Origin of the sequence: Corynebacterium sp. LK26, assembly GCF_014335085.1 — a bacterium.
Lineage (GTDB): Bacteria > Actinomycetota > Actinomycetes > Mycobacteriales > Mycobacteriaceae > Corynebacterium > Corynebacterium jeikeium_D.
In genome coordinates, this window is sequence record NZ_PDHB01000018.1 from 1 (window position 1) to 57671 (window position 57671).

The following is a 57671-nucleotide window of genomic DNA, read 5'->3' on the forward strand; positions in this document are numbered from 1 at the left end:
TGATTTGTGGTGTGTGGTCTGGGGTTATGGTGGCATGCGGACACACTTTTCTTTACTTAACCCGAAAAATGCCCTGAAAGTGTCATAAACTCACACAGTTTCACATTTGCAGCCCATAATTTTTCGGGGTTGTCAGTTTTGCTACTTAACCCACTCTATGGTCGGGGGATTTTTGCTCTTGCGGGCGTGACTCGATTCTCCACTGGGGAGGGGGATTTGGTCTTTCTGGAGGTCATCTCACGTAACCTGGGACGCATGAGGCTCGACAATATAACCTGCCCCTTGCTGGCGTCCTTTTTCGCCGCGGTCGCGTGGAGCGTTTTAGGTGGGCTCATCTTGCCGGAGCCCAACCTCGCCTACGACGAAGGAATTGCGTCGTGGATTGTGTCCATGCTGGTCTCAGTAATGCTGGTCGGAGCAATAGCCGTTTTCGCCGGTGATGGGTCGTTGGCTCGGGGGATGGCCAGCGCGCGGAGCATTGTCGCAGCAGCTACCGGCGCAGGAATTGCCGCGCTTGGCGATCTGGCATTCCTATTTCTCACCACGCCGCCCGATGGCCAGGACGGCCTAGCCGTCGCCTATGTCGTGTTCTTCTACATCCCGCTACTATTTCTTGGCGGATGGGCCGCCAGTGCCGCGATTAATCGGATGCGTAGGTGGCGCCGGAAAGCGAAGAAAGAAAGAGAGACCTAGCTGGCGGCCGTGAGCTAGGCCTCTAAATTTGGAGTCGCCAGCGCCTGGTGCGTCCGGTTAAGGCCGACCATTGCAACCTGCCGGGTGCGGAGGGCGTTTTTTCGGGGGGGCAGAGGCAGTTGTCGACACCTTCATCGGACGTGAATCGGAATCGACAAACCGCCTAGCCCCAAGTGGGCGGATTCTTAGAACAGGCCAGTCGGGTTCTCGTCGTAAGAGACGAGCATGCACTTGGTCTCCTGGTAGTGCTCGAGCATCATCAAGTGATTCTCGCGGCCGATACCGGACTGCTTGTAACCGCCGAAGGCTGCGTGAGCAGGGTAGCTGTGGTAGTTATTCACCCACACACGGCCAGCCTGGATGCCGCGGGCAGCGCGGTAGGCGTTATTCTGGTTGCGGCTCCACACGCCGGCGCCAAGACCGTAGATAGTGTCGTTGGCAATCTCGAGAGCCTCATCCAGAGTCTTGAAGGTTGTCACGGCCAGGACCGGGCCGAAAATCTCCTCGCGGAAGAAACGCATCGAGTTGTTGCCCCTAAAGATTGTCGGCTCGACGTAGTAGCCTCCCTCCAGCCCTTCGAGCTTGGCGACGTTGCCGCCGGTGAGAACCTCCGCGCCCTCCTTCGGCCCGGACTCCAAGTAGCCGGAGATTTTGTCCAGCTGCTCCTGGGAGGCCTGGGCGCCCATCTGTACCGACGTATCCAGCGGGTTGCCGGTCTTAATCTGCTTAACGCGCTCGACCGCGAGCTTCAGGAACTCATCAGCGATGTCTTCGTGGACCAGGGCTCGCGACGGGCAGGTGCAGACCTCGCCCTGGTTCAACGCGAACATGGCCAGGCCCTCAATGCACTTCTCGCGGAACGCATCGTCGGCGTCCATGACGTCGGGGAAGAAGATGGACGGGGACTTGCCGCCGAGCTCCAGCGTGATCGGAATAATCTTGTCGGACACTGCCTTGTTGATTAGCTGGCCCACGGCAGTCGATCCGGTGAACGCAATTTTGGAGATCCGGTCGCTTGCGGTCAGCGCAGCACCGGCCTCGGTGCCGAGGCCATTGACGATGTTGAGAACGCCGTCCGGAAGCAAATCGGCGATAATCTCGGTGAGCATGAGAATCGACGCGGGGGTCTGCTCTGCTGGCTTGAGCACGATGCAGTTGCCGGCGGCGAGGGCCGGGGCGATCTTCCATGCGGCCATCAGGAGGGGGAAGTTCCACGGGATAATCTGGCCGACGACGCCGAGTGGCTCGTGGAAGTGGTAGGCGACCGTGTTGTCGTCAATCTGTGAGATGCGCCCCTCCTGCGTGCGGGTGGCCCCGGCGAAGTAGCGGAAGTGGTCGATTGCGAGCGGGATGTCAGCGGCGAGGGTCTCGCGAATGGCCTTGCCGTTCTCCCAGGTCTCGGCGACGGCAATCTTCTCAAGGTTTTCCTCCAGACGGTCCGCGATGCGGTGGAGGATCAGCGCCCGCTCGGCCGCAGGAACCGAGGCCCAGGAGTCCTTCGCCTTGTGCGCGGCGTCGAGAGCGAGCTCAATGTCTTTCTCGTTAGACCGCGGAACCCGGCAGAAAACCTCGCCCGTAACCGGGGTGGAGTTGTCCATGTATTGCCCGTCTACTGGAGGTGTCCACTTACCATCGATGAAATTTTCGTACTGCTCCTTGTACGTGAAGATTGCATCGGGGGTGCCGGGGTTGGCGTAAACAGTCATGTAGACACGTCCTTTCTATAGGGAAACAACAAACGTATGAGCCAACTTTAAATTGTGACTCGTGTCATAATCAACACTTATTTTTTCATCGCTTTTGCGAGAGATGCGATTGCTGCCGACCCTAAATCTGCCCCGACGTCGCCGTGAGAAATTCCAAAATTGCCCGCACACGGCGGTTTTCCTCGCCGGGCTCCAGATGCAGCTTCATAAAGATGTTGGACACGTGTTTCGCCACCGCCGCCCCGGAAAGCACGAGGTCATCGGCAATCTGCTTATTGGACTTGCCGCGTGCCATCAGCTCGAGCACTTCGCGTTCGCGCGCCGTTAAACTGGCTAGCCCCGATTTGCCGGACTGCATCAATGCCGTCGCCACATCAGGGTCAATCACCACGCCACCACCGGCGACGACTTCGAGCGAGCCCAAGAAGTCCAACACCTGGCCAACGCGGTCTTTGAGCAGATACCCGGTCCCGCCACTCGAGCTGCTGCCACTCGAGCCAACCCCAGTACCAACCCCAGCACTACCTCCAGCACCGCTCGACGAGAACAACTCGCGCGCATACGCCGGCGCCACATACTGCGACAGCACCATCACATTCAGCTGCGGATAACGCTCGCGCAACTCGACCGCCGCCCGCAGGCCGTCATCGCTCATCTTTGGAGGCATGCGCACATCGGTTATCACTAAATCTGGCAGCTCGCCCGTGTCATCAAAACGGTCATCGATGTCCGCCACCAGGCCGTGGGCAGTGTCGACCATCGCAATCACTTCATGTCCACGCTTTTCGACGAGCCCCGCGACCCCCTCCCGCAGGAGTGCCGAGTCATCCGCAATGACAATTTTCATTTCTTCTCCGCACCTTTCATTTCCACGTTTTCCATTTCTCCAATACCTGATTCCCAGCGGTTCAACATCAAAGGAATTCTGGCTATTACCTGCGTTGGCCCACCTTCGGGAGAGTGCATGGTCATCGCACCGTCGAAAGTGGCTAGACGCTCTTTCATACCCCGCAAACCGCGCCCCAATTTTGCGCCGCCAGGGCCTTGGTCCGTAATTGAAATATTCAGTGTTTGATCCGAGGTGAGCAGCACAGAAACAGGAGCGTTCGGTGCATATTTCGCCGCATTAGTCAGCACTTCTGCACAGAAAAAATACGCCGCGGCGAGCACACTTTCTTCCAATTCAGGCAGGGGATAGGGAGTGTGCACAACAACGTGAGGGCCGTATCCTTCAGCAATCTCTTCAACAGCCGCTTGCAGACCGCGATCGCGCAACACTTGCGGGTGAATTCCGTGGACTGTTCGCCGCAAAGCACGTAATCCATCATCCAAATGGCCGCGAGTTTCCGCGAGAAGCTGCATTAGTTCCTCATTGTCAGTATTGGATGCTTCCAATTCTGCAAGTCCCAATTTCATTGAAGCCGCAACAATGTATTGCTGAGCTCCGTCGTGGAGGTCATTTTCAATGCGGCGACGTTCAATCTCGAAGGCTTCGGCAATTGTTCGTCGTGAAGCGGTAAGTTCGGCGATGCGAGCGGCGGCGGATTCCTCGTAGCTGCGTTTATGCGCTTTTTCGCGGCGGTTCGCGCCGATATATTTGCGGAAATAATCCTTCAGCTCCATAGTTTCCTATGGTACGAAAGCTCTGTCTGCGGAGGAATTAATTTCCGGCATAGTAGACCTAGCACTACCGCAAAAGGAAAGTGGGCACGGTGTTGAAATCGCCTCCGTGCGAGTGAAATGAGTGCCATGACAGACAACAACAGCCCAAGAAACGCACGACTTTGTATTCGTGACATCACTAAGTCCTACAATTCCGCTCCCGTTCTCACCGGCATTTCGCTGACCATTGAGCCCGGCGAAACCGTTGCAGTCATGGGACCGTCAGGTTCTGGTAAGTCCACGCTGCTGCACTGCATGTCCGGCGTGTTGCTGCCGGACGACGGCGACGTCATCTTCGGTGACACAAAGATCAATTCGCTTTCTGACGCCGACCGCTCCGCCCTCCGCCTGCACGACTTCGGCTTCGTTTTCCAAGATGGCCAGCTCCTTCCCGAGCTGACTGCCAGGGAAAACGTTGCTCTGCCAATGATTCTGCAGGGCAAGAAGCGCTCGAAGTCACTCGCGCTTGCCGACGATGTCCTCAACCGCCTGGGGCTCAAGGACCTCACGCGCCGTCGCCCAGGACAGATGTCCGGCGGTCAAGCACAACGTGTGGCAATTGCCCGCGCGATGGCCGGCGAGCCAGGTGTCATCTTCGCCGATGAGCCGACTGGCGCGCTGGACCAGTCCACAGGCCATGAGGTCATGCAGCAGCTCACCGCGTTGGTGGAGCAGACTGGCACGACATTGGTGATGGTCACGCACGATGTGAAGGTGGCCGACTGGTGTCGTCGACGTGTGGAGATCCGCGATGGCCTGATTCACGACGACCGCATGCTGGCAGGAGCGGAGGTTACAAAGTGAGCACCGTAACTGAAGCAACAAAACCCCAGAGAATTCCTACCGGCGCACTAGCGGACTTGAGCACGCGGCTGCAGCGCGCCGGGCGTGAATCCCATTCGGGAAACGGCTGGCTGTCCGCATTGTCCGTGGTGGCCATGACCGTGAGTACCTGGTTGGCGTTGGTCGTCGTCGGTGGCACGGCGATGTTTTACCGCCGTTGGCAGGCTGAGCCAAAGCTGCCGCCGAACCCAACACCCGAGGATTACATGAATCAAGGTCAGGGCGAGATGTACCTGCAGCTGGCACTCGTGGCCTGTGTTTTTGTGATTCCGGCAATGGTTTCGCTCGTGGCACAGTCGGCGGTGCTTGGCGCTGCAGGACGTGAGCAGCGATTGGCAACTCTGCGCTTGATTGGTCTGTCTAACGGGGCAGTTACGCGCATGGTGATTATCGAAACCCTCGTATTGGCAGCTGTAGGGCTTGTCGTGGGCACGTTGTTGTCGGTGGCCACTGCGCCATTCTGGGCGATAATCAAGTTCGACAATGACTACCTGGATACCTGGGACATGTTGCTGCCCTGGTGGGGCTACCCGCTGGTCTGGGTTGCCGTGGTGCTCCTCGCACTCTTTGCCGCTGTGGTCGGTTTGCGAAGGGTGATGATTTCACCACTCGGCGTTAGCCGCAAGGAAGTGCCCAAGTCGATGAAGGCTTGGCGCATGATTGTGGCCGTTGTTATCGGTGCGATCGTCCTATACGTGATTGCCAACTCCAATATCGCGGGTGGAACCGTCACTGCCACGCTTGGTGTCGCAGCGATGATGTACCTGATGGTCTGGGCAATTGGCCTGGTGGCGCCTTTCTTTATCCAGCTTGTTGCCCGCATCTCCAGCTTCTTCGGTACTTCAAGTGATTTTGTGGCGACGCGACGAGTCGCGACTAACGCTAAGGAATCGTGGCGTCGAGTAAGTTCCATGGCCTTCCTGTCTCTGCTGCTTGGCTACACAATGATGGTGCCTGGCGAAGACAAGATTGAAGAGGTTGCAGATGTCACATTCGCGCACGATATTGCAACCGGTGTGACTATCACTTTCGTAATCGGTTTCATTCTGTTGCTGGTGTCAACGCTTTTGACTCAGGCCTCAGCCGTCTATGAAGAGGCATCGCTGACAAAGGCGCTGGACTTCATCGGGACGCCAATCAGCTTCCACCGCACGGTCACTTTCAAGCAGACATTCTTTCCCATGCTTGCGACCAGCATCTTCGGCTTTGTTATGGGTGCGCTGTTGGGAGCCACCATGTTCGGCCCGATTGCGAACGAAATCACGTTTGGTCAACGCTCACTTGTTGTTGCGCTGGCGTACCTCGTGGGAGTTGTATCAGTTGGCGCTGTGACCTTGGCGGTTGATCCGCTTCGCCACAAGTTGCTGGGTCGACAGATTCGCCATAACGACTAGTTGCCATTAAAAGGGCAGTGGAGTGGCCGGGCAGTGGTGCTCGGTGCTCGGCCAGTTCCTTAGGGTTCAACTTGAGGATTAGAGCCTGTAACCAACTGTGGTTCATCTGATAACCAAGCATTCATCTCACAACCACGTAATTTCTACCTCTGACTTTTAGCCTGAGGGCATGCGTACCTACGTGCTTGATACCTCGGTCCTGCTGTCCGATCCCCACGCCACCAAGAAGTTCGATGAGCACCAAGTTGTGCTTCCGCTGGTCGTGGTGAGTGAGTTGGAGGCCAAGCGCCACCACCCAGAGCTGGGGTGGTTCGCCCGAGAAGCGCTCCGTTTCCTCGAAGAGCTGCGTTACCGCTACGGCCACCTGGACCGGCCTGTGCCCGCCAATGATCTTGGCGGGTTTATGCATATTGAGCTCAACCACTCCGATCCCTCCATCCTTCCCGCAGGCTTCCGCACCGCCGAAAACGATCACCGCATTCTCGCTTGCGCCCTCAATCTTCAGCACGATGGCCATGATGTCGTGCTGGTCACCAAAGACATTCCGCTTCGCGTCAAGGCTGGTGCGGTCGGCTTGCCTGCCGACGATTACCGCGCCCAGGACGTCGTTCTGACTGGGTACTCGGGAATGGTGGAAGTGGACGTCGACCCGGAGGAAATTGATCGTCTCTTCGCCAATGGGTTCCTTGAGCTCGAGCAGATCCAGGATCAGCCGCTGCACTGCGGCGTGCAGCTCAGCGCTGGTAGCCAGTCTGCGCTGGCACGGGTGAGCGCCCCGGGCGTCGTCAAGCTTGTGCGGGGCGATACGGAGGCGTTTGGCCTGAAGGGGCGGTCGGCGGAGCAGCGTGTGGCGCTTGACCTGCTGTTGGATGACTCGGTGGGGATTGTGTCCCTCGGCGGCCGAGCCGGTACGGGTAAGTCGGCGCTTGCGCTGTGCGCGGGACTGGAGTCGGTGCTGGAGCGCGGACTGCATCGCCGGATTGTGGTGTTCCGTCCGCTCTACGCGGTAGGTGGTCAGAACCTTGGCTACCTGCCAGGTAGTGAGGACGAAAAGATGAACCCGTGGGCGCAGGCTGTTTACGACACCCTGGAGGGATTGGTTTCAGACAACGTGATGGATGAGATTGCCTCGCGCGACATGCTGGAGGTACTGCCACTGACACACATTCGCGGTCGTAGCCTGCATGACAGCTTCGTGATTGTCGATGAGGCACAGTCGCTGGAGCGCAACGTACTGCTGACGGTGCTGTCGCGTCTTGGTAGCAATTCCCGAGTCATCCTTACGCACGATGTGGCGCAGCGTGACAACCTGCGCGTCGGCCGCCATGACGGCGTGCAGGCGGTGATTGAAAAACTCAAGGGCAACGAGCTTTTTGCACACATCACGCTGAAGCGCTCGGAGCGCTCGAAGATTGCGGAGCTCGTTACGGGACTACTCGATTAAGAGTAAGCTTGTGAGGCAGATACGTAGGAGCTGTTCCTGCGGTTACTTTCACTCGGATCGTTCGGCACGTACCTGCCGATGAAAGGTTTGTATTCACATGGCTACTGTGACTTTTGCTGATGCCACTCGCATTTACCCTGGTGCGACGAAGCCTTCTGTGGACAAGTTCAACTTGGAAATTGCCGATGGCGAGTTCCTGGTTCTGGTGGGCCCCTCCGGTTGTGGTAAGTCCACAACACTGCGCATGCTTGCCGGTCTGGAAGAGGTCAATGAGGGCAAGATTTTCATTGGAGATCGTGATGTGACCAATGTCTCGCCCAAGGATCGCGATATTGCGATGGTCTTCCAGAACTACGCCCTGTACCCGCATATGACGGTGCGCGAGAACATGGGCTTCGCGCTCAAGATTGCTGGTGTGGACAAGGACGAGATTGACCGTCGTGTCGAAGAAGCTGCGAAGACCCTGGATCTAACTCAGTTCCTGGATCGTAAGCCTAAGGCTCTATCCGGTGGTCAGCGTCAGCGTGTGGCAATGGGGCGTGCGATTGTGCGCAAGCCGCAGGTGTTCCTGATGGACGAGCCGTTGTCGAACCTGGACGCGAAGCTGCGTGTTCAAACCCGTACTCAGATTGCGGCCATGCAGCGTCGGATGGGTGTGACCACCATGTATGTCACCCACGACCAGACTGAGGCGCTGACCATGGGCGACCGCATCGCGGTCATTAACTTCGGTGTTCTGCAGCAGGTCGGTACCCCGCGGGAACTCTACGAAACCCCGGCAAACGAATTCGTCGCGGGCTTCATTGGCTCGCCTGCGATGAACCTGGGCACGTTCAACGTCTCTAATGGTTACGCCACGTTGGGTGAGGCCAAGATTAAGCTGCCGGAAGCCACACTTGCTGCAATCGTGCCGGAGGATCAGAACCAGATTATCGTGGGCTTCCGTCCGGAGGCATTCGACCTGGTCGAGGGGCCGGGCGATGACGTCATTCCGGTGCAGGTTAACTTGGTCGAGGAATTGGGCTCCGATGCATTCATGTATGGAGACCTCGTCGGTGGCGGAGCACTGAGCTCCGGATCTTCCTCTAACCCGGACGAAGAGGAACACGGTCAGGTGGTTATTCGTACCGCCCCGCGCACCGCGCCGAAGTTGGGCTCGGTAGTTTACGGCAAGATTCGTCCGGGCATGCTGCACCTGTTCTCGAAGTCGACTGGTATGCGCCTTCCGGCCTAAACTCTTTCGTTTAGATGAAATGAGTAGCTGGTAGGGCAGTGGGACAGTAAGACAGTTTTAGGAGCCACCGTGTCGGAAACTATGAAAATAGCCGCGACAACGGTGGCTTCAAAGCTTTTGCGCCTTCCTTGGCATATACCTCTGGAACAGTGGCCAGACGATTTGTTGGCCGCCCTACCTCAGGGAATTTCGCGGCACATTGTTCGATTCGTCAACTTGGATGACCGCGTCATTGCAGTGAAAGAAATTGGTGAGTTCACTGCTCATCATGAGTATCGAATGCTGCGTGACCTGGTCAGGCTCGGTGCTCCATCGGTTCGCCCGCTCGCGGTCATTACTGGCCGCAAGGATCCAGATGGCGAACCGTTAACTGCGGCACTCGTCACAGAACATCTCGAGTATTCGCTGCCGTATCGTGCAGTTTTTTCTCAACAGGTCACCCGCGAAACTGTGGTCCGCCTGATTGACTCGCTGGTAGTCCTGCTAGTTCGGTTACATCTCCTTGGTTTTTACTGGGGCGACGTGTCGCTGTCGAACACGTTGTTTCGTCGTGACGCAGACGCTTTCTCCGCCTACCTTGTCGACGCGGAAACGGGAGATTTGCAAGGCACACTCTCAGATTCCCGCAGGCTTTACGACGTTGACGTTGCCCATACCAACATCATCGGAGAGCTCATGGATCTGCAGGCCGGCGGATTCCTCGATCCTGAGTTGGACGTAATTGCGGTGGGTAGGCGCATTATTGAGCGTTATGAGGACCTGTGGCAAGAGCTGACGGGGGAAGAATCTATTGGTGTTGAGGAGCCTTGGCTTGTCGATGAGCGGATTCGCAGGCTCAACGACCTCGGTTTCGATGTTGGCGAGCTGAAAGTCACCAGTGATGGTGGCCGCGTTGTGTTCCGACCACGAGTGGTTGACGCAGGGCATCACCATAGGCAGTTAATGCGACTGACGGGGTTGGATGTTCAAGAACGGCAAGCGAGGCGGATGCTCAATAGTATGCAGACCTTTCGGTTGGCGGAAGGTCTTGAAGGGGTTCCGCTAGAGCAGGTTGCGCACCGATGGCTGCGTGAAGTTTTCGAGGCCACAATCCTGGCTGTGCCCGAGGGGCTGCGTGGAAGGCTGCAGGATGCGCAGGTTTTCCACGAGGTCTTGGAGCATCGCTGGTACATGGCAGAAAAACGCCGTGCGGATGTGCCGCTTCAAGAAGCGGTGCAGAGCTACGTAGACCGAGTGTTGCCCGGGCATCGCGACGAGTCCGTATATCTTCCGGCGAGCGATGAGGTCGAGTAGCTCTCTAGAAGCAGACTGTCGAGCGTACGATTATTTCAAAAGTGACAAGTAAACGACTCGCCAGGATATTATAAAAATATACATTCACGCCAAACAGGGGTGCTTTTGGTGGTCGGGTGGTTGTCGGGTCTGCGTGTGATTGTCGCGGCCAGGTGCTTACTTTGGTGCCGGTAGGCGGCTCTGTTCAGCGAAAACAGCTCGAAAACAGCTCAAATTCTAGGTGTGCTTTCGAGAGCTTTTGCTATTTTTCTCCTTTGCATTTGTTCACAGCTGGCTGAAGGCCAACCTAAATTGGTTTTGGTCAAGTAAGATTTTGGTGAGACCGAATACCCGCGTGGGTGGCGTCGAAGTTCGCATGAAAGGCTACTTCTAGCCGCAGGGCGGGATAATCCAATTAGGCCACGGCTGCTGGCAAATATTCGTCCGAATTGCTCGGAGGATGCCATTGAAGTGGCCTTTCTTCTCAAGGGAGAAAATATAGTGAAGAACTTCAAGCGCCTTTCAGCTCTGTGTGCAGCAGGCCTGATGGCAACCGCTGGTTTGGTTGCGTGCTCGAGTGATGATGCGGTTGCAGATGGTGGTGTCTACTTCCTTAACTTCAAGCCGGAGCAGGATGCCGCATATCAGAAGATTGCGAAGGCATACACTGACAAGACTGGTGTCCAGGTCAAGGTCGTTACTGCTGCTTCGAATTCCTATGAGCAAACTCTGAAGGCCGAGATTGGTAAAAAGGACGCGCCAACACTGTTCCAAGTCAATGGTCCGGCGGGCCTGCGTACTTGGCAGGAATACATGGCAGACATGTCTGACACTGAGATCGCACAAAACCTCAACGAGGGCATCGAGCCGCTGAAGGGCGAGGACGGCAAGGTATACGGCGTCCCGTTTGCAGTCGAGGGGTTTGGCCTGATCTATAACGAAGAGATCATGGACAAGTACTTCGCGCTGCCCGATGCCAAGGCCAAGAGCATCGACGAGATTAAGGCCTTCGGAAAGCTGAAGGAAGTTGCTGAGGACATGCAGGCCAAGAAGGACAAGCTGGGGATTTCCGGCACCTTCGCTTCCACCTCGCTTGCATCCGGTGAGGATTGGCGCTGGCAGACACACTTGGCCAACGGACCGGTTCATTATGAATTCGAGGACCTTGGCACCAAGGAAACCGCTGATGTGAAGTTCAAGTACAACAAGGAGTTCAAGAACCTCTTTGATCTGTACCTGAATAACTCCACTGTCGAAAAGACTCTGGCCCCGTCGAAGGCTGTGTCCGACTCGATGGCGGAATTCGCCCAGGGCAAGGCCGCTATGGTTCAGAATGGCAACTGGGCATGGTCCCAGATCAACGATGTCTCCGGCAACGCGGTCAAGCAGGACAAGATTAAGTTCATGCCTATGTACATGGGCCTGAAGGACGAGGATAAGACCGGCATCTCGGTTGGTACTGAGAACTACCTGACGGTCAACTCCAAGGCTTCGGAGGCTTCCCAAAAGGCAACGAAGGACTTCGTCAATTGGCTGTTCAACACCGATGAGGGCAAGAAGTACGTCGTCGAGGATCTCGGATTCATCGCTCCGTTCCAGAACTTCACTGAAGCCGACACTCCGAATGACCCGCTGGCCAAGGAAGTGGCCGCAGCAATTGAGAACGAGGACCTGACCACCATCCCGTGGGACTTCCAGTACTTCCCGTCGCAGCAGTTCAAGGATGATTTTGGCGCAGCGCTGGCGCAGTACGCTTCCGGAAAGATGCCGTGGGACAAGGTTGTCGAGACTTTCGCCGACAGCTGGAATGCGGAATCTCCGAACAATTAAATACCAGCAAATCAATGGTGATCCATTCCATCGGTGAGTGTGAAGCGAAAGCTTCTCGCGCATGAACAACCGACGGAATGAGTTCATCCAATGGCAAGGCGGAGCTCGGGGCTCGGTGACCTGTTAAACCGGTCTCGAGGCACCGGGCTCCGCCTTTAGCTTTAGGAGCGGTGTTGTAGATGCAAGCAACATTGAAAAAGTATTTCCCAATTTTCGTGCTACCCACGCTGATTGCCTTTGCAATCGCGTTCCTGGTGCCGTTCGTTATCGGTTTCTTCCTATCATTTACTGACTTCACAACCATCACTAATGCGCAGTGGGTTGGTATCGAGAACTACCAGAAGGCCTTTAGTGAGCGCGAGGGCTTCGTCGCCTCCTTCGGATTCACTCTCATGGTGGTTGTTGTTTCCATCATTACTGTGAACTTGTTCGCGTTCTGGATCGCATGGATTCTGACGCGCAAGCTGAAGGGCACGAACTTCTTCCGCACAGTCTTCTTCATGCCGAACCTTATCGGTGGCATCGTGCTCGGTTATACCTGGCAGTCGATGATTAACGCCGTGCTGGCATCGTACGGTACGACGATTGTGTCCGACTGGAAGTTCGGTTACGCCGGTCTGATCATCCTCATCAACTGGCAGCTGGTCGGTTACATGATGATTATCTATATTGCCGGTCTGCAGAATGTCCCACCGGAGCTCATCGAAGCTGCGGAGATTGATGGCGCCGGACGCTGGGAGATTCTGCGGCACGTTACTATCCCGATGGTCATGCCATCGATTACCATTTGCCTCTTCTTGACTCTGTCGAACACTTTCAAACTCTTCGATCAAAACTTGGCCCTGACCAATGGTGCGCCGGGTTCAGAGACAGAAATGGTTGCTCTGAACATCGTCAACACCATGTTCAACCGAATTGGTGTGGAGGGCGTTGGTCAAGCCAAGGCAGTAATATTCGTCGTCGTGGTCGTAGCGATCGCGATGCTGCAGCTGCGTGCTACTCGCAGCAAGGAAGTGGAGGCATAAATGTCTGTCGACGCTGCAATGACCACTGAAACGGCCACCAAGCTCCCCAAGGCCAAGCCCGCTAAGCAGGACGAGGCCAAGGTGGGAGGCGTATCTAAGGTCATCATCTACGCGATTCTGGTGTTTTTGACCGTCGTGTTCTTGGGGCCAATCGCGTTCATTATCTTCAACTCGTTCAAGTCCAAGTTCGCAATTTCAGATAACCCCTTCCAGCTGCCACTAGGTGACATGTGGGTCGGGTTCGAAAACTACGCCGTCGGCCTGATGAAGGAGGGCTTCGGCTGGGCGATCGTGTGGTCCTTTGTCATCACGATCCTCTCGGTTATTGCGATTGTGTTCTTCTCTGCGATGACGGCTTACTACATCACGCGAGTGAAGACGTGGTGGACCTCGCTGCTGTATTACCTGTTTGTGTTCTCGATGGTCATCCCGTTCCAGATGGTGATGTTCCCGACCGTCAAGATCGCCGACATGCTGCATTTGAACAACCCAATCGGCATCGTGGTTCTCTACTTGGGCTTTGGCTCCGGCTTGTCGGTCTTCATGTTTGCCGGCTTCATCAAGTCCATCCCGATTGACATCGAGGAAGCCGCGATGATTGATGGCGCATCTCCGATGCAGAACTACTTCCGCATCGTTTTGCCCATGCTCAAGCCGACTGCAGTGACTGTCGCCATTCTGAACGCTATGTGGGTATGGAACGACTACCTGCTGCCGTACCTGGTCATTGGCCTGTCTACTAAGTACAAGACCATCCCGGTTGTCGTGCAGAGCTTCGTTGGCTCCAACGGTAACCGTGACCTTGGCGCGATGATGGCAATGCTGGTGCTCGCAATCATTCCGATTGTGATTTTCTACGTCGCCACCCAGAAGCACATTATCGAGGGTGTTGCTGCGGGTGCCGTTAAGGGATAGCTGCCTAAGCGTTAGCGCATAGGACGCCAAGCACCGCGTTTTACGAAAGCGAAAGCCTCAACCGCGTAGGTTGAGGCTTTCGTCTGTTAATCAGCCTTTATTAGGATATGAACCCGTGGATAGATTTTTCAGCACCGATACAAAGTTCTACGCAGCCTGGTCGCTGTTAGCAGACCTTGTAATCATCAACCTGCTGATGATCGTCGCATCCATCCCGATAGTCACTGCAGGCGCCGCAACTCGCGCTGGAGTAGTAGTCGCTCGCGACATGGTCCGTGACGAAGGCTCAAGGCCCGTACGGCGCTTCTTGCGCGCACTGTTGGACAATTGGCGCACACCAACCGTGTGGTGGCTATTCACCTTGGTTCTCGCCAGTGGCATTGGCTATGAGTTTTACGTTATCTCCCGCGCGGACCTCGGCACTGTCGGCCTGATCTTCGCCGCAGGAGTTACCTCCGGGGCGCTAATACTGCTGGGAATTACCGCGTGGGTCTACTCGCTGTGCTCGCTTTCCGACGGTCACTCGTCGCTCCGCCGAACCCTGGCAACGGCCACCAGCATGACCGTCAAAAACCTGCCGCGGACTGCGCTCGCAGTATTGGCGCTTCTCATCGTGCCCGCGGCCATATTCTTTTTCCCGGCGAAAATCTACGCGATTGCTACCTATGTCTTCCTCATCGGGTACGCGTTGAGTTGGTACTTGGTGATGCTGGCGCTTGAGCCCGTTCTGCCAGACAATGCTGGGTAGGTTCTCCCGCTGGCCCCACTGGCACTGACTTAATCGGTGCCAGCTCGCACACCAGGCCGCTGACGACCCTTAGCCCGCGTACTCTTTCACAGGGGGAAAATCCTCCGCCTCGACCATCTCCAGCAGTTTTTCGCGACGTGCAAAAGCGGAGCATGCGCCGACCGCCTGTACAGCTGCTGCGCCTGCTGCGGTGGCCAGGGGGACGGCGTCGTAAAGCGAGGTGCCCTTAGCCAGTTCCGCGGTGAGCGTGCCGACGAACGCATCACCGGAGCCAGTGCCGTCGACAATCTTCTCCTCTGGCAGCTTGAGCGCGGGGTGCTCGTAGATTGTCGGCTCGTCGTCGAGACCGTCGGAGTGCTGTGCGAAGAGACAGCCGTGGTCGCCCCGGAGCATGACGACACTGGGGCAGTACTGCAGAAGTGCCTCGAGCTGTGCGCGGTAGTCGGTAGCGCGGATGCCCTCGGCGATGTCCAGGCGACGGATTGTTTCCCAGGCGCCCTTCATGTTGACGATCAGCGGATCTGCATGGTCAATCAGCGCAGGTGTAACGGTTACGACCGGATTGAGGTTCAGTACCAGACGCGCGCTGTACATGGATGCGACGGACGCGATGGCCTCAGTTGCTTCCGGAAGTAGCTCGCCTTGCGCGAGCACGACATCCGCTGATGCGAACTCGTCGACGAAATCGGTGGGGTCGGTTAGCGCATCGGCACCGCGCTGGACAAAAATCACCGGGCGACCCTTGCGGTTCGTTGCGACGAAAGCGCTGCCGGTCGGCAAATCCCAGGAAGTCTGAATGGAGTGGACATCTACGCCGTGTGCGTTGAGTTCCTCGACCACGAAATCCGCTGCGCGGTCCTCACCAACCGTACCGGCCATGATCGCACGGACGCCGTCATAAGCGATAGCAACGGCCTGGTTAGCGCCCTTGCCGCCCAGCATATTCGTGCCGTCATCAACGATGAGCGTGCCACCTTCTGCGGGGACACTATCGACCTGTACCAAGGTATCTAGGTGGATAGATCCACATACAACAACTGTTGGATTCTCATTCAGGTCAGGAATCGGCTGCATAAAAATAAAGGATAGTCGGGAATTCAAATCCGTGTTGGCGGCCCGAGTTTACAGCCGTCAGAGCCCGCGAATCGATGCCCTACAATCGATGGCTATGGCAAAACTGTACTTCCGCTACGGAACCATGAACAGCGGAAAATCCATCGAGGTCCTCCGCGTCGCCCACAACTACCGCGAGCGCGATATGCGGCCGTTGATCGCCAAGCCGGCCGTGGATACTTTGGCTGACGGCGACGTGCACTCCCGCATCGGAATCGCGGAACGCGCGCACCTCATCCACGATGGCGATGACCTCTCCTCGCTTGCCGACGGCTACGATTGTCTAATCATCGATGAGGCACAGTTTCTTACCCCTGACCAGGTCGATCAGTTGCTGGGAATTACCCTTCGCGGTACTCCGGTGCTCTGCTACGGTCTGCGTACCGACTTTCGCACGCATGCCTTCCCAGGCTCCCAGCGCTTGCTCGAAGTTGCCCACACCATTGAGGAAATCAAGACAATTTGCACCTGTGGGCAGAAGGCCATCTTTACTGCACGGTTGAATCCGGACGGCAGCATTATCCTCGACGGCGAAACCGTGGAAATTGAGGCACTCGAAGCGCCGAAGTACATCTCCCTATGCGCCAGCTGCTACAACCGGATGTCGGGTAAATGGGCGTGAGTAGAGCCCAGAGTTTTTAGTGCCCCCACCAGGGCTCGAACCTGGGACAAAAGGATTATGAGTCCTCTGCTCTAACCGACTGAGCTATAGGGGCAAGGATTGGGCATTGTGAAGTGACAATTAAGCACTATGAACCAGTGCCCAAAACCTCATAGCATCATAGCAATCTGCCACCGTGCGGTGATAAAAGCCCTATACCCAGCGGGTTCGGCTGCCATTGCGTGGGTTCAATGAAGCTAAGTGTTTCCGTGTCGACGAAGGTAATCCCCGTTCTCAACGAAGCTGATCTTTCCGCAAAGTTACGACTTTCGGTTGATGAATCAGCCCTAGGACACTTCTAGCATTAATCCTATGAGTACAAAACCTTCCTTGAGCAGCGCCGACGTCTCAGTCGACGCACAAACCGGTGCCACAGCGAAAGCGAAGGGCACCCCCGTCATGGCAATCGCCAACGAGGATCAGATTGCTGAGTTCGGGGCCTCGCCACAGCGGTGGTGGGGGTTGCTCGTGCTCGCGGTTGGCCTCGGCATGATTGTCCTGGACGGCACCATCGTTGGTGTTTCATTGCCGACCATCATTTCGGAGCTGGGCCTTGACATCGTGGGCGCGCAGTGGATTACCACGATCTACTCGGTCGTTTTCGCCGCACTACTCCTGACCTCTGGCCGCGCTGGCGACCGCTTCGGCCGTCGAACGCTTTTTCTCGTCGGTCTGGTCATCTTCACGGTCGGCTCCGTCGTGGCCGCACTTTCCACAGCCTTGGCGCCACTGGTCATTGCCCGCGTCATCCAAGGCATTGGTGGCGCGTGCATTCTGCCATCAACACTGTCCAGCGTGAACGCACTATTCCGTGATAAAGATCGTGCCACCGCATTCGGCATCTGGGGTGCGGTCATGTCTGGTGCTGCAGCAGTCGGCCCACTCCTGGGTGGCGTGCTTACGCAGTTTGCTGGTTGGGAAGCTATCTTCTGGGTCAACGTGCCCATCGCCGTCGTGCTTTTCGTCCTTGCGCTGCGCTGGGTGCCGAACACCGCAGGCGATACCAATGGCGCGGGTCGCTTCGATGTCCTTGGCCTGGTGTTGTCTGGAATTGGCTTTGGTGCCGTGGTCTTCGGCATCATTCAAGGCGCCAAGATAGGGTTTGCTTTTCCCTCCGCACCCGTCGTCACGCTCTTAGTTGGTGCGGTGGTGCTTGTCGCTTTCGTGCTGTGGGAAAACAGTCGTCGGAAGAACGCGGATCCTGCGCTGTTGGACGTGTCGATGTTCTCCTACGCCACGTTCAGCTGGGGGAATACCACGGCGATGCTTGTCGCGGTGGGTGAGTTCGCGCTGGTCTTCGTGCTGCCGCTCTACCTGGTGTCGGCGATTGGCTTATCGACGATCGCAACCGGCCTGGTCCTGGCAGCAATGGCTCTCGGTGCGTTCTTCGCAGGTGCCATGGCGCGTCATCTGGCAGCTCGGATTACCCCGGCCGGTGTGGTGATTGTGGGCCTTGGTCTCGAGGTCTTTGGTTCGCTGCAGTTGGCGGCCGAAGAGCGCGTTGACCTGCCGCTGTGGCTGGTTGTGTTTGCATTGATTGTCTACGGTCTGGGTCTTGGTCTGGCATCGGCGCAGCTGACCTCGTTGGTGCTTGGTGATATTCCGGTGCGGCTGTCGGGGCAGGCATCGGCAACGCAGTCGACGATTCGGCAGATTGGTTCGGCGCTCGGTGCTGCGCTCGGTGGTATGGCGCTGACGATTGGGCTGGATCGTGAGATCGCGAAGCTGTCGCCGGGCCTGGAGCAGATGGGGCAGGGGCTGAAGGATTCCGCCGGCTCGATGCTGATTGGTCTGCGTGCGCAGGGTGCTCCCGACGGTGTGTTGGTGCCGCTGACAAATGCGTTTGCACATGCCACGCAGTTTGCGCTGTATTCCGCTGTCGGCGCGTTGACTATTGGCTTCCTCTGCTCGCTGAAGGTACTGCAGTTGCGCAGGCAGGCTGAGAATGCGCAAGCAAGCTGAGAAATCGAATTAGCGATGTGGAATATTCGGGTGAGGGGCCGTGTTGGAAATTGGTGTCACAACATCAATCGTGGCAGTCTTATCGTTTGTCTCTTAACCGGACTTGCTAGATAGAAATGACCAACATGAAAATGCTCACAAAGCGGCGTTGGCTCGATTACGGCCGAATCTCCACTTCCTCCTGTCGCTAAACACTTCGGGGCTTCCGCCTCGCTGCGCCTGTCTCTTCGAGGCTGAGCTCAGCGGCCCCGGACCCCGTCGCGCGCATTTGTCAGACGGCATAAGGCGCGGCACAAGTGTTTTCAGAGAAATAAAACTCCAGGAGGAAAAGTGAATAAATTTAAATGGGCGACCGGCTTCGGTGCCCAAGTTGTCTATGGCCTGATTATTGGTCTCATTTTGGGCTTCATGGCCCGCAGTACTGGCGATGACTCCTCGCTGCGCACAGCGCTCGACGAGGTCGGCAGTACCTACGTCACGCTGTTGAAGCTGCTCATCCCGCCGCTGGTGGTCACCGCGGTCGTGGTGTCGATTGCCAACCTGCGCCAGGTCGCAGGCGCAGCCAAGCTGGCTGTTTCGACACTGATTTGGTTTGCCATTACGTCCTTTGTATCGGTGGTCATCGCCATCGTGCTGGGCTTGCTTATCAAGCCGGGCGTTAACTCCGGCGTCGATGCCTCGGCTGCACAGGAACCGGATTCTGTGGGCTCGTGGTGGGGATTCCTGCAGAGCATTGTCCCGCAGAACTTCCTCGGCCTTGGTGTGAAGATCAGCGAATCTGACGGTGCTGTATCCGGCTCGCTGAACTTCAACGTCCTGCAGCTGCTGGTCATCGCGATTGTCTTCGGTGTCGCCGCAGTGAAGGTTGGCCCGAAGGCTGAGCCATTCATCGAGTTTTCCGGCTCTCTTTTGACCATCGTGCAGAAGGTGCTGTGGTGGGTCATCCGCCTGGCACCGATTGGTACCGCAGCCCTCATCGGCCACGCCGTCGCTGAGTATGGCTGGGAAGCGCTCGGCAGCCTGGGCAAGTTCGCCATTGCTATTTACGTTGGCCTGTTCCTGGTCATTGCAGTCGTGTACCCAGTCGTGCTGAAGATTCATGGCATTAGCCCAATCGACTTCTTCCGTCGCGTCTGGCCAGTGACCTCGCTCGGCTTCTTCACCCGTTCGTCTATGGGCGTCATGCCGGTCACTGAGCGCGTTGTCTCCCGTCGTCTGGCCGTACCGGATGAGTACGCCTCCTTCGCAGTACCGCTGGGCGCCACCACGAAGATGGATGGTTGCGCCGCCATTTACCCGGCTATCGCGGCTATCTTCGTCTCGCAGTTCTACGGTGTGCCGTTGGACTTCACGGACTACCTGCTCATCATCTTCGTCTCCGTTATCGGTTCGGCTGCAACTGCTGGTACCACCGGCGCTACCGTCATGCTGACCCTGACCCTGTCGACCCTTGGCCTGCCACTTGCCGGCGTCGGCCTCCTGCTGGCTGTCGAGCCGATTGTGGATATGGGCCGCACTGCGGTGAACGTTACCGGTCAGGCCGTGGTCCCGTTGGTCGTCGCAAAGCGTGCGGGAATCTGGGATAAGGACGAGTGGGACGCCAGCGCCAACGCCGACCTGTCGCCAGCCGACGAGTCGGACGACGAGTCTGCAGACGCGCCTGCTGAGAAGTCCGATTCCGCCGAAAAGTCCGAGTCCGCCACGCTTGCGTAGTCTTGAGGACATGACTTCTTGGAAGCCCTCTGTTCTTGCGCAAGTTGATCAGTGGCCAGTTGACACGGTCGCGGCTGCCGTGCGTGCCGACGATGGCAGTTGGCACACCCACGGAGATAGCGGTCGCGTTTTTGAGCTCGCCAGTGTGACCAAGTTGCTAGCCGCTATGGGAATGCTTGTAGCCGTCGAAGAGGGCGCGGTGGAGCTCGACCAAGAGCTCACGCCACCCGGTCACGGCGCGACTGTGCGTCACCTTCTGGCGCACGCCGGCGGAGTGGGGTTTGCCAGCCGTGAGCTGGAAAAAGAACCAGGGGAGCGGCGCATTTACTCCTCCGCGGGCTTTGACATCATCGCCGATGCCATCGCTGCGGAGGCAGAGATGCCGTTTAGTGAATACCTGCGCCAGGCCGTGTTTGAGCCGCTGGGGATGTCAGATTCCGTGCTGGATGGCTCGGCAGGGCATGGCGCGCGCAGCAGTGTCGCTAATCTCATGGCCTTCGTCGATGAGGTTCTCGCCCCGACTCTGCTGCATCCCGATACCGTGACCGAAGCGTTGACGGTGCAGTTCCCGGGCCTGAATGGTGTGGTGCCGGGCTATGGTATGCAACGTCCGGCCGATTGGGGCCTGGGCTTTGAGATTTTCGGACACCCCGATTCCAAGCAGGGGCTGTGGTTTGGTGTTTCGATGCCCAAGGACGTCGCTGGCCACTTCGGGCAGGCGGGTACGTTCCTGTGGCTGCATCGTCCAACCGGACGGGCGGCGATCGCCTTGACCGACCGAGCTTTCGGGGAGTGGGCAAAGCCGCTGTGGACTGACTTCAACGATGAACTATGGCGTGAACTGGAAGAACACGCTAAAGATTAAGGGGATATGAGCTAAGTCGGCGTCGCTTGCGGCGTCGATTTTTCGTCTCAGCGCTAAATCACATCTGGGGGATTAAGGACAACTTGAGGGTTGCCAGCAGCCGTCTCGGAAATAACAATCATAAACACGTGCAACGCAAACCTCAGAAGTGTTGTTTTACCGCAGTGCTTTTTTCTGCAGTGTGGCAAGTGTCGTTGGATGAGTTCGTAGGGGAAGACGAATCTCGTCTTACACCAATTGACCGCAACTTTTCCGAGGACCTTCGTCTATGCGCACCCAACTTTCAGGCGTCCTGTGGATTCACAGCATGCCAGGGCCGCTGCAACCACACATCACGTGGGCGCTGGCCCGACTCAGCATGCCCGATGGCACTAAGCCAGGCCGGGATATTTGGCGTGCGACCGACCAGGATGCCACTTTGTGCGCAGAGGTGACTTTCACTGCAAGTGCAGACACCATCGCCACACTGGTGGACAACCTGGCTAGGTGGCCCCGCCTCTATTTCGAGCTGGCGCAAGACCCAGCCGTGGATGATGACGGCTCCGCCATCGATGGCATGCGCTACTGTCATACCCCGCAGCTGGGGACTTTCGCCGGACAGACCGATGCCGCCGGAAACATCGTGGTCAACGAGGATGCGCTGCGTTCCATCATGGCACGCGGCGGCGACATCGCAGGCGCCCTCGACGCGGCCATCGGCGGGCCGTGGGATCGCGTGTTAGAGCCGATGCGCATGATGACGGCAGGCTACGCCCCCGAAGAGTGCTTTACGACGTCCACCCCTGCCGGACCCGACAGTGCCAGCGGCAACTCGACCGCTGGCAACGCAGACCTCGGCGGGGTAGAGGCAGCTAACGTGCTGCAGCTCTACCCGCGCCGGGCGGCGATGTAGTCAACTACATCGCCAAGGGTCTTAAACGAGGGAATGTCCTCGTCCTCAATGCGGACTCCCAGCCCTTCCTCACAGCGGACGGCCAACTCTACGACGCTCAAGCGGTCAAAGCCGTAGTCGGTCAGCGGAGTGGGGAGCTCTAGGGACTCCACCTCGTCGTTAGCCATCTTTTTGACGATTGCCGCGACCTCTCCGTGAAGACCTGCGGGCAGGTCAGCGTCGGCGGAACCCTTCTTCGAGCCCGCGTTCGCTGCATTGAGAGAGGCATCGTCAGCGTCACCGGCTCCGGTGACCTGTGTGCCCAATAGGGCGCTGAGCTGATCTCCAAGGCTAGAGGTCATTATTCAGCGTCCTGAGTGGTTGCGGTTGGATCGGTAATCTGCAGCTCTTCGGCTGCTTCCTGGGCGACACTCTTGTCGAGCTTGCCAGCGCGTGCCAGTGCGGCCAGGGCCGCAACAGCGACTGACTCGCCGTCGGAGTTGAAGTAGCGGCGAGCGGCCGGACGGGTATCCGAGAAGCCGTAGCCGTCGGTGCCGAGGACAGTGTAGTCACCCGGAACCCACTTGCGAATCTGCTCCGGGACCGCACGCTGGAAATCAGTCACCGCGATGAACGGCCCATCGGTGTCGGACAGCTGGCGGGTAACGAAGGCGTCCTCGACCTCTTCAGCCGGGTTGTGCAGACGCTCAGTGTCACGCTCGTGTCCATCGCGAGCCAGCTCATTCCACGAAGTCACCGAGTAAATCGAGGAAGCCACACCGTAGTCTTCCAGGATGTCCGCGGCGCGCAGCGCCTCCTGCATGCCAATGCCGGAAGCCAGCAGGTTGACATGCTTGTCGCCCTCAGCCTTGCGGAAGCGGTAGATACCGCCAAGCAGCCCTTCGACATCGAGGTCTTCCGGGACAGCCGGCTGCGAAGTCGGCTCATTGTAGATAGTCAGGTAGTAAATGACATCTTCGCCGCGCTCCGGACCATACATGCGGTCGATACCGTCGCAGACGATGTAAGCAATCTCGTAGCCGAATGCTGGGTCGTAGGAGACCACGGACGGGTTCGTAGCTGCCAGCAGCTGGGAGTGACCGTCCATGTGCTGCAGGCCTTCACCTGTCAGCGTCGTGCGACCGGCGGTGGCGCCGAGTAGGAAGCCGCGGGACATTTGGTCACCGGCAGCCCAGATGGAGTCAGCCGTGCGCTGGAAACCGAACATCGAGTAGAAGATGTAGAGCGGAATCATGGCCACGCCATGGGTGGCGTACGCCGAGCCGACAGCGGTAAACGACCCCACAGAGCCCGCCTCGGAAATGCCCTCGTGCAGAATCTGGCCGTCCTTCGCTTCCTTGTAGGACAGCATCAGTTCATGGTCGACCGGAGTGTAGTTCTGGCCGTGCGGGTTGTAGATCTTCAGCGTCGGGAACCAGGAGTCCATGCCGAAGGTGCGGGCCTCATCAGGGATGATAGGCACGAAGCGGTCCTTGAGATCCTTATCGCGCATCAGGTCCCTGAAAACACGCACCGTCGCCATAGTGGTGGCAACCTTTTGCTTACCTGATCCCTTGAGGAGGTTTTTCAGGGTTTCCGGCTTTGGCGTTGTCAGTGGTTCGTAGCTAGTGCGACGCTCCGGCACGAAACCGCCGAGTTCTTTGCGACGCTCCAGCATGTACTGCACTTCCTCGGACTCCGGGCCCGGGTTGTAGTACGGCGGCAGGTAGGGATCCTTCTCCAGCTCCTCGTCGGAGATCGGAATGCGCTGGTTATCACGGAAAAGCTTCAGATCATCGAGCGTCAGCTTCTTCATCTGGTGGGTCGCGTTGCGGCCCTCGAAGTTATGGCCGAGGCCATAGCCCTTAACCGTGTGCGCCAGAATGACGGTCGGCTGATCCTTGGTCTCCAAGGCCTTCTTGTAGGCAGCGTAAATCTTGCGGTAGTCGTGGCCACCGCGACGGAGGTTCCAAATCTCCTCGTCGGTCATGTCCTCGACCAGCTTGGCAGTGCGCGGGTCACGGCCGAAGAAGTGCTCGCGCACCCAAGCGCCGTTGTTAGCCTTCAGCGTCTGGTAGTCGCCATCGCAGAACTTATTCATCAGGTCGACTAGTGCGCCGTCCTTGTCCTTAGCGAAGAGCTCGTCCCACTCGCGGCCCCAAACGACCTTGATGACATTCCAACCAGCGCCGCGGAAGAACGACTCCAGCTCCTGGATGATGCTGGTGTTGCCGCGCACCGGACCGTCGAGGCGTTGCAGGTTACAGTTAATGACGAATGTCAGGTTATCCAGGTTGTGCAGCGCCGCATGCTGAATGGCGCCACGAGATTCCGGCTCGTCCATTTCGCCGTCACCGAGGAAGGCCCAAACGTGCTGCTGGGAGGTGTCCTTGATGCCGCGGTCATGCAGGTAGCGGTTGAAGCGTGCCTGGTAGATGGCGTTGAGCGGACCAAGGCCCATGGACACCGTCGGGAACTCCCAGAACTCCGGCATGCCATGCGGGTGCGGGTAGGAGGGAAGGCCATTGCCCTCGCCGAGGGAGACTTCCTGACGGAAACCGTCGAGGTCCTCTTCGGTCAGACGCCCCTCTAGGAATGCGCGGGCGTACATACCCGGCGAAGCGTGGCCCTGGAAGAAGACGTGGTCACCGCCGCCTGGGTGGTCTTTGCCGCGGAAGAAGTGGTTAAAGCCGACCTCGTAAAGCGGTGCGGCGCCCGCATAGGTGGAGATATGTCCGCCCACGCCGATACCCGGACGCTGTGCGCGATGGACCATAATTGCCGCATTCCAGCGAATCCACTTGCGGTAGCGGCGCTCAATGTCCTCATCGCCTGGGAATTCTGGCTCCATCTCAGTTGGGATGGTGTTGACGAGGTCTGTCGAGGTCAGCGGCGGTAGAGCCACGCGCTTTGCCGTGGCACGTTCCAGCAGGCGCAGCATGAGGAAACGTGCGCGCTCCGGACCTGCCTCTTCTAACAGTCCGTCGAGAGACTCAAGCCACTCCTTGGTCTCTTCAGGATCTGCATCCGTGAGATAGGAGGCGACCCCATCACGGATAAGGGCAAAGTTTGACTCATCAGAGTGGGCTTGTGGCGTACCCGACGAGGTATCGGACATTGTGAGCTCCTTTCAGTCCCTGAAGGAAAGGCAAAGGTTATTTTTCTCCACTCTACGTCTGAATCGTTTGTTGTGCCCCTAGCCGTTTCTTGCACACGCTTTCACCGAACAATCCGGTCGGCTTTACGACGAACATTGCGAAGAACACTGCGAAAACTGCACCTTTTTGGGGAAATTCTTATTTTGCAGCTGTGAAAAATGTATTTGAGCGGTAAAATTTCTCCACATAGTTCGAAAAATCGAGCTGAATATTTTTTCTAGAGGAGGAAAAGGGAAGTGGTCAACGCCACAGGCGCTGCTCATGAATATGCGAGCAGGCTCGGCATCAAGGAAGGTCAGCTAGTCCAGGAGGTTGGCTGGGATACAGACTGTGACTCAGCAATCAGTGAGTCGGTCGAGAATTTCCTGGATGCAGACCTGCTCGACGAAGACACGGATGAGGTTGTCGACGTCGTATTGCTGTGGTGGCGTGAAGAAGACGGCGACTTGGTCGATGGCCTTGTGGATGCTTCCCGCCCTTTGGAGGATGAAGGCCGCGTTTGGCTGCTCACGCCAGGCGCTGGTCAGCCGGGCGCCATTGATCCTGGCGTGATTGATGAGTCCGCACAGCTGGCAGGTTTCTCCAACACCTCGGCGCTTCGTCTGGGGGATTGGCAGGGCAATTGCCTGGTGCAGCGCTCTAGCTAGCCGGTTCTAGCTGATTGGCTTTAGCTAATCAGCTAAATTTGGCCACTAGCTGAGCTGTTGCTGGGTAGGGCTGCCGTGAGGCGGGCTGTCGTCGTTGAGAAAGCCTGCTTAAATAAACTGGATAAACGCTGTGTGTAGTGCGAAATTGGCAATCCATGTTTGCCGTGTGTTAAAGTTTCGCAGCAGCGCGGCGATAGCTCAGCGGTAGAGCTCTGGTTTTACACACCAGCGGTCGGGGGTTCGAAACCCTCTCGCCGCACAGTCATAATCCGTCCGGATTCTCGTAATGGAGAAACCGGGCGGATTTTTGTTTGTGCTAAACTCCCGGTCTGTGCGTTTTACCAAATCGCTAGTAACCATCATTGTTGCCGGATCTCTACTTGCGGGCCCACAGGCCTACGCAATTGGAGGAGACGGTAAACCAGTAATCGACGCTGCCACCTGTAAGGCAATGGTCAAAGCCGCAAATGCAGGCGAGCCGGTGGAGGATCCATCGATTCTCCATCTCTCCGACAAGATGCCTTCCTACCTTGCCGACGGCACCCTGGACTACGTTGTTGCTCCAGACTTTCCGTACCGCGCGCAGCTGGACGCTGCTGCCCAAGAGTGGAATGAAAAGCTCGGTGGCAAGGTCGTGCTCCGGGAAGTGACCAAAGACAAAGCTGATTCGGATACCGTGAGCGTTCGCTACGTGCCTAAGCCGAACTCGCACGTTTTGGCTTCTGCATCGGAAATTAGTAAAGAAATGACGGTTTTCGTTACTTCCACACTCTATCCTGATGCAATTCGCAGCACGCTTGCACACGAGTTTGGGCACCTACTCGGTATCCGGCACACCTGTGATTACACCTTGATGGCTGCATCTTCGCACCGTCATCCGGCAGCACATGTCACTCCGCTCGATGTCGTAGCCGTTCTGCAGGGACAGTTCGATTAAATTGCGTATAAAAGCCAGAAGTCGACGCCTCTGGCGACGCGGTGCGGCTATCGCTGTGGGGTATGCACTTGACCGCATTTTCGCAGATCCCACCAATCACCATCCGGTGGCCCTCTACGGGCAGGCTGTCAGCAAGCTTGAGCGCCGAATCTACGCCGACTCCAAAGGGTGCGGTGTAGCTTTCACCACCATCGCCGTGGCCACACCGGTAGCGCTTACCGCCGCAGTCAGCACAGTCGCTCCGAGTCTCACGCTGGCTGCTGTCACGTGGGCGTCTCTTGGCGGCACCACTCTTCGCCGCACTGGTGAACGCATGGCCGACCGACTCACCTCCGGCGACATCAATGCCGCTCGTGCGCTAGTGCCGTGGCTGTGCTCGCGTGATCCGAAAGCTCTCGACGCTGATGGCATCGCCCGAGCCACCGTCGAATCGCTCGCCGAGAATACCTCCGACGCCGTCACCGGCACTCTTATATGGGGTGCCATTGCAGGAGCTCCTGGTGTGGTCGCTCATCGAGCGGCCAATACCCTCGACGCGATGGTCGGGTACCGCAACGCTCGCTATCGCCAGTTCGGGTGGGCTAGTGCACGGCTTGACGACGTCGCCGGGTTCCTCCCCGCGAGACTTACAGCTGTCGCAACTGTGGTTGCAGGCCCGGATCGTCGTCAAGCATTGGCAGCGTGGCGACGAGACGCCAGCAACCACCCAAGCCCGAACGCAGGCGTCGTGGAGGCGAGCGCTGCAGGCGCGCTGGGGCTGCAGCTGGGCGGCGCGACGGTGTATCCCAGTGGAGTGGAGATGCGCCCGGTGCTTGGCAGTGGTCGGAGACCTGCGGTGGCAGATGTTCGGCGTGCGGCTGAGCTGAGCAAGCGAGTACAAAATATTGTTGCGCTCAGCTGCGCCGGAGCAGCAGCAATCGCCGGATGTATCCGGCGCGTTAAAGCGCGAGCTGAGAGTTAGAAACGCTCGTCGTATCGGTTGTCGCGGTAACCTGCGGCGCGGTGGCCAGTGTTGCCGTAGCGTTGCGCCATGCGCTGGCGGTGCAGCTCGGCGGCGCGATCCTCTTCGGACTTAGCCTGCGGAGGAGTGGGAGTGGTGGCATCGTCCGATTCGGGTGTTGCGTCCTCGGAGTCATCAGCGTCATCTACTGGTTCCGCGGCTTCGGCATCGCGGAGGTTCTTAGCCATCTCCTCTTGCTCCGCGCGGTCTCGTCTGCGCTCGACGATTTCAGCGCGAATGAACCAGACGACGGCCAGCGGCACGAGAGCGCCGAAGAAAATCCACTGAATGCCGTAGGAGAGGTAGGGGCCGGACTCCAGAGTGGGTAGCGGAATGGCCTCGATGACGGCATCGGATTTGTCCGAGAGCTGAAGCCAATCGGGGTTGAGTTCGGTGTCGACTAGCTCGGACACTTCCTTGGTATTGATTCCGTAGACCTGCGGCGGGGTGCCGGGGATTGGGGCGGTCTCGGCGGGAATCTCGTTTCGGCGGGTAAAGGCCGAGATAGTCAAGGTGCCCTTCGGGGCTGGCTCAACATTGGGGGTGCTGGAGTCTGTCGGGCGTACAAAGCCGCGGTTGACCAGGTAGTTTTCGCCATTGTTAGCGACGAAGACATCGAGTACCTGGACGGCGGGGGCTCCATTGACCGGGCGGTTACGCAATAGCACGCGGGTATCCGGCAGGAAGGACCCGGTGGCGGTAACGCGACGCCATTCGTTGCCCTCGACGAACCCTTTGCCCTTGGGCATTAGCTCATTGACATCTACGGGGTCGAGCTCGAATGAGTGCTCAAGCTGCTGATTGCGATGCTGCGTCGCGGTGTTCTTACCCAACTGCCACGGAGCCAGAACAGTAAATGCGAGATAGGAAAACGCAATGGCGACAATGGCAGTGAGAACCCATCCAGGGGTCAGAAACTGGCGCACATTCTTAAACACATTCATTGAGCTTACCCGGTGGTGTGGATGGCACTAGAGCGGCTGGTGGTTGGCGGTGCGGAGATTGAGTGAACTTCGGGTAAAGTTGTTTGAGCGTATTTGACGGGGAATCTACCCGGGATAGATGGAAAGAGAGGTGTCGTGGTGGGCACGCAAACAGCGAAATCTTCGCCTTCACGCCGCTTCAGCACAGTCTCGCGCCAGTTCATCAAGTTCGGTCTGGTCGGCGGCACAGGTGTGGTTGTCAACCTGATTGTCGTGATTATTGCCCGCAAGTTGGGTCTCAGTCTGGGCACCAATGAGCACGACGTGTTTATGAACTTGTTCGGAACGCGGTGGAATATCCGTTACTCCCACGTCTATGCAACTCTGGCGTTTGTCGTGGCTAACATCTGGAACTTCCAGCTCAACCGGTCCTGGACTTTCCGAACTGACAATCGCCCGAACTGGTTTAGGCAGTTCTTCCCATTTTTATTTGCAGGTATCTCAGCGCTGATTGTGAACCTGGTAGTCATCACGCTGCTGACTAACCCCACCTCGCCGCTGGCACTGCCGGTGGATATTTTCGACGACTCCACCGGCTTTAGAAACCGCCTCTACTGGGCAAACCTTATCGGCGTTATTTTGGGCACGCCCGCTAACTTCATCTTGAATAAGATTTGGGCGTTTCGAAACCGGGGCAATGCCAGCAAAACAAAAGAAAAGGTTGTTTTGAAACCTTAGCGCTCAGAGGCCAGCGCCAGAGTCTCACGCAACCATGCGATGATTCCCGGCGTCGCGGCCTCAATTTCGTTTCGAGTGCGGACGAATCCCTCCGGACCTCCGTAGTAAGGATCGGCCACGACGGCCCCCTTCGGGGATGCCGGGTCGAAGGAGCGCATCAGGCGAATCTTCTCTTTTGGCACGCCAGCGTGGAGTAGACCATTGATGTGCGATTCATCCATGGCGATGAAAAGCGTTGCATCCATGTGCTCATCGCCCAGCTGTGCCGCGGTGTGGTTCGGATCGTAGCCAGCATTTTCCAGCTCGGCTTGTGCTCGCTCGTCGGCGGGTTCGCCGACATGCCAGCCGCCGATTCCGCAGGAGGCGAGCAGGACATCGTCGGCAAGCGCATTGGCTTCAACCGCGTCACGGACGATGATTTCAGCCATGGGGGAGCGGCAGATATTTCCGGAGCAGACAAACACGACGTACACGGACTCAGTACGATGCGACGAGTTCATAAGCATAATAGGCAAAACCAAACTTCTCGGAAAATAAAAATAGGATTGTCACTAATCGTTGACGAGTCTTAAAGATACAACATTTCCCGCACAACACGATTCAGGTCCTCAGGCGAGGACGCCACCGCCGCTGCCGATGCCCACTCAGATTCCGAGCCGTAGCCCCATTTAACAGCGATGGCGGGGATGCCGAACTGTGCGGCGCCCTCAAAATCATGGATGCGATCGCCAACCATTACGACCGAACCGTGCGGACGCACTGCTTCATCGGTTTCAATGCCCAACTCCTTGAGCGTGTACTCAATGACCTCAGTCTTAGTCTGTCGTGAGCCGTCGTCGCTGGCGGCGCCGATGAAGTCAAAGGCGTCGAGAAGCCCGAAATTGTCCAGGGTCTTGCGGGCGAAGTAGTCGCCCTTGGACGTCGCAGTGGCTAGTTGGACACCAGCTGCCCGCCAATCGCGCAGGAGCTCCGGCCAGCCGGGGAACATCTCGGCACGCTGCCAAGCACCGGCGTGTTGATGCTCCATGTACACAGCGAAGGCTCGGTCGACTTGTTCGTCGGAAAGTCCGAGGGATGCGAGTGTCTCCACCATTGGCGGGCCGGGGATCGTGTTGATAAAGCTCTCGGGCGGAAGTGGGTGGTCAATTGCCTTCAATGCAAGGCGGAACCCATGTGCGATTGCGGGGAGAGAATCGGCGATGGTGCCGTCGACATCAATAAGGACAGTGGGGCGATGGCCAGTGGACATATTGTTCATCCTAAAAGGTCATTAGGCTGGATGGCATGTTAGACGACCCGCTGCGCTATCACGGCGATCAGGCCGCCCATGGCGCTGACCTGGACTTTGCCGTCAATGTTCACGGCACCACACCGCAGTGGCTGCAGGACTCGCTGGCCACGTCCCTCGGAGAACTTGCCGCGTATCCGTCTGCGCAGCTCGATGCCGACGTCCGCGCTGCCATTGCCACCAACCACAATCGCAGCGCCGACGAGGTACTGCTTCTCCACGGCGTCGCCGAGGGCTTTTCGCTCTTGCCGCACCTGGGCTTGCCCGCCACCATCGTCCAGCCGCAGTTCACCGAACCTGAAGCCGCGTTCCGCGCCGCGGGAGTCGGGGTGGATTCGCTGGTACTACCGTCGCCGTACACGCTCACGCCTACGCTTGCCGACGTCCACGAGAACGCCTCCTCCCCGCATTCCCAGCAGCTTGACGGTCGGATGGTCATCATCGGCAATCCGACTAACCCCACCGGTGTTGCTCATTCAGCGGATGACCTGCGGGGGCTCGCCAGCCGTTGTGGGATCTTGGTCGTGGATGAGGCATTTATGGACGTCGCCGATGGTGAGATTATTCGGCGGTGCTCACTAGCTGATTGCAGGCCGGGGGAAGCGAACAGTATCCCCGATAATGTCATCGTTTTCCGCAGCATGACTAAGACCTGGGCAATCGCAGGCCTGCGCTGTGGTTACGCACTGGGAACCCCTGAGCTCCTGGCGAAGTTGGGGCGACTGCGTCCGCACTGGCCACTGGGCACGCTGCAACTTACCGCTATGGCGGCAATCGCGTGTCGCGAGGCAGAGCTGTTGCCACAAATCCGCGCTGAGATTGGTCAGCAGCGCGAGACTATGACACAGCTGTTAGTAGCCGCCGGCTGGCAGGTGTTGGATTCCAAGGCTCCCTTTGTGCTGGCGCGCCCGGGGGTTGCCCTGAGCACGCATGATGGTCCGGACGCTGCGGAGGTTGACGTCGTCAAGCACGAGCGCCTGAGACAGCGGCTCGCTGCGCGCGGAGTAGCCGTGCGGCGTTGCGACACCTTCGCCGGTTTGGACGGTTCGTGGTGGCGGCTGGCTGTGCGAGACGAGACCAGTGTGCGGCGGCTCATTGCGGAAGTAGCGGATTTGCTGTCGCAGAACTGATGGGTCGGGGCAGAGTTCACTACGCTGGAAGAGAAGCTGGAGAGAAATGCATGTTGAAGGGATGGATGTATGACGGACTCTGCGCAGACCCGTGCCGAGGGCAATAACACGGTGGTGACCGTTGCCGACGTGCGTGCGGCGATGGATGCGGCCTACCCGCCGGCACTGGCGGAGAGCTGGGATAAAGTTGGCCTGATTTGCGGTGACCCGCAGGATGAGGTGCGTCGCATCGCGTTGGCGCTGGACTGTACTGACGAGGTCGCAGATCGCGCGATTGCCTCCGGTGCTCAGATGCTCGTTGTGCACCATCCGCTGCTTCTGCGTGGTGTGAATTCCGTGGCGGCGGATACACCGAAGGGTCGGATTATTCATAAGCTGATCCGGGCAGGTGTAGCTCTCTTTGCAGCGCACACCAACGCTGACAGCGCCCGACCGGGTGTCAACGACCAGTTGGCCACGGTGCTCGGAGTTGAACCGGGTGCGCCGCTAGCTCCGCAGCCGGCTCCCGGCTTGGATACCTGGACGGTGAAGGTTCCGGCAGATCACGTCGATAAGGTTGCGCAAGCCATGTTTGAGGCGGGCGCGGGCACTATCGGCGACTACGACAGCTGTGCGTTTCGCATTAACGGCCGCGGCCAGTTCCGCCCGCTGAGCGGGGCAAATCCCTTCATCGGCGCCGAGGGGCAGATTGAGTATGTCGAGGAAGTGCGCCTGGAGATGGTCGCGCCACGGTCCGTGCGCGCGGCGATTGTCAAGGCTCTCGTTGCAGCGCATCCGTATGAGGAACCGGCATTCGACATCGTGGACAATCAAGCCACCGGCTTGGATCCACAGCAGGCTGTGGGCATTGGGCGAGTGGGCACGCTGGATACGCCGATGCCATTTAAGGACTTCGTCGCCCGTGTGGCTGAGCGCCTGCCCGCAACGGCATGGGGTGTGCGTGGCGCAGGCGATCCGGAGCGGATGATTCGCACGGTTGCCGTCGCATCTGGTTCAGGTGACTCTTTCCTGGACACTGTGGCAAAGATGGGCGTCGATGCGTTCGTTACCTCTGACCTGCGGCATCATCCTGTCGATGAGACACTGCGGACCGCGGACTTCTGCGTGGTGGACACGGCTCACTGGGCCAGCGAGTTCCCCTGGTGCTACCAGGCCGCAGACATGCTGGCCGAGAGGCTCGGGGTCGCGACCGAGGTCCTTGAGGTGCGCACCGATCCCTGGACAGTGGCAGAATCGTCGACACAGGCAAGGAAGTGAAGACCATGAGGCTTAGTCCACAAATCCAAGTTGCGATGTTGGAAAAGGCGGAAAACCAAACTCTGTTGGATGGGCTCACCGCCCGCCAGAACGTTCTGCCCGAGCGTGCCGAGTTGCAGGAGCTGCGCAAAAAGCACAGCCGTCAGGCCAGTGAGGCAGCGCGCTCCAAGCTCAGCGCCTCCGATATCGGCCGCGATATTGCCAAGCTGGAATCGGACATCAACAAGCTGAAGGCCCGCGAAAAGGCTGACCGTCTGTCGCTCGGTGCCGCAGAAGACGCATCCACGCGCCGTGACCTCGAACACGACCTGCGCTCCACCAAGCGCCGCCGCGAACGCGCTGAACAGGAACTCCAGCAGTACGAGCGCATGCAGGAGGCCTATCAGGTCGACGCTGAGCACGAATACGACGCCGACGAGGCGCACGATGACATCGTCGCCGCCAAGCAAAGGCTTAACGACGCCGAGGTTGACCTCATTGCGCGCATTTCCATCGCTGAGACCCGAATCGAAGAGGCTGACAAACTCATTGATGGTTCGGCAGCCAAGCTTTACCGTCGTCTAGCGCTTGCTAATGGAATCCCCGTTGCCCGCTTAAACGGACGCACCTGCGGTTCCTGCTTCATGGAGCTCGATGTAGGAACCGTGCATGAATTCACCACGCTCGCGCCGGAAGAAGTGACGTTTTGTCCTGAATGTGGCGCGATGATTGTGCGTGCGGAAACGCTGGGAGCGGTGAAAGGCGCGTAAATGAGCCAGGCTGCAGACAAGCGCGATAGCGCGCCGGGCTGGACGGGTGCGACTACGGATCCCACGCGGTTGGTGCTGCTGCGCCATGGGCAGTCGCCAATGTCGATTCGCCGGGAGTACTCGGGAAGCCGTTCGAACCCCGACCTGACAGAGGTGGGCAGACAGCAAGCGGAAGCGGCAGCACGTCACCTGGCGGCGTTGGTCGATAGCGGCAACATGAGTTTCTCGGCGATTGTGGCCTCTCCACAGCGTCGTGCACAGCAGACCGCAGAGGCGGCTGCCAAAGCGCTCGGGCTGGACATCCACGTTGAAGAGGATTTGCGCGAGACCGACTTTGGGCAATGGGAGGGCATGACTTTCTCCGAGGCTCACAACGCCACCCCTGAGCTGCACAGTTCCTGGCTTGCGGATCCGGCCGTGGCGCCACCGGAGGGGGAGGATTTCCGCGCGGTCGATAGCCGAGTGAGCGCCGCGCGTGAGCGCATCGCTCAACAATTCGGTGCCTCGGATGTGCTGGTAGTCAGCCATGTCACGCCAATCAAGTCGCTGCTGCGCCAGGGGCTCGGCTGCGGCTTTGAAATCTTCACTCGCCTGCACTTGGACCTGGCCAGCCTCTCCATCGCGGAGTTCTACGCAGATGGGCCGACATCAGTGCGGCTGATTAACGACACCAGCTACCTGCGTGGTTAGCAGCCGAGCACGGCGGGTTATTTGAATTGCGGTTGTGGCGGGTACACTAACCATTCGAGCGAGCCGGCCGGGTGATCGCGGCAGTTAACGGAACCGGACGCCTCTTTTACAGAGTGTGTCCAGGCCGCTGTCGAGGAAAGTCCGGACTCCACTGGGCATGGTGGTTGCTAACAGCAACCCAGGGTGACCTGCGGGAATAGTGCCACAGAAAATAGACCGCCGGGCGCACAGCCGATGTCTTTGACGTAAAGCTGTGGAGATTCGGTGAGGGTGAAAAGGTGCGGTAAGAGCGCACCAGCGGGGCAAGTGATTGCACCGGCTAGGTAAACCCCACCAGGAGCAAGGCAAAATCGCGCATGCTTCGTCGTGCGCGTGCGCGAGTGTTTGAGGGCTGCCCGTCCGATACTCGCGGGTGTGCTGCTTCAGGCTGTCAGCAATGGCAGACCGAGATGGATGATCGCCACCCGGCGCTTTCCGAAAGGAGCGCCGAGGGACAGAATCCGGCTCATAGGCCGACTCGTTCACACAAGCTTCATTACTCGACCACCGCGCCGGCCGCAGTGTTCTCCACACGGATGGTCTCGGAACCGCCGTCGTTAAGCGCGGAGGCAATCCGATCGGCGTCGTCGACGTGGGACCACATCACCAGCGACGCACCCGGGCATGGCGCACAACGGGCAATCTTCTCGCAGTCAATAGTGTCGGTCAGCTCGGAAATCTGCCCCAGCACAGAGCTTGCCGACGGCGCGGAGCCACGCTCACTGACATCGCGCGAAACCCCTGCGATGGCTGCTTGAATATCGCTGTGACGGATGTGGCCGATGACTGCGCGGGCACGGTCAGAGGATGCGTCGGCTTCGTCAAGCCACTGAATGGCACGGCCGATGGTGGGGATGTCTTCGTCGTCCGGGTGCACCTCGTGACGAGCACGCACCCAGTCCGCGACCCGCTCCTGTGAGTCGGGGAGGCTAGCGAGAGTCGGCACGCCAAAAGCGGCGCAGGCTTGCTGGAAGAACTCGTAGCGCTCCTCGTCGGGCGAACCGCCGGTGACATCGGGGGAGTAAGCGACAGTCAGCGCCAACGACTGCGGGAACGCCGTCTGCGTGACTGCCTCATCGGAGTGGTTGATGCACAGTAGGCTGTCCGGGCGGCTGCGCAGCGCCGTGGTGTAGGGGTACAGCGGCCACGACTGTCCCTTAATCTGCACCATGGTCTCGTGGATAGCGGTGGCAATACGCGTGCGGGTGGGCACATCATCGCGGTCGCCAAAACGCGCATTGAGAGCCAGCGCGAGAGCACACTGAATTGCCGGAATCTCTCCAAAACCGCGACCTGGCGCGATAGTGGAGGCAATGGTGACCTTCAGGCCGTTGCTGTTGCGCGGAACGAGATGCAGCGAGTGCTGTAATGCGACGATGGCAGCCGCGACAGCGGTCGGCACCTGAGAAAAAGCGGCGGGGACGCTATCCGGGAAATCCATCTTGGTAGTTTCGCGCTTGTACACGACAATGAGCTGCTGCTCGTCAATTTCCTCGATGCCGACCGCAGCATAGGTCGGAATGGCGGTGGCTAGGAGCATGCCGCCGGAGGACGCGCAGTCCTCACCCAACAGGTTGATGGAACCCGGGGCGTATGCAACTGAAGCATTAGAACCGACGGCATCGAAGACGTCGTTTACGACAGCGGGTGCGGCGGGCATGGGTGAAACCTCTCCAGAGATCGGACTCATAGTGCTGGTGTGCAGTGTTCGCGTTCAACGCTTGTGTTCTAAGGTGAACAATTCCGTCGATAATACCCGGCTCGGGGGACAGTGACAAACCTATATACTGGGATTTTATGTCGCCGCAGCGCACATGGCAGGCAAATGGTTGCCTCTCTGCAAGTTTGCTTATGTGTGGAGTTGGCGGTGGCAGAACCGCTTGATAACTCGACAAGTTCTCGATGTGGAAGAGGAGAAAAATCGTGAGCGACAACAGCAGTAAGTGGTACTACCAGCCGTCGACGGGCACGGTGTTTCAGGGGAAGAAAACCGGTTGGGACGACCGAATGGGCCCCTACGATTCCGAAGAGGAAGCCCGCGCTGCCATGGAAAAAGTCGCCGAGCGCAACAAGGCGGCCGACGACTGGGATGAAGAAGATGACGACTGGGGAGTAGCTGAAAAATAAGGCTCTACGCCTTTAGGCCTTCTTGCCCTTCTTAATCTTCTTTTCCATCTTGCGGAAGGCCTTGAAAACCTTTGCCACGGCATCGTCGTACTCAGCCAGGGCCTTCAGGCCGTCGTAGTACTCCATCTGGTAAAGCACGCCGTAGCCGAAGGTGTCCCTGCCCGCACGGGAGGCACGCTTAGCGCGAGCCAGCACGAAGTCGCGCGCAGTACAGGTGTCCTGGAAGTCACCGAGAACTGACTGCAGGTTCTTGCAGGCAACGTAGAGCTTCTCGGTCGGCAGGTCCGCGTTCTGAGCAGCTTCCGCGCTGTAGCGGAGCTTCTTCGCAGCCTTGCGGACATCGTGGTAACGCTCGTCCAGATCTGCCTCTGGCAGGTCAGCATCCTCGCGGCCATCGAGTACCAGGTTGTGGCGACGACGGAACTTCGAAAACGCGCTGCGCAGGTGATCGAGCAGCACCGCAGTGGTGTCGAGTTCCTTCGGTGCCGCTACCTTCTCCGGTGCGGCCTTGTCTGAGGTCGTGGAAGCTGCTGCATCGGCGGCTGCAGTATCAGCCTCAGCCGCGACCTCGGAGTCGGCTGCCGACGTATCCTCGGAGTCTGCGGCCTCCGCGCCGTCGACAAGCGAATCATCCTTCTTCTTAGACTTCTTTTCCCCAGCCTCGGCCTCGTCCGCATTTGCGGCAATTGGCGGATTGGCGAGGAACTCATCGAGATCGTCGAGAAGTTGCAGGTACTCGCCGGAATTCAGCGCGAGAATAACGCGGTGATGGGCGCGCTCGTAGTCCTTCTGGACATCCTCGACAAGGTTCGCGCGCAGCTCCTCGCCCAAAGCGGCGCTTTCGCGATTGGCCAGCAGTTCTTCCCAGCGCATAGCGACGACCTCAGCGTCACGAGCCACGCCGAGAACACCCGCCAGCTGCTTGAGGTTGCTCTCCAGCTCAGCGACCTTATCGCCCACAACAATGCCGTGGAAGGTCTGCATGTGACTGCGTAGCTCACGAGTGGCGACGCGCATCTGATGCACCGAGTCAAACTCATCGCGGCGTACCTTCGGGTCGTACTCGACCATCTTGGCCACGTTAGCGGCCAGCGCATCGACCACAGTGCGCCCCGGAGTACCCTTCGGCAGCTTCGCTGGAACCGGCGGCAGGGGAGCGGAGTCGATGGAGTCACCCAACGCCGTCGCCAACTTCGAAGGGCTTTCCGACGGCACGGCGCCAGCCACCTCAGCGACCTTGGACATCGCTGCCATTACGGCCTTACCGTCCGGGTGATTTGCCCAATCCCCGAGCAGCTCAATCTCCCACTCACGCCAAGTAGTGGTTTCGCCGCCATCGAGGAAGGAAGTCGCCGTGACGTGATCATCCGCAAACTCCGCCATGGGCGTGCCATCGAGGGCAAACACCGTGGTGACGTGGCGCTCATTGTCTACCTGCGCGATTGGTTGCAGCGGGTGATTGCGCACAATTGCGCGCACGGGGGCAAGCAACTCGGTAGGCACGATGTAGTCAGCATCGCGGCCTTCACCGTTAACAGAGCCCTCTTCCAGGTCAACGCCATATTCGAGGCGACCGCCGGTACCCGGCGCCTTCAGATGCCACCCCTCATCGGGGCCGCCCGTTCGGCGACGCAGAGTGTGCTTGGACCGGGTCAGACGCAGGTCCGCCGTGTCCAGGTAAATCGCGGAGAGATTTCGCACCTCAGTGGTGGTGGAGCCAACCTGTGGAACGAAATCGAACGATGGGGCTACCACTTCTGGGGTAGCTGAGAACTTAGATTCCACCTCCAACGCCGCAGTTGGAGTTTTGGACTTAGAACCAGACTTAGATGCCATAACCACTAATTCTACCCCTGAATCGAAGAGCTAACCCGAGAAGTTCTGCGCCTCAGTAGGGAACTCGCGGGAGTGCACCTGGTCGACATACTGCTTCGCTCCCTTGGTCAGCATCTCACCGACCTCTTCGAACACCGAGCTAAACGACGGCCTGCGGCCATCGGCCGGAACTGCAAAGGCATCCTGCCAGACGAGAACCTGGCCATCGCACTGATTACCAGCGCCAATGCCACAGGTCGGGATGGATAGCTCGCGGGTAATCTCGGTGGCCAGATTCGCAGGCACCATCTCCAGGACCACGGCCGCGGCACCAGCATCGGCTACCGCATGGGCGTCGGCACGCAGCTGTTCCGCCCCCGCACCGCGCCCCTGTACCTTGAATCCGGACAGCGCGTTGACGGACTGCGGGGTGAAACCGATGTGCGCCATGACCGGAATGCCGGCGTTGACCAGCGCACGGATGCGCGGAGCGATACGCACGCCACCTTCGATCTTGATCATGTGTGCGCCGGTTTCGCGCATCATCTTCGCGGCGGACAGCACGGCCTGCTCATCGGAGGCCTCGTAAGTGCCGAAGGGTAGATCGGCAACAACAAGTGCGTTGCCAGCGCCCCGGACGACACCGCGCGCAAGCGGGATCATTTCTTCCAGCGAGATCTCGGTGGTGGTGTCGTAGCCGTAGACAACGTTTGCTGCAGAGTCGCCGACCAACAGTAGCTCGACACCGGCGGCGGAAAAAGCGCGCGCGGTGGAGTAGTCGTAGCAAGTCAACATTGCCCAGGGGCGAGACTCAGCCTTCCATTCGGCCAGATTATTCAGACGAATCTTTTTTCCGCTCATGTCAATAGAGCATGCCATAGTCACCCGCAATTCGAGGCCACGAGGGCAGCGGTTATGGCACGGGTGCGGCAGTTGGCTAGCCACGCCGGATGGTCAAAATGTGTACCGCGAATCCGGGCACCTGGGTAACGTTGGAAAGTATGAACAGTCAGCAGGAATTCGTCCTCCGCGCAATCGAAGAGCAAGATATCCGTTATATCCGTCTGTGGTTTACCGACATTTTGGGGTATCTGAAGTCCGTTGCCGTCGCACCGGCTGAGCTCGAGGGCTCCTTTGAAGAGGGCATTGGTTTCGATGGCTCCGCGGTGGAGGGCTTTTCCCGCGTCTCCGAGGCTGACACTATCGCGCAACCGGATCCTTCGACGTTCCAGGTCATGCCGCGTCTGCATAAAGAAGACACAATCACGTCCGCGCGCATGTTCTGCGACATCGTCATGCCCGACGGTCAGCCGTCGTGGGCAGATCCACGCCAGGTGCTGCGCCGCCAAATTAAGGCGCTTGCCGACGAGGGCTTCCACGCGTTCATCCACCCGGAGATTGAGTTTTTCCTAGTAGAGAGCCTGGCTACTGATGGAAAGCCGCCGGTGCCAACGGACAATGGCGGTTACTTTGACCAGGCGGTCTACGACCGCGCACCCCGCTTTCGCCAAGAAGCGATCACGGTGTTGGAAGACATGGGAATCCCTGTGGAGTTCTCCCATCACGAAAATGCGCCGGGTCAGCAGGAAATCGATCTGCGCTACGCCGATCCGCTGACTATGGCGGATAACGTGATGTCTTTCCGCTACATCATTAAGCAGATCGCAATGAAAAACGGTGTGCAGGCGACATTCATGCCGAAACCTTTCCAGGATTTGCCGGGCAATGGCATGCACACTCATATTTCCCTCTTTGAAGGGGACACTAATGCATTCCACGACCCGGATGATGAAAACCAGCTCTCCGACACCGCAAAGGGTTTCATTGCCGGCATTCTGACTCACGCCAGCGAAATTTCCGCTGTGACCAATCAGTGGGTCAACTCCTACAAGCGCACGGCATTTGGCGATGAGGCTCCGACGTCCGCGACATGGGGCATGGCCAACCGCTCGGCTCTCGTGCGTGTGCCCATGTACTCACCGGGTAAGGCACATTCGCGCCGGGTGGAAATTCGTTCCTTGGACTCGGCCTGTAACCCGTATCTTGCTTACTCGGTGATTTTGGCCGCCGGTTTGAAGGGAATTAAGGAGGGTTACCAGCTTCCGGAGCAGGCAGAGGACAACATCTCCGAGTTGACCAAGCGGGAACGACGTGCGATGGGCTACCGCGATTTGCCGACATCCCTGGAGGTGGCGCTGCAGGAGATGGAACGCTCCGATCTGGTGGCCGATGCTCTCGGTGACCATGTCTACGAGTTCTTCCTGCTCAATAAGTGGCGCGAGTGGCGCGAGTTCCAGCGTCAGGTGACGCAGTGGGAGCTGCGCACAACTCTGGATTACTAGTTTCCCCGTACCGCCCCCTTCCTTTTTCGTCTTTAATTTGTTTTTTGGGTGACCAGTTTCAATGGTGATGAATCGACCTCGCACATCTCGCCAATCAGTGCCGCGGCCCGCAGCGCTGGGCTTGCGTAACGACGATCGGACGCGGGCTGACCTGGAAGATTTGGGGTGGTACAACGAGGAGTCCCTACATCTGTTGTGGGGTCTTGCCGGAGCCAGCGACCCCAAGCTGGCGCTTATGGCGCTAGTGCGGCTGAAAGGCGCTCTCGACGAGCTGGAGCAGCAGGGAAAGCTGGAGAACTGGGCCACCTGGTCCGGTCTCGATGAAGCCATGCGCGAGCAGGTGCCGCTACGTACGCGTATGTTTGCGCTGCTCGGCGGCTCGAGTGCACTGGGCGATCACCTGGTTGCACACCCAGAAAAGTGGGTTCTGCTCCAAGCTGAGTTTCCAACTGAGGCAGACATGTTCCGCGAGATGCTCTCCAGCGTCGGGGCTGTGCCCGAGGTCATCGAACTCACTGATGAGGCCAGTCTGGAAAAGCAGGAGGATCCCGAGTATCGCAACCCCGTCGTTGCGCCCGCCACGCTTGAAGGCCCCGGTTTGTACCGTGCGAAGCTAACCGGCCGTGAGGCCGAAGTTGCGATGCAGTGCGCCTACCGCGACTTGATCATGCGTATTGCGTGCTACGACTTGGCTGGCACGTATCCACGGGGTCCTCGCCGTCCGGGACAGCCACAAGTCCCATTCCGTCAGGTCTCGGAGGCACTCAGTGATCTGGCTGATGCGGCGTTGACGGCTGCACTCTCTGTCGCGGTGCAACAGGTCTTTCCTTCGTCGCCGGTCTCAACACGCCTGGCCGTAATCGCCATGGGCAAGTGCGGTGCGGAAGAGCTGAACTACATCTCCGATGTGGATGTCATATTCGTCGCAGAGCCGGCGGATGCCCGAGCCACCCGTTTGGCCAGCGAATTTATCCGGATTTCTTGCCACTGCTTCTTTGAGGTCGACGCGAATCTCCGACCGGAGGGTAAGTCGGGTGCACTCGTACGCACCGTGGATTCCCACGTCGCCTACTACAAGCGTTGGGCCGAAACCTGGGAGTTCCAGGCGTTACTGAAGGCGCGGCCGATGACAGGCGATATCGAGCTGGGCCGCGAATACATCGATGCTCTAGCTCCGATGGTGTGGACCGCCTCTCAGCGGGAATCCTTCGTCGATGATGTTCAACGCATGCGCGCCCGTGTGGTCCAAAACGTCCCCGAAGAGCTTCGCTACCGAGAGCTCAAGCTCGGTCGCGGTGGTCTGCGTGATGTCGAGTTCGCGGTGCAGCTGCTGCAGCTGGTCCATGGTCGCTATGACGATAGCCTCCGCGTGCTGCCAACTGTGATGGCACTCGACGCACTTGTCGAGGCTGGCTATATCGGTCGCGAAGACGGTGCCGCGCTGATTAACGCCTACGAGTTCGTCCGTCTGCTGGAGCACCGCCTGCAGCTGCAAAAGATGCGGCGGACGCATTTGTTGCCTGCCGACGACGACACCGAAGCTCTTCAGTGGCTCGGTCGCGCCTCTGGCATCGTCGGTGAGGGCGGCACCGATGCCAGCAAACCGCTGGCCAAGCAGGTTCGACTGGCCAGCTCACAGATCCGCTCCCTGCACAACAAGCTTTTCTACCGTCCACTGCTGAACTCCGTGGTGGAGCAGGACATTGGAACCCTGCAGCTATCGGCCGATGCGGCAAAGCGCCAGCTAGCCGCGCTGGGCTATCAGTACCCGGATCGCGCCTACGAGCATCTTTCTGCGCTGGCGGCGGGCACCTCGCGCAAGTCGCGTATTCAGGCGATGCTGCTACCGACGCTGATGGAGTGGCTATCGTCGACGCCAGACCCCGACGCGGGTCTGCTCAATTATCGCAAGCTCTCTGAGAAGCTCCACGACGAAACGTGGTTCCTGCGTACGCTGCGCGATGAGGGCGTCGTCGGCCAACGGCTGATGCGTGTGCTCGGTTCTTCGCCGTACGCGTCTGATCTGATTATGAGTGCGCCGGACGTGATTAAACGGTTCGGCGACGGTGCATCCGGGCCGAAGCTTCTGAATACCGACTCCGATGCAGTCGGGCGTGCGCTGGTCGCAGCGGCTGCCCGACACAACAGTCCAGCTAAGGCCATTGGTGTGGCACGTGCGTTGCGCCGTGCAGAGCTCGCGCGCATTGCCTCCGCAGATCTCTTCGGACTGATGGATGTGCAAGAGGTCTGTCACTCTCTGTCGATGGTGTGGGACAACGTGCTCGAAGCTGCCCTTGCCGCCGAAATCCGTGCATGGTCGCTGGAGCATCCTGACTCGGAGGTCCCGGGCGTTATCTCCGTGATTGGTATGGGGCGACTCGGCGGTGCTGAACTGGGGTACGGCTCCGATGCCGACGTGATGTTCATCTGTGAACCCCGCAAGGACGCCGATGGAGCGCCGCTTGTCGACGATTCCGAGGCGGTCAAGTGGGCAACCAGGATTTGTGACTCGTTGCGTCGTCGGCTGGCAAAGCCAAGCCAGGACCCGCCATTGGAGGTCGACGTGGACCTGCGCCCAGAAGGACGCTCGGGCCCGATTGTCAGGACCCTGGATTCCTATGTGACCTACTACGAGCGCTGGGGTGAAACCTGGGAGATTCAGGCACTGCTACGGGCTACCTGGATTGCCGGCGACAAAGACCTGGGCACCCGCTTCCTTAAGGCCATCGATCCGCTGAGGTACCCACAGGGCGGAGCTGATGCCAAGATGGTCCGCGATGTCCGTCGTATGAAAGCGCGTGTTGATTCCGAGCGACTGCCTCGCGGAGCCGATCGCCGTACCCACACCAAACTCGGTTCCGGTGCACTGACCGATATCGAATGGACTGTGCAGCTGCTAATCATGCTGCATGCCCACGAGGTGCCGGAGTTGCACAACACGTCGACGCTGGAGTGTCTGGAAGTGCTGAAAGACCGCGGAATTCTAGATGCGGAGGATACCGACGCACTTCGGGATGCCTGGCTGATGGCGACGAATGCTCGCAATGCGCTGGTGCTCACCCGTGGTAAGCGCACGGATCAGCTGCCCCAGCCGGGGCGTCAGCTGACTCAGGTCGCCGGTGCGGCGGGGTGGGAGGCATCGGATTCCAACGGTTTTATTGAGCACTATTTGCGTCTGACTCGTCACTCCAGCCGTGTCGTCAATCGTGTGTTTTGGGGTGAGGAGAACCCCGACCACGAGTAGGCCGGGCAGAGGTCTGCCGCACCTCGCTGCGAGGCTCAATATGTGGCAGCGGGGTGCAGCCTTTGTCTTAGCACGGCGACCGGGCATAATGGTGGGCTATGGAACGCAACGTCGATTACTCGGTACGCCCTAGGTATGAGGATTTCATTCTCAACCTCGATGGCACTGACCTGCGTTTTTTATTGAGCCGCACGTGCCCAGCCGCTGATACCTCAGCTGCTGGGCAAGAGGCGGTGGAATTGCTGATGTCACAGGATTCAGCGCATACGGCGCTGTCTTTTTGTGATCCCGATGTTCTCGATGTGGCCCACTTGGTTCATATTCTGGAGGATTCCGCATCGCTGGATACCCTCACAGAAGTGGCCTATTGGGCATCGGATGCGGACGTGATGGCGCACGATACGCCGAAGGGCGTTGACCGCAAGCGTCGTCGCGTCGGCAAGCAGCAGCTTGAGCATGTGCTACGCCGTGGCCAGCGCCAGGGGCTCGTGTGGGAGGAACCGGCGGGCGTGTGGCATGTGCCGCCACATATTTCGGAGGTGTTCCCGGCGGAACCGAGCCTTAGCTTCCGCGTCGCCGACTTAGTGGCGAATATGCCAGCGGATGTGCTGAGTCGCCGTATGGAGCGCATGGGGCTGGAGCCGGATAACGCGCCGGGAGAGGGCACACCGCGAGCCCTGAACGCCAGCGATTTAACGGTGCGGAATGTGCAGGCTCGCCAGGTGGAGCTCATTGCAGGCTTCCTCTGCGATCCGGTGAAGGTGCGGGCTCTGGTGATGACAGCTCCGGTGGATATTCGCAATGAGCTGCGCTGGATGGCAACCGACGAGAAGTACTTGCCCTCCTATATGTGGTCTGAACTACGTGCCGACGCGGTGCGCTGGGCCGAAGAGCGTCTGCTGCTGACTGTGCTAGAAGAACCGGCGATGCCGACATTTGAGCAAGAATCGGAAGCACGCAACGAATCGACAGTGGTTGCCCGCCTGGTGGGCGCAGTCGCGTTGGCGCTCAAGGGCGACATGTGGTCGATTCGTAAGCCGCATCCGACGGAGTCTTTCCCGGCAACGCTGGAGTCAAAGGAATTGACCGAAGCTTCGGTGGCTGCGGTGGCGTTTGCTTCGGCGTTTATGGATGCTGCGGGCAGCGGCGACGGACGTCTGAAGGACCCGTTGCACATGTATGAGGAATCGAGCCTGCTGTGGATTCAGGACTTCGCAGCGTCAATAGGGGCGAGTGCTTTCGCGGCGCCCTGGATTGTGGAGATGCTGGTCAACGCGGGATTGATTCACGCTGACAGCGGGCATCCGACGCCGCGCGCACTGCAGTACTGGTACAACGCTGATGCCTCGACCCGATGGGCGTATCTCGCGGCGGGCTTCCTCGTTGGTCGCGGTCCGTGGCACGGCGAGTTTCCGTGGGTGACCATGGGCGTCGATGATCTGTCGCATGCCACCCTTGCCTACGGCTACCCGTATGCCGCGCGTGAAGTAGTGTCACTGGCCGCGCAGCTGGAGGAAGATCAGAAGTTCTATGGCTGCTGCGTCGAAGGGCATATGGCTTGGAATGTCGACAACCTCTGCGCTCGCAATGGCGCCGATGGGGAAGCGATGGTCGGTTGGCTGCTGGAGCAGGCCGGCATCTTGGGCATTCTCTATCATGGGCACGCCTCCTGGCAAGCCATGGCCATCATGTATGCCTTGCACGACATCTGGCTGACTGATCAGCACGTCGGTGCTCAGCGCATGGCCGAACTCATCGCTGAGTATGCCGCTGGCCAGGTGCCGACGGCGGAGGCAGTCCAGATTGCCCGCCTGTTCAAGGATGCCGCACCTAACGAGCGCCTGGCTGCCACATTGGATGGCGTCGCCAGCAACCAGGTTGCCCTCGCGTTGGACTTCATCGGCGACCGCGAAACCTGCGCGGAAACTTCTCGCTGGATTATTTCCGAGGAGAGCCTGCGTCGCGCTTGCCTCGCGGTTGACGGCGACGTCGATGTCCTGTTTTCCCAGCTGGGGCCACTGGTCAATAGTTCTATGAAGCTGGTCATCTACGCCGAGCTAGTCCGCATTACCAAGACCGAGAAGCTGCAGGAAATGTATGAGCGTGAGGCCGTAGCATCAACGCCTTCGCTTGACGACGTCCCGGAGAACGCAGCCTCCGAAACTGACACCGGTGAGCGCGCTTCCCATGGTGCTCAGACCGATGGCAGCGAACGCACGGCGGATAGCGGCCGCGCAGACTCCTCTGGGCGATCGGAGGACTCGGATGACTCGGAGGGACTGGAAGGGCCAGAGCAGCTTTCGCTGTTCTAGCCGCTCCGTCTTTCGGCTTCCTGTAGTTCCTACTCCGTAGGTTCCAGCTCAAAACGGCTTTGCTGGGCGACAAAGCGTGCTGCCGCACGCTTTGCCACCAGCAGGCCAACGAAACCGATCACCCACACACCGACGACAGCCAACCAGCCAATGCGGAAGGTCTCCCAGGTGTAGTTTCCATCGGGAGCTGCAATATCCAGCAGGAAGCCGACACCTTGTGCAGCGAGCATGGTGGCCACAAAACCGCCCATATTCGCCAACCCAGTGCCGGTGGCGAGTACCTTGCGATCGACCTCTTCGCGCACTGAGTCAAAGCCGAAGTTGGACATTGCACCAAGACCGGCCATTAGGATGTTGACTACAATAATTGCCCAGTACGCTGGTGGGTTGCTCGGTGCCAGGAACACAATCCAGACGGCCATGTTGATAAACGCGATTGCGACAACAACCTTGATACGGTCGCGGCCGGTGCGTGCCGAGACCATGCCCATCAACGGCCCGGCGATAATTACTGACAGCGTGTTAACGACCAGCACCACACTGGCCTCGGAGGGCTTAAGACCCATACCTAGCATCATCAGAGGCATGCCCCACAGCAATGTGAAGATGCACTGATGCATCAAACCAGTCCAGTGAGTGAAGAAACCCTGCCAGCACACCGGGTGAGTGGTCACAATCTTCAGAGTCTGGCCGATAGTTAGTTTCTCATCGGCTGCGGCAGAGGCTCCGCCATTGGCAGCCGTCTTCGCGGCCTTCTTGGCGGCGCGGCGTTTACGAAGTGACATCTTGGCTGTGGAGGAGTTCTCCGGGACGTCGGCAAGCGCGATCATGCCTACGATAGCGATGAGAAGACCCGCGGTGCTCAGCGACAAGAACGCGGGCACCCACCCCGCGGCGTGCAGAATCGCGAGGAACGGGACCGCAGAGATGAACTGGCCGAGCTGGCCAAGACCAGCCGTGAGCTGCGTGAACAGCGGAGTGACGCGCAGTGGGAACCACGCGGGAAGCAGTCGCATCGCACCGAGGAATGCGGTGGCATCGCCGGCGCCGATGAACACACGAGCGATGACAGCCAGCGGATACGATGTCGTAAACGCGATGATGACCTGGCCTAGCGCCATGATCAGTGCGCCCACGACCATCGTTTTCTTGGCGCCGACGCGGTCAATGATGATGCCCGTCGGAATCTGCGCCAGGGCGTAGACGCCAACCTGCACGGCGGTGAACAGCGCGAGTTGGGAGGCGTTGATATGGAAGCGATCGAGCGCCTCGACGCCAGCGACACCCATGGAGGTGCGGCCGACGATGGCAACGATGTAGGTAATCAGCGCCGCCAGCCAGACGGCAATCGCGCGGCCAGTGACGTGCTCGCGCGGGTCCTTTGCCACCGCTGTGGCGGGCTGATCTGTTGATGAAATCTGATCTTTACCGTTACGCTGCTTTACCACTCGCCACATTGTAGACCCCATCAACCAACCGGCCTGAAGAGGGGTCGCACCGGGGCCTAGATGGCCCCGATCATGCCTGCGGCAAACTACCTTTGTGCCTTAGCCAGAACTTCCTTCACGAAGTCCGCGACCACCAGCCGTGAGACCTTGAAATCAATTACGGCAACGGAAGCCTCATCGGAGTTGGAAACGTCATGGAAGTAGGCGTCGAGTTGGGCAAAGTCCTCAGGTTCGCCGACACTGAAACCGTGAGCGCCATAGGCACGTCCGACTGCGGCGAAGTCGTAGTCGGCAATCTCCATGGACGAGGTGTCCAACCCGACATCGCCAAACTGGTGCAGCTCCGCGCCATAGGCAGCATCGTTAATGAACACCACGCAACCGCCACGACCACGCCGCAGCTGCTCAATCGCCGCAGGTAAATCCGCAATACCCATCGTGCCGCCACCGTCACCGGCGACTAGCACGCAATAGTCCTTGGGGCGTGCCGCCGCGAGGCCGACAAGTGACCCCATGCCCAAACCAATTGACTGAATCGCCGTGCCCACAATCACTTGCTGCTGCGGACCAGGCACATCAAGATATTTCGGAACCCACCCCAGGAAATGGCCACCGTCAGTACACACAGCGCGCTGATTGGGCAGGATACGATTCAGATACTGCAGGCACGCCCGCGGATCCAACCGGCCATCCGCGCACGTCAGCGACTCGACCTCCGCTGTCGTCGGCAGTGTCTTCAACTCCGCACGCCATGTGCTTGACGACGACCCCCGGGACTTCTCCAGCTGCTCTGCCAGTACGGGCAGAAGTTCCTCCAACTTAGCCAATAGCGGTGTCACCGACGGCTGAGCAGCGGGATGGGGCTCGTCGACAACCTGGATAATCTTCGCGTCCGGTGCAAACATGTTGCCGCCACGGTTTTGGAAAGCGTTGAAGCTTGCTCCCAGGAACAGCACCACATCGGCCTGTCGAGCTAGCTCCACCTGCCACGCGTGCGCAAAACCGCCCACGGTGCCAATCTGCCACGGACTGGAAAGCACATGACGAGCCATCGCTGAGTGCATAAACAGTGCCCCCGCACCGTCCCCGATGCGGCGAACTAGATCTGCGGTACCAGAGAGCAACACACCTCTACCAGCAATAATGAGTGGGCGACGGGCAGTTTGCAGTTCCTCGGCCAGCGACGCGACAGTTGACTCCAACCATTCTGGTCGGCCGGTGTGCAGATGCTCCTGATTAGTCGACTGTGTTTCAGACGCAGATGCCGTAATCGGTGCTTCTTGGATGTCATAGGGGAGCAGCAGCACGACAGGCTGCCGAGAACTCAGTGCGTGCTGGACCGCAAAGTTTGCGTCGTCAAGCGCGGACTCGGGAGTAACGGTGCGATGACAGACGTCGAGGGCGTCGAGGAGCGCCGCCTGATTAAGGTCAAAGGGACGTGGGCGTTCCGGGTGCGTGCCGACGACAAAAATTAGCGGAATACGGGCTACTCGAGCCTCGGCCAGAGTGGTTAGCGCATTGGTAAATCCTGCGCCGCAAGTGGCGGTCGCGATGGCAAGCCCTCCACCTGCACGGTGGAATGCATCGGCGGCCCCGACAGCAGCCGATTCGTGTCGGACGGAGGAGTAGCCGAATCCCGATTCAGTAAGGGCTGACGTGAAGTGGGAGTTCGCGTTGCCGATGAGACCGAAGCAGTGGTCGCAGTGCTGGGCCAGTGTGTCGGCCAGCGCCCGCGAGACCGTGGTTGTCTTTTGGGAACCTTCCTGCGGGGAAGATGCGGGCGCGTGGGGCATAGGACGGCTATTAACTCGAGTGAAACTCATGTGAACAATTGTGAGGTAATCACGGGGGTAATAACAGCCCTATAGCCCAAGATAATGCCGTTTGCCCTTAAAAAAGAGGGCACTATTCCACATCGCTGCTGCGCGGATGGGGGGGAGGTTGGGCTATGCCCGGTTTTAAGCCACGTTGTCGTCGATGAACTTCTTCACCACATCGACATCATTCGGCAGCTCGGTAACGCGGCGCGGGGCATTCATGATGTCCGCGAAACGCTCCGGGCAGTCCGGCTCGCGTCCGGTGGCCTCCAGGATGGTCTCGGAGAACTTTACCGGCAGAGCGGTCTCCAGGCAGACAATTGGGGTGGATACCTGGTCTACCAGGCCGCGGGCGACGTGGATGCCGTCAGCGGTGTGCGGATCGACCATGACCTCTAGGCGCTCCCAGCAGTCCTTGATGGTCTCGACGCGGTCAGCGTGAGTCGAGCGACCGGAGAGGAAACCGTACTGGGCAGAAGCCTCCGGGAAGATCGGATCAGCAGTAAGAGAGAAGCCGCCCTCCTTGACCTTGACACCAAAGAGGTCTGCAGTGCGCTCAGCATCGCGCCCCAGCAGATCGAAGATGAAACGCTCGAAGTTAGACGCGCGGGAGATATCCATCGATGGGGAAGAGGTAGCCTGAGTCTCCGCAGCGCTGCGCACGCGGTAGGCACCCGTGCGGAAGAACTCATCCAAGACATCGTTTTCATTGGTAGCCACAATCAGGCGGTCAATTGGCACACCCATCTGGCGCGCAATATGGCCGGCGCAAATATCACCGAAGTTGCCGGTCGGCACACTGAAGCTGACCTTCTGCGCGTTGTTCGCCTCAGCACCGTTGCCGCCAGTGACACGAATCCACGAGGAGACGTAGTACACGATCTGAGCCATCAGGCGAGCCCAGTTAATCGAGTTGACTGCACCAATGTGGCGGCTGGCCTTGTACTCCAAGTCACCGGAGACGGCCTTAACGATGTCCTGGCAATCGTCGAAGACACCGTCGAGGGCGACGTTGTGAATGTTGGCATCCTGCAGACCAAACATCTGAGCCTGCTGGAACGCGGTCATTCGACCAGCCGGAGTTAGCATGAACACGCTGATTCCCTCACGGCCGCGCATTGCATACTCGGCCGAGGAACCCGTGTCACCAGAGGTGGCGCCGAGGATGTTCAGGGTCTCGCCACGACGAGCCAGCTCATACTCGAAGAACTCACCGAGCAGCTGCATCGCCATATCCTTGAATGCCGCTGTGGGGCCCATGGACAAGTGACCGATGTAGAGCTGATCTTCCAGCTTCGTCACCGGCACAATATCCGGATCGGAGAACTTCGGGTAGGTGTACGCCCGTGCACAGATACCGCGCAAATCCTCCAGTGGAATGTCGTCCACAAAAAGGCTGACGACCTCTGCAGCCAAGGCTGCGTAACCGTCGTCGACAAGCACGGAGCGCCAACGCGTCAAAGTGGCATCGTCAACCTGTGGGTACTCGACCGGCAGGTAGAGGCCACCGTCGTTAGCGAGACCTCCCAGGAGAATGTCTGAGAACTTGTGCGGCGTGCGCTCTGGGTCGCGAGTCGAAATGAAGTCCAAGGCGGGCCCCTTACATGTATGCCAACACCCGCCGCATCGGCCCATAAGAAGGCCTTTTGAAAGATTGCGACGGGGTTGACCGGTGGATGTTTTCTTTAATTTTTACATATGCACCGAAGCCAGTTAGGCCTCGGTTGTGGAAGATGCGGAATTGGCCTCTTCAGCGTCGAAGCTGAGCTCTTCGGAACGGTCGATGACATCATCCTTGGCAAAGCGGTTAACAATCATGGCAATTGCACCGTCTCCAGTGACATTACATGCGGTACCGAAGGAGTCGATGGCGATGTAGGCGGCAATCATCAAAGCGACCTGCTCCTGATCGAAGCCCAGCATGGACTGCAGCACTCCGACCGCGGCCATAATTGCGCCACCTGGAACGCCCGGAGCCGCGATCATGGTGATACCCAAAGTGAGAATGAAGCCGATGGCCATGCCCGGCGAAAGCGGCTTGTCCGCCATGAACATCACGGCAAATGCGAACAGCGTGATTTTCATCATCGAACCGGCCAGGTGGATGGTTGCGCACAGCGGCACGGTAAAGCCTGCGACCTTCTCCGAGACACCATTCTTCAGCGCGGCCTTGTAAGTCACCGGAATGGTAGCGGCCGAGGAGGAGGTACCGAGTGCGGTGGCGTAAGCCGGCAGCATGTTCTTCAGGGACGTCCACGGGCTGCGGCCAGCGATGGCGCCAGCGATGGAGAACTGGATTGCCAACAGGAGCACGGTGCCGATGACTGCCAGCAGCAGCACCTTGAAGAACATCGACAGCGTCGTGGTCAGGTTGCCGTTCATGCCCATAGACAGGAACATGCCGAAGATGTAAATCGGCAGCAGTGGGATGATAAATGCCGAGATGATCTTCATAATCACGTCGCGCAGCTGCGTCGCACCGCGGTAGAGCGAGTCCGACTTCACGGTGGTCATCGCCACACCGACCGTGAAAGCCAGCAGCAGGGCGGTCATGACGTCAAACGGTGGTGGCATCTCTACATTGAAGAAGCTCTCCAGCGCGCCCTCATCAATATCCACCGATGTGCCGGCCTGATCAGCGCCGAGCAGCCAAGGGTAGAGCCCCTGGGTGGCGGCGTAGGCCAATAGACCCGAAAACACCGTCGAGCCGTAGGCGATAGCAGTGGTAATACCCAGCCACTTTCCGGCGCCGCGGCCCAGGCTAGCAATCGCCGGCGTGATGAGGGCAAAAATCAGCACCGGGATAAAGAAGCCCAGGAAGTTACCAAAGAGGCCATTGAAAGTGACAAAAATTCGAGCCAGCCAGTCCGGGAAGAAAAAGCTGCAGACAATGCCCAGAATAATCGCGACAATAACGCGGAAAAGGAGCGTTTGCGTAAAACGCATTCGGGTACTCATAGTCAATCCTTGTTCGGATGGAATTTACTTCTCTAGCGTGCGGTATTTACGTTATGCAACGCAAATAACCGGGTGTGGTTTTACGCCTTTTCGGCTACCTCTTCTGCAACGGTCTCGTCGGCAAGCACACTCGCCGGGCGATTTGCGCGCTGCTTTCGCGTGACGACGTCAATTGCGTATCCGATCACCGTCGCTGCCAGAGTCGGCAGGAACCATCCGAACTCGATGGTCTGACCAGGTACGAGACTGAGGAAGTCCGCCAAAGCAGAACCACCGACACCCAAACCGGAGAGTACTGAGATACCCGACCAGATGGTGGCAACCCAGACGCCCAGGCGGTAGGTGTAATGCAGCTTGAAGGAGTAGGAAATGACCGGGTCGAGAAGAGTCAGTGCAATCAGAGTGATAGCCGGCGGGTAAATAAAGGTGATGATTGGCGCGGCAATCGCCAGTACCTGAGACAGCCCCTGTGTTGCCATTACGAAGGACATGACCGTGAAGATAATCGCCCATGCCTTGTAACTGATGCCCGGAAGTAGCAGGTTGAAGAACTCGCTGGTGGCGGCAATCAGGCCGACAGCCGTGGTCATACATGCGAGCAGAACGATGAGGCCGAAGATGATTTGTCCGACCTGGCCCATGGCCAGCTTGGAAGCCTCTGCGAGAATGCCCGAGCCGTTATCGAAGGAGGCGGCATTCGGCAGCACCTGGCCGACATAGCCCAGACCCAAGTAGATGATGGCCAGCAAAATGCCGGCGAACAGGCCTGAGATCATTGTGCCGCGAACCATACGCTTGCCCTCTGGGACACCGCTGACGCGGAGGGCAGAAATGACAATGATGCCGAATGCCAGGCCGGCGATGGAGTCCATTGTGAGGTAGCCCTCGACCAGGCCGGAGGCAAATGGGGTAGAGGAGTACTTCTCAATTGGCGCAGCCGGAGCGGCATCGAATTTGAATGCCGACATTCCAACCAATACAACCAAGAGAATTAGCAGAGCCGGGGTGAGGATCTTGCCCAGTTTGGACACAATTTCATTCGGATTCCACGCAAGTGCTAAGGCGATACCGAAGAAAACAAAGTAGAAGGCCGCAGCGACGGCCAGTGAATCACTGCCGAAAATCGGCTGGACACCGGTTTCGTACGACACGGCACCGGTACGCGGCAGAGCGTAGAAAGCACCGATGGAAAGGTATGCGATTACCGGGAAGCCTAAGGAAAAGATGCGGCCCGCGCGAAACGCTAGGTCACGCAGGTTGTTGCCTGAAATGGCGATGGCGATGATGGCCAGAACTGGCAACGCCACACCGGTGAGCAGGAAGCCGGTGATTGAGGGGCCAAAATTGGTACCGGAATCCACTCCGAGCTTCGGCGGGAAGATGAGGTTGCCCGCGCCGAAGAACATCGAAAACAGCATGAGAGCTGTAACAACGATAATGGAAGCGAAAGACTTCGGGGACTCCACTCCGCTCGACTTGGTCATGAGAATTGTGTTCTTTCTAAATTAGTGTCGCCCGTAAGGTCAAGGGCGATGCTGCAAGCTGCTGTGGCGACGCCGTTGTTGCCTGTGCTGCGGTGGCGCAAACGCCCGTTACAACAGCGCAATTGCAGTTCGTGTGCCCATGTAGATGAAAGGCCACGATGTCGAAAACTGACACTCTTAATGTGAAATTGTGAATTTTCACGGGCTGGGTGGAGCCTGATGCGTGAATTAAGTTGCGGCTTGTATGAGCCGTCTTTATTGGAATTATTAAGGGGCTTCGACGGCGTTGGTGGTGCCGACGAAGGCACTCTATTTATCCTAATGGGGCGTTCGAGAGAGAGAAAATCAAGAAATTTCCCAGAAAATTTGCTGCCTGTGATGGGGCAGCGAACATAAGAGAAAGAGCCTGGCGCACACGTTTACGCTGACAGCGTGTGTACGCCAGGCTTAGTGCTAATTCCGTCGCTCTACAGCAGATCCTTCACCTTCGGATCCACCAGCGCGGTCACTGCGGCCTTCGCATCGGCCGCAGTTTCGGCATCGACAGCGTATGCTGCCATCTGCTGGCAGGTAGCGCGGTCGTGGAGGCGGAGAGCGGCGCGGACGGCCGGCACCTTCTTGGAAGCCATGGACAGCGAGCTCACGCCGAGGCCCACCAGGACCAGTGCCAGCAGCGGGTCACCGCCGGCTTCACCGCAGACACTAATGGGCTTGCCGGTAGCATTGCCGCCCTTGCATGCGGACTTAATCATTTGCAGCACAGCCGGCTGCCATGGCGATAGGAGATCCGCCAGAGCCCCCTGCATACGGTCGGCCGCCATAGTGTACTGCGACAAGTCGTTAGTACCAATGGAGGCAAAGTCCACAATGGACAGCAGCTGCTTCGCGCGAATTGCTGCTGCGGGGACCTCAATCATGATGCCGACCTTCGGCAGGCCACGCTCCCGTGCCTTGTCTGCAAACCACTTTGTTTCTTCGACCGTTGCGATCATCGGAGCCATAACCCGCAGGTCAGCCTTACGGCCGGTGGCGTCAAACGCAGCGGCGAGTGCATCCAGCTGCGTATCCAGCAAATCTTCCCGAGCCTGCGACAGGCGCAGTCCGCGGCGACCCAGCGCCGGGTTTTCTTCCTCGCCTAGGTCGGCAAAGCTCAGCGGCTTATCCGCACCCGCATCCAGCGTGCGCACAACCACGCGTCGCTCACCGAATGCCTTCAGCACACGAGTGTAGGTTTCCGTTTGTTCCTCCAAACTCGGAGCCTTGTCGCGGTCGAGGAAAAGGAACTCAGTACGGAACAGGCCGGTGCCCTCATTGTCCTGCGCTGCTGCAGACTCACCATCCTCCGCCGTACCAATGTTGGCCAGCAGATTCACGGGGTACCCATCAGCGGTCTTGCCTGCGCCCACAGACTGCGCCAGGGCTGCTTCCCGGCGTCGAGCGCGCTCTTCCAACGCGGCGACCTCATCGGCGGTCGGATTCGCAATTACCTCACCGGCGCCGCCGTCAATGGCGACGAAGGTACCGGCCTCGAGTTCCATGACGCCCTTCGCCTTAACGACGGCTGGAATGCCCAGCTGTGCTGCGAGGATAGCCGTGTGACTGGTCGGCCCGCCACCGGCGGTGGCAATGCCTACGACAAACTCGGGGTCAAGACCCACGGTTTCGGCGGGCGCGAGATCGTCGGCAAGCAGAATAGTTGGGGTGGAAACATCCGGGACGCCCGGTTTTGGCAGGCCACGCAGCTCGCAAATTGTGCGGTCGCGAACATCGTAGAGGTCGGTGACACGTTCAGCCATGTAGCCACCGAGACTGGTTAGGAGCTGCGCGTAGTCTTCAACGGCATCGTGAACGGCCTGGGTGATGCCGGAGCCTGCCTTGAGTTTCTTCACCACGGCCTTGGCGAGCGCCCTATCGGAAGCCAGTTGCGCAGTGGCCTCCAGAATCGGGCGTGCCTGCGGGCTGGAGTGCTCAGCCTGCTTCTTCAGCGACTCTGCGACGTTGGCCATCGCCGCGCGGACGCGCTCACCATCGGCGACGGGATCGGTCGACGACGGCTCTTGAGTATCAACTCCCGGGGCGGGGAGTACCTTTACTACTTCAGCGCTGGCCGTACCGGTCGAGACACCGATGCCATAGATGACAGTGTGCTGCTCGTTCATTGCTTCCGATCTCCTTTTCGGGACCTCTGCGGGGATACTCGTCGGTCGTGGTGTGCCGTGGTGTTATCCAGGAGCGTTCTAGCTGGGCTTACTCGGCATCAAGGTCGCGCTCGAGCATGGCTGCAAGCTCGTCCAGAGCTGCAGCTGCGGAGTCGTCCTCGCAGCTCAGCGTGACTTCGTCGCCGTGCTTAGCGCCGAGGGTCATGACCTCCAGGATCGAGGCGGCATCGGCCTCTTCGTCGTCAAGGGAAATGACAATGTCGTAGTCGTACTCAGCAGCAGCCTGAGTGAACAGGGAAGCCGGGCGAGCGTGCAGGCCTACGGAGGAACCGATGGTAGCGGTACGAGTAATCATGGTTGAATCCTTTCGGGTCGAATATGTGAAATTTTCTGACTCAGGCACAGTGCCTGTACACCCCACCGCTGGTGCTTGCTTAGCATCAACGTCGCGCACGCTCCGGGAAACCCTGGAGGCGGTGGGAGATACAGCCGCTGCCTGCACAATGCGTGCAATGTGCAGGGTGAGGTAGGAAACTTCGTCTTCCGTCAGCCCCGACCCCAGACGCAGTTCAATGACTGCGGAGATACGCTGTGCGCAGCGAAACGCCTCTGGGGCGGAGTCACGGATGGCCTGGCCAATAGCGGAGGAGTGATCTTTCAACTGCTCATGCTTGGCAATCCGGACGAACAAGTAGCGCAGGTGCGTGATGAAGCGCCCTACATTGACAGTCTCTGGCTCCAGCGTGATGCCAAAATCACTTTCAATGATTGTGAGCAGCTGCTGCAGGACGCCCGTCATGGTGTAGGTGAAGCTCAAATCACCCGTAGAAAAACCAGCATTGACTAGGTGTAACGTAATCGCCACCGCTTCTGAGCGGGGCAATGGCGCTATACGACGGTCATTGAGGGCGCGATTGATATGCGACAAAATCGCCTGCGCCTGCGCGTATTCTTCACTATAAAGTTGGCTGACTTCCGCGAGCAGCGGGTAATCTGCTCGCTGCCCGTTAGCTGCCCTCATGATGGCGAAACCAATGTGATCGGCTAACGCCACAAGGAGGGAAGCGTTCTTCGTCATTGATTCCGGCAGGCCGGCTGCGGTTACCGCATCGGTCACAAGAGTCATGTGAGCCAGCGGAATTTCTGTGAGCATCGTGGCAATATGGTCCGGATCACGGCCTTCCGCTGGGACAAAGATGCGAACAACTTTGCTCGAATCAACCGGCTGCCCCGGGCGGGCCTTGAAGCCAATGCCGCGGCCGGTGATGATTTTCTCGCCGGTCGCGTCCTTGGCCAGAACCACGTTGTTATTGAATACTCTCAGGATTTCCATGTCGGTAACCGTGAACTCCTCCATAAGTTGAGGGATTTCAGGCCGGTATGCCTTCTAGAAATCAATTATGGCTGAACTTCGATGACCGTGTCGCCGGCTTGGACGGAGATGCCGGTGACCGGGGA

The 57671-nt window shown here is 58.7% G+C and carries 46 protein-coding genes, 2 tRNA genes, 1 other RNA gene and 2 pseudogenes (1 of these 51 running past the window's edge); 29 read left to right on the forward strand and 22 right to left on the reverse strand.

What is annotated here, in order from left to right; translation table 11 throughout:
* Nucleotides 1-255 precede the first annotated feature (255 nt).
* The gene (locus tag CRD13_RS09665) at nucleotides 256-693 is read left to right on the forward strand and encodes a hypothetical protein (RefSeq protein ID WP_049192879.1); all 438 of its coding nucleotides are present in this window, start codon (nucleotides 256-258) and stop codon (nucleotides 691-693) included.
* Nucleotides 694-878: 185 nt separating this feature from the next.
* Here the strand turns inward: CRD13_RS09665 and CRD13_RS09670 are convergent, their stop codons facing one another.
* The 3 genes from CRD13_RS09670 to CRD13_RS09680 all read right to left on the reverse strand — a co-directional run bounded on the left by CRD13_RS09670 (nucleotide 879) and on the right by CRD13_RS09680 (nucleotide 4022).
* A complete protein-coding gene (locus CRD13_RS09670; protein ID WP_049170136.1) occupies nucleotides 879-2399 on the reverse strand; it encodes an aldehyde dehydrogenase family protein in 1521 nt (506 codons plus the stop codon).
* 121 nt (nucleotides 2400-2520) lie between these two features.
* On the reverse strand, nucleotides 2521-3246 hold the full coding sequence (locus CRD13_RS09675; RefSeq protein WP_005511017.1) for a response regulator transcription factor: 726 nt from the start codon (nucleotides 3244-3246) through the stop codon (nucleotides 2521-2523).
* A complete protein-coding gene (locus CRD13_RS09680) occupies nucleotides 3243-4022 on the reverse strand; it encodes a sensor histidine kinase (protein ID WP_080985577.1) in 780 nt (259 codons plus the stop codon). The genes CRD13_RS09675 and CRD13_RS09680 overlap by 4 nt, the downstream gene beginning before the upstream one ends.
* A 126-nt stretch (nucleotides 4023-4148) precedes the next feature.
* Here CRD13_RS09680 and CRD13_RS09685 point away from each other — a divergent pair, with 126 nt between their 5' ends.
* The 9 genes from CRD13_RS09685 (at nucleotide 4149) to CRD13_RS09725 (ending at nucleotide 14766) form a co-directional block, all read left to right on the forward strand.
* Entirely contained in the window at nucleotides 4149-4865 is a 717-nt protein-coding gene (locus CRD13_RS09685; RefSeq protein WP_049192880.1) for an ABC transporter ATP-binding protein, read from the forward strand.
* On the forward strand, nucleotides 4862-6298 hold the full coding sequence (locus CRD13_RS09690; protein ID WP_070566909.1) for an FtsX-like permease family protein: 1437 nt from the start codon (nucleotides 4862-4864) through the stop codon (nucleotides 6296-6298). Before CRD13_RS09685 ends, CRD13_RS09690 begins: the two co-directional genes overlap by 4 nt.
* A 169-nt stretch (nucleotides 6299-6467) precedes the next feature.
* A complete protein-coding gene (locus tag CRD13_RS09695) occupies nucleotides 6468-7742 on the forward strand; it encodes a PhoH family protein (protein WP_042388806.1) in 1275 nt (424 codons plus the stop codon).
* A 97-nt stretch (nucleotides 7743-7839) separates the two neighbouring features.
* On the forward strand, nucleotides 7840-8976 hold the full coding sequence (locus CRD13_RS09700; RefSeq protein WP_049192882.1) for an ABC transporter ATP-binding protein: 1137 nt from the start codon (nucleotides 7840-7842) through the stop codon (nucleotides 8974-8976).
* Between the two features lie 81 nt (nucleotides 8977-9057).
* Nucleotides 9058-10269, forward strand: coding sequence for a DUF4032 domain-containing protein (locus CRD13_RS09705; protein ID WP_172620277.1), 1212 nt, complete (start codon nucleotides 9058-9060; stop codon nucleotides 10267-10269).
* 525 nt (nucleotides 10270-10794) lie between these two features.
* On the forward strand, nucleotides 10795-12078 hold the full coding sequence (locus CRD13_RS09710; protein WP_222866721.1) for an ABC transporter substrate-binding protein: 1284 nt from the start codon (nucleotides 10795-10797) through the stop codon (nucleotides 12076-12078).
* Nucleotides 12079-12257: 179 nt separating this feature from the next.
* Nucleotides 12258-13103 carry a carbohydrate ABC transporter permease gene (locus CRD13_RS09715; protein ID WP_016423090.1) on the forward strand — a complete coding sequence of 282 codons (846 nt, stop codon included), beginning with the start codon at nucleotides 12258-12260 and terminating at the stop codon, nucleotides 13101-13103.
* Nucleotides 13104-13121: 18 nt separating this feature from the next.
* A complete protein-coding gene (locus tag CRD13_RS09720; RefSeq protein WP_042389412.1) occupies nucleotides 13122-14018 on the forward strand; it encodes a carbohydrate ABC transporter permease in 897 nt (298 codons plus the stop codon).
* 115 nt (nucleotides 14019-14133) lie between these two features.
* Entirely contained in the window at nucleotides 14134-14766 is a 633-nt protein-coding gene (locus tag CRD13_RS09725; protein WP_070546210.1) for a DUF624 domain-containing protein, read from the forward strand.
* Nucleotides 14767-14835: 69 nt separating this feature from the next.
* On the opposite strand, the gene CRD13_RS09730 is transcribed toward CRD13_RS09725, so the two are convergent.
* A complete protein-coding gene (locus CRD13_RS09730; RefSeq protein ID WP_069359224.1) occupies nucleotides 14836-15840 on the reverse strand; it encodes a PfkB family carbohydrate kinase in 1005 nt (334 codons plus the stop codon).
* A 94-nt stretch (nucleotides 15841-15934) separates the two neighbouring features.
* Between CRD13_RS09730 and CRD13_RS09735 the strand changes: the two genes are divergently transcribed.
* Complete coding sequence (locus CRD13_RS09735) at nucleotides 15935-16501, forward strand: thymidine kinase (RefSeq protein ID WP_048732776.1); 567 nt, start codon at nucleotides 15935-15937, stop codon at nucleotides 16499-16501.
* A 20-nt stretch (nucleotides 16502-16521) separates the two neighbouring features.
* Here the strand turns inward: CRD13_RS09735 and CRD13_RS09740 are convergent.
* A tRNA-Ile gene (locus CRD13_RS09740) sits at nucleotides 16522-16595 on the reverse strand.
* 257 nt (nucleotides 16596-16852) lie between these two features.
* Between CRD13_RS09740 and CRD13_RS09745 the strand changes: the two genes are divergently transcribed.
* The 4 genes from CRD13_RS09745 to CRD13_RS09760 all read left to right on the forward strand — a co-directional run bounded on the left by CRD13_RS09745 (nucleotide 16853) and on the right by CRD13_RS09760 (nucleotide 21972).
* Complete coding sequence (locus CRD13_RS09745) at nucleotides 16853-18502, forward strand: DHA2 family efflux MFS transporter permease subunit (RefSeq protein ID WP_080971454.1); 1650 nt, start codon at nucleotides 16853-16855, stop codon at nucleotides 18500-18502.
* Between the two features lie 330 nt (nucleotides 18503-18832).
* Entirely contained in the window at nucleotides 18833-20215 is a 1383-nt protein-coding gene (locus CRD13_RS09750) for a dicarboxylate/amino acid:cation symporter (RefSeq protein ID WP_147739738.1), read from the forward strand.
* 10 nt (nucleotides 20216-20225) lie between these two features.
* Entirely contained in the window at nucleotides 20226-21080 is an 855-nt protein-coding gene (locus CRD13_RS09755) for a serine hydrolase (protein WP_070854092.1), read from the forward strand.
* 268 nt (nucleotides 21081-21348) lie between these two features.
* Nucleotides 21349-21972 carry a DUF3145 family protein gene (locus tag CRD13_RS09760; RefSeq protein WP_070854091.1) on the forward strand — a complete coding sequence of 208 codons (624 nt, stop codon included), beginning with the start codon at nucleotides 21349-21351 and terminating at the stop codon, nucleotides 21970-21972.
* Here the strand turns inward: CRD13_RS09760 and CRD13_RS09765 are convergent.
* Nucleotides 21948-22313 (reverse strand): acyl carrier protein, encoded by a 366-nt coding sequence (locus tag CRD13_RS09765; RefSeq protein WP_083308422.1) that lies wholly within the window; start codon nucleotides 22311-22313, stop codon nucleotides 21948-21950. The genes CRD13_RS09760 and CRD13_RS09765 overlap by 25 nt on opposite strands.
* On the reverse strand, nucleotides 22313-25069 hold the full coding sequence (gene aceE, locus CRD13_RS09770; protein ID WP_070854090.1) for a pyruvate dehydrogenase (acetyl-transferring), homodimeric type: 2757 nt from the start codon (nucleotides 25067-25069) through the stop codon (nucleotides 22313-22315). The genes CRD13_RS09765 and aceE overlap by 1 nt, the downstream gene beginning before the upstream one ends.
* A 276-nt stretch (nucleotides 25070-25345) precedes the next feature.
* On the opposite strand from aceE, the gene CRD13_RS09775 reads away from it, so the two are divergent.
* The 4 genes from CRD13_RS09775 (at nucleotide 25346) to CRD13_RS09790 (ending at nucleotide 27654) form a co-directional block, all read left to right on the forward strand.
* Complete coding sequence (locus tag CRD13_RS09775; RefSeq protein ID WP_005511050.1) at nucleotides 25346-25756, forward strand: DUF3052 domain-containing protein; 411 nt, start codon at nucleotides 25346-25348, stop codon at nucleotides 25754-25756.
* 187 nt (nucleotides 25757-25943) lie between these two features.
* Nucleotides 25944-26015, forward strand: a tRNA-Val gene (locus CRD13_RS09780).
* A 72-nt stretch (nucleotides 26016-26087) separates the two neighbouring features.
* Nucleotides 26088-26693, forward strand: a complete 606-nt coding sequence (locus CRD13_RS09785) for a hypothetical protein (protein WP_141698021.1) — start codon at nucleotides 26088-26090, stop codon at nucleotides 26691-26693.
* Between the two features lie 49 nt (nucleotides 26694-26742).
* Nucleotides 26743-27654, forward strand: a complete 912-nt coding sequence (locus CRD13_RS09790) for a cobalamin biosynthesis protein (RefSeq protein ID WP_187401602.1) — start codon at nucleotides 26743-26745, stop codon at nucleotides 27652-27654.
* Here CRD13_RS09790 and CRD13_RS09795 read toward each other — a convergent pair.
* A complete protein-coding gene (locus CRD13_RS09795; RefSeq protein ID WP_049170162.1) occupies nucleotides 27651-28637 on the reverse strand; it encodes an SURF1 family protein in 987 nt (328 codons plus the stop codon). The genes CRD13_RS09790 and CRD13_RS09795 overlap by 4 nt on opposite strands.
* Before the next feature lie 135 nt (nucleotides 28638-28772).
* On the opposite strand from CRD13_RS09795, the gene CRD13_RS09800 reads away from it, so the two are divergent.
* Nucleotides 28773-29354 (forward strand): GtrA family protein, encoded by a 582-nt coding sequence (locus CRD13_RS09800; protein WP_042388795.1) that lies wholly within the window; start codon nucleotides 28773-28775, stop codon nucleotides 29352-29354.
* Here CRD13_RS09800 and CRD13_RS09805 read toward each other — a convergent pair.
* Together CRD13_RS09805 and CRD13_RS09810 are read right to left on the reverse strand one after the other, a co-directional pair.
* Nucleotides 29351-29854 (reverse strand): low molecular weight protein-tyrosine-phosphatase, encoded by a 504-nt coding sequence (locus tag CRD13_RS09805; protein ID WP_369707166.1) that lies wholly within the window; start codon nucleotides 29852-29854, stop codon nucleotides 29351-29353. The genes CRD13_RS09800 and CRD13_RS09805 overlap by 4 nt on opposite strands.
* Before the next feature lie 68 nt (nucleotides 29855-29922).
* On the reverse strand, nucleotides 29923-30603 hold the full coding sequence (locus CRD13_RS09810) for an HAD hydrolase-like protein (protein ID WP_049170165.1): 681 nt from the start codon (nucleotides 30601-30603) through the stop codon (nucleotides 29923-29925).
* A gap of 35 nt (nucleotides 30604-30638) precedes the next feature.
* Between CRD13_RS09810 and cobC the strand changes: the two genes are divergently transcribed.
* The 5 genes and pseudogenes from cobC (at nucleotide 30639) to rnpB (ending at nucleotide 34992) form a co-directional block, all read left to right on the forward strand.
* Nucleotides 30639-31772 carry an Rv2231c family pyridoxal phosphate-dependent protein CobC gene (gene cobC / locus CRD13_RS09815; RefSeq protein ID WP_187401565.1) on the forward strand — a complete coding sequence of 378 codons (1134 nt, stop codon included), beginning with the start codon at nucleotides 30639-30641 and terminating at the stop codon, nucleotides 31770-31772.
* 69 nt (nucleotides 31773-31841) lie between these two features.
* Entirely contained in the window at nucleotides 31842-33029 is a 1188-nt protein-coding gene (locus CRD13_RS09820) for a Nif3-like dinuclear metal center hexameric protein (protein ID WP_069359217.1), read from the forward strand.
* A 5-nt stretch (nucleotides 33030-33034) separates the two neighbouring features.
* Entirely contained in the window at nucleotides 33035-33778 is a 744-nt protein-coding gene (locus CRD13_RS09825) for a zinc ribbon domain-containing protein (protein ID WP_016423071.1), read from the forward strand.
* Nucleotides 33779-33802: 24 nt separating this feature from the next.
* Nucleotides 33803-34468 (forward strand): annotated as a pseudogene (locus CRD13_RS09830) (histidine phosphatase family protein); the annotation flags it as partial.
* Nucleotides 34469-34527: 59 nt separating this feature from the next.
* An RNA gene (gene rnpB / locus CRD13_RS09835) (RNase P RNA component class A) lies at nucleotides 34528-34992 on the forward strand.
* Between the two features lie 11 nt (nucleotides 34993-35003).
* On the opposite strand, the gene CRD13_RS09840 is transcribed toward rnpB, so the two are convergent.
* Nucleotides 35004-36167 carry a galactokinase family protein gene (locus tag CRD13_RS09840; RefSeq protein WP_187401566.1) on the reverse strand — a complete coding sequence of 388 codons (1164 nt, stop codon included), beginning with the start codon at nucleotides 36165-36167 and terminating at the stop codon, nucleotides 35004-35006.
* 263 nt (nucleotides 36168-36430) lie between these two features.
* Between CRD13_RS09840 and CRD13_RS09845 the strand changes: the two genes are divergently transcribed.
* Nucleotides 36431-36634, forward strand: coding sequence for an SPOR domain-containing protein (locus tag CRD13_RS09845; protein WP_016423068.1), 204 nt, complete (start codon nucleotides 36431-36433; stop codon nucleotides 36632-36634).
* A gap of 12 nt (nucleotides 36635-36646) precedes the next feature.
* Here CRD13_RS09845 and CRD13_RS09850 read toward each other — a convergent pair whose 3' ends face one another.
* Both CRD13_RS09850 and panB read right to left on the reverse strand, forming a co-directional pair.
* Nucleotides 36647-38470 carry a CYTH and CHAD domain-containing protein gene (locus CRD13_RS09850; RefSeq protein WP_187401567.1) on the reverse strand — a complete coding sequence of 608 codons (1824 nt, stop codon included), beginning with the start codon at nucleotides 38468-38470 and terminating at the stop codon, nucleotides 36647-36649.
* Nucleotides 38471-38500: 30 nt separating this feature from the next.
* On the reverse strand, nucleotides 38501-39310 hold the full coding sequence (gene panB / locus CRD13_RS09855; RefSeq protein WP_224784052.1) for a 3-methyl-2-oxobutanoate hydroxymethyltransferase: 810 nt from the start codon (nucleotides 39308-39310) through the stop codon (nucleotides 38501-38503).
* Between the two features lie 140 nt (nucleotides 39311-39450).
* Here panB and CRD13_RS09860 point away from each other — a divergent pair, with 140 nt between their 5' ends.
* From CRD13_RS09860 to CRD13_RS09870, 3 genes are all read left to right on the forward strand, one after another.
* Nucleotides 39451-40791: a glutamine synthetase family protein gene (locus CRD13_RS09860; protein WP_005511085.1), complete on the forward strand. Its 1341-nt coding sequence runs from the start codon at nucleotides 39451-39453 to the stop codon at nucleotides 40789-40791.
* A gap of 61 nt (nucleotides 40792-40852) precedes the next feature.
* On the forward strand, nucleotides 40853-44035 hold the full coding sequence (locus tag CRD13_RS09865; protein WP_070827469.1) for a bifunctional [glutamine synthetase] adenylyltransferase/[glutamine synthetase]-adenylyl-L-tyrosine phosphorylase: 3183 nt from the start codon (nucleotides 40853-40855) through the stop codon (nucleotides 44033-44035).
* Between the two features lie 98 nt (nucleotides 44036-44133).
* Nucleotides 44134-46347 (forward strand): hypothetical protein, encoded by a 2214-nt coding sequence (locus CRD13_RS09870; protein ID WP_049189592.1) that lies wholly within the window; start codon nucleotides 44134-44136, stop codon nucleotides 46345-46347.
* Nucleotides 46348-46376: 29 nt separating this feature from the next.
* Here CRD13_RS09870 and CRD13_RS09875 read toward each other — a convergent pair whose 3' ends face one another.
* The 9 genes and pseudogenes from CRD13_RS09875 to CRD13_RS09910 form a co-directional block, all read right to left on the reverse strand.
* Nucleotides 46377-47804, reverse strand: a complete 1428-nt coding sequence (locus CRD13_RS09875) for a nitrate/nitrite transporter (protein WP_049170181.1) — start codon at nucleotides 47802-47804, stop codon at nucleotides 46377-46379.
* Nucleotides 47805-47881: 77 nt separating this feature from the next.
* Complete coding sequence (locus CRD13_RS09880) at nucleotides 47882-49618, reverse strand: thiamine pyrophosphate-binding protein (RefSeq protein ID WP_224783788.1); 1737 nt, start codon at nucleotides 49616-49618, stop codon at nucleotides 47882-47884.
* Nucleotides 49619-49753: 135 nt separating this feature from the next.
* A complete protein-coding gene (gene thrC, locus CRD13_RS09885) occupies nucleotides 49754-51202 on the reverse strand; it encodes a threonine synthase (protein ID WP_049189589.1) in 1449 nt (482 codons plus the stop codon).
* A 123-nt stretch (nucleotides 51203-51325) separates the two neighbouring features.
* On the reverse strand, nucleotides 51326-52570 hold the full coding sequence (locus tag CRD13_RS09890; RefSeq protein WP_070438613.1) for a dicarboxylate/amino acid:cation symporter: 1245 nt from the start codon (nucleotides 52568-52570) through the stop codon (nucleotides 51326-51328).
* A gap of 80 nt (nucleotides 52571-52650) precedes the next feature.
* Nucleotides 52651-54054: a branched-chain amino acid transport system II carrier protein gene (brnQ, locus tag CRD13_RS09895; RefSeq protein ID WP_070827464.1), complete on the reverse strand. Its 1404-nt coding sequence runs from the start codon at nucleotides 54052-54054 to the stop codon at nucleotides 52651-52653.
* 467 nt (nucleotides 54055-54521) lie between these two features.
* Nucleotides 54522-56213 carry a phosphoenolpyruvate--protein phosphotransferase gene (gene ptsP / locus CRD13_RS09900; protein WP_070653252.1) on the reverse strand — a complete coding sequence of 564 codons (1692 nt, stop codon included), beginning with the start codon at nucleotides 56211-56213 and terminating at the stop codon, nucleotides 54522-54524.
* A gap of 88 nt (nucleotides 56214-56301) precedes the next feature.
* Nucleotides 56302-56568 carry an HPr family phosphocarrier protein gene (locus tag CRD13_RS11070; RefSeq protein WP_224433282.1) on the reverse strand — a complete coding sequence of 89 codons (267 nt, stop codon included), beginning with the start codon at nucleotides 56566-56568 and terminating at the stop codon, nucleotides 56302-56304.
* Nucleotides 56569-56730: 162 nt separating this feature from the next.
* A pseudogene (locus CRD13_RS11075) lies at nucleotides 56731-57570 on the reverse strand (PRD domain-containing protein); the annotation flags it as partial.
* A gap of 41 nt (nucleotides 57571-57611) precedes the next feature.
* A protein-coding gene (locus tag CRD13_RS09910) for a glucose PTS transporter subunit IIA (RefSeq protein WP_049189584.1) crosses the window boundary here: on the reverse strand, nucleotides 57612-57671 show its final stretch. Its footprint extends 2061 nt past the window's final position; the window shows 60 of its 2121 coding nt (coding positions 2062-2121); its start codon lies beyond the right edge, outside the window — the gene reads right to left on this strand; its stop codon occupies nucleotides 57612-57614.

Bases quoted from the DNA above. Each gene is read 5' to 3' on its own strand.
- CRD13_RS09665 (WP_049192879.1), top strand. From the start codon at position 256: ATGAGGCTCGACAATATAACCTGCCCCTTGCTGGCGTCCTTTTTCGCC.
- CRD13_RS09670 (WP_049170136.1), bottom strand. From the start codon at position 2,399: ATGACTGTTTACGCCAACCCCGGCACCCCCGATGCAATCTTCACGTAC.
- CRD13_RS09675 (WP_005511017.1), bottom strand. From the start codon at position 3,246: ATGAAAATTGTCATTGCGGATGACTCGGCACTCCTGCGGGAGGGGGTC.
- CRD13_RS09680 (WP_080985577.1), bottom strand. From the start codon at position 4,022: ATGGAGCTGAAGGATTATTTCCGCAAATATATCGGCGCGAACCGCCGC.
- CRD13_RS09685 (WP_049192880.1), top strand. From the start codon at position 4,149: ATGACAGACAACAACAGCCCAAGAAACGCACGACTTTGTATTCGTGAC.
- CRD13_RS09695 (WP_042388806.1), top strand. From the start codon at position 6,468: ATGCGTACCTACGTGCTTGATACCTCGGTCCTGCTGTCCGATCCCCAC.
- CRD13_RS09700 (WP_049192882.1), top strand. From the start codon at position 7,840: ATGGCTACTGTGACTTTTGCTGATGCCACTCGCATTTACCCTGGTGCG.
- CRD13_RS09705 (WP_172620277.1), top strand. From the start codon at position 9,058: ATGAAAATAGCCGCGACAACGGTGGCTTCAAAGCTTTTGCGCCTTCCT.
- CRD13_RS09710 (WP_222866721.1), top strand. From the start codon at position 10,795: ATGGCAACCGCTGGTTTGGTTGCGTGCTCGAGTGATGATGCGGTTGCA.
- CRD13_RS09715 (WP_016423090.1), top strand. From the start codon at position 12,258: ATGCAAGCAACATTGAAAAAGTATTTCCCAATTTTCGTGCTACCCACG.
- CRD13_RS09720 (WP_042389412.1), top strand. From the start codon at position 13,122: ATGACCACTGAAACGGCCACCAAGCTCCCCAAGGCCAAGCCCGCTAAG.
- CRD13_RS09730 (WP_069359224.1), bottom strand. From the start codon at position 15,840: ATGCAGCCGATTCCTGACCTGAATGAGAATCCAACAGTTGTTGTATGT.
- CRD13_RS09735 (WP_048732776.1), top strand. From the start codon at position 15,935: ATGGCAAAACTGTACTTCCGCTACGGAACCATGAACAGCGGAAAATCC.
- CRD13_RS09745 (WP_080971454.1), top strand. From the start codon at position 16,853: ATGAGTACAAAACCTTCCTTGAGCAGCGCCGACGTCTCAGTCGACGCA.
- CRD13_RS09755 (WP_070854092.1), top strand. From the start codon at position 20,226: ATGACTTCTTGGAAGCCCTCTGTTCTTGCGCAAGTTGATCAGTGGCCA.
- CRD13_RS09760 (WP_070854091.1), top strand. From the start codon at position 21,349: ATGCGCACCCAACTTTCAGGCGTCCTGTGGATTCACAGCATGCCAGGG.
- CRD13_RS09765 (WP_083308422.1), bottom strand. From the start codon at position 22,313: ATGACCTCTAGCCTTGGAGATCAGCTCAGCGCCCTATTGGGCACACAG.
- aceE (WP_070854090.1), bottom strand. From the start codon at position 25,069: ATGTCCGATACCTCGTCGGGTACGCCACAAGCCCACTCTGATGAGTCA.
- CRD13_RS09795 (WP_049170162.1), bottom strand. From the start codon at position 28,637: ATGAATGTGTTTAAGAATGTGCGCCAGTTTCTGACCCCTGGATGGGTT.
- CRD13_RS09805 (WP_369707166.1), bottom strand. From the start codon at position 29,854: ATGAACTCGTCGCATCGTACTGAGTCCGTGTACGTCGTGTTTGTCTGC.
- CRD13_RS09810 (WP_049170165.1), bottom strand. From the start codon at position 30,603: ATGTCCACTGGCCATCGCCCCACTGTCCTTATTGATGTCGACGGCACC.
- cobC (WP_187401565.1), top strand. From the start codon at position 30,639: ATGTTAGACGACCCGCTGCGCTATCACGGCGATCAGGCCGCCCATGGC.
- CRD13_RS09820 (WP_069359217.1), top strand. From the start codon at position 31,842: ATGACGGACTCTGCGCAGACCCGTGCCGAGGGCAATAACACGGTGGTG.
- CRD13_RS09825 (WP_016423071.1), top strand. From the start codon at position 33,035: ATGAGGCTTAGTCCACAAATCCAAGTTGCGATGTTGGAAAAGGCGGAA.
- CRD13_RS09840 (WP_187401566.1), bottom strand. From the start codon at position 36,167: ATGCCCGCCGCACCCGCTGTCGTAAACGACGTCTTCGATGCCGTCGGT.
- CRD13_RS09850 (WP_187401567.1), bottom strand. From the start codon at position 38,470: ATGGCATCTAAGTCTGGTTCTAAGTCCAAAACTCCAACTGCGGCGTTG.
- panB (WP_224784052.1), bottom strand. From the start codon at position 39,310: ATGAGCGGAAAAAAGATTCGTCTGAATAATCTGGCCGAATGGAAGGCT.
- CRD13_RS09860 (WP_005511085.1), top strand. From the start codon at position 39,451: ATGAACAGTCAGCAGGAATTCGTCCTCCGCGCAATCGAAGAGCAAGAT.
- CRD13_RS09865 (WP_070827469.1), top strand. From the start codon at position 40,853: ATGGTGATGAATCGACCTCGCACATCTCGCCAATCAGTGCCGCGGCCC.
- CRD13_RS09870 (WP_049189592.1), top strand. From the start codon at position 44,134: ATGGAACGCAACGTCGATTACTCGGTACGCCCTAGGTATGAGGATTTC.
- CRD13_RS09875 (WP_049170181.1), bottom strand. From the start codon at position 47,804: ATGTGGCGAGTGGTAAAGCAGCGTAACGGTAAAGATCAGATTTCATCA.
- CRD13_RS09880 (WP_224783788.1), bottom strand. From the start codon at position 49,618: ATGAGTTTCACTCGAGTTAATAGCCGTCCTATGCCCCACGCGCCCGCA.
- CRD13_RS09890 (WP_070438613.1), bottom strand. From the start codon at position 52,570: ATGAGTACCCGAATGCGTTTTACGCAAACGCTCCTTTTCCGCGTTATT.
- brnQ (WP_070827464.1), bottom strand. From the start codon at position 54,054: ATGACCAAGTCGAGCGGAGTGGAGTCCCCGAAGTCTTTCGCTTCCATT.
- ptsP (WP_070653252.1), bottom strand. From the start codon at position 56,213: ATGAACGAGCAGCACACTGTCATCTATGGCATCGGTGTCTCGACCGGT.
- CRD13_RS11070 (WP_224433282.1), bottom strand. From the start codon at position 56,568: ATGATTACTCGTACCGCTACCATCGGTTCCTCCGTAGGCCTGCACGCT.